The 57671-nt window shown below is 48.7% G+C and carries 51 protein-coding genes and 2 pseudogenes (1 of these 53 only partly in view); 38 read left to right on the top strand and 15 right to left on the bottom strand.

Annotation, left to right across the window (positions count from 1 at the left end; all coding sequences use genetic code 11):
* Both JT719_RS00475 and JT719_RS00470 read right to left on the bottom strand, forming a co-directional pair.
* On the bottom strand, positions 1–264 hold the 5' portion of the coding sequence (locus JT719_RS00475; protein ID WP_207430023.1) for an aldo/keto reductase. Its footprint begins 687 nt before the window's first position; 264 of the gene's 951 nt are visible here — the first part of the coding sequence; its start codon is at positions 262–264; the stop codon falls past the left edge of the window.
* A gap of 104 nt (positions 265–368) precedes the next feature.
* The gene (locus JT719_RS00470; RefSeq protein ID WP_207430021.1) at positions 369–1001 is read right to left on the bottom strand and encodes an NAD(P)H-dependent oxidoreductase; all 633 of its coding nucleotides are present in this window, start codon (positions 999–1001) and stop codon (positions 369–371) included.
* 117 nt (positions 1002–1118) lie between these two features.
* Here JT719_RS00470 and JT719_RS00465 point away from each other — a divergent pair, with 117 nt between their 5' ends.
* Positions 1119–1490 carry a winged helix-turn-helix transcriptional regulator gene (locus JT719_RS00465; protein WP_207430019.1) on the top strand — a complete coding sequence of 124 codons (372 nt, stop codon included), beginning with the start codon at positions 1119–1121 and terminating at the stop codon, positions 1488–1490.
* A gap of 45 nt (positions 1491–1535) precedes the next feature.
* On the opposite strand, the gene JT719_RS00460 is transcribed toward JT719_RS00465, so the two are convergent.
* A complete protein-coding gene (locus JT719_RS00460) occupies positions 1536–2822 on the bottom strand; it encodes a dicarboxylate/amino acid:cation symporter (protein ID WP_207430017.1) in 1287 nt (428 codons plus the stop codon).
* 321 nt (positions 2823–3143) lie between these two features.
* Between JT719_RS00460 and parS the strand changes: the two genes are divergently transcribed.
* From parS to JT719_RS00425, 7 genes are all read left to right on the top strand, one after another.
* Positions 3144–3569 (top strand): type II RES/Xre toxin-antitoxin system antitoxin, encoded by a 426-nt coding sequence (parS, locus tag JT719_RS00455; RefSeq protein ID WP_207430015.1) that lies wholly within the window; start codon positions 3144–3146, stop codon positions 3567–3569.
* Entirely contained in the window at positions 3566–4027 is a 462-nt protein-coding gene (locus tag JT719_RS00450) for an RES family NAD+ phosphorylase (RefSeq protein ID WP_207430013.1), read from the top strand. Before parS ends, JT719_RS00450 begins: the two co-directional genes overlap by 4 nt.
* 121 nt (positions 4028–4148) lie before the next feature.
* Positions 4149–4811, top strand: a complete 663-nt coding sequence (locus JT719_RS00445) for a YdcF family protein (protein ID WP_207430011.1) — start codon at positions 4149–4151, stop codon at positions 4809–4811.
* A gap of 50 nt (positions 4812–4861) precedes the next feature.
* Entirely contained in the window at positions 4862–5677 is an 816-nt protein-coding gene (locus tag JT719_RS00440) for a PhzF family phenazine biosynthesis protein (RefSeq protein WP_207430009.1), read from the top strand.
* A gap of 326 nt (positions 5678–6003) precedes the next feature.
* Positions 6004–6981, top strand: a complete 978-nt coding sequence (locus tag JT719_RS00435; RefSeq protein WP_207430007.1) for an isoaspartyl peptidase/L-asparaginase family protein — start codon at positions 6004–6006, stop codon at positions 6979–6981.
* A gap of 4 nt (positions 6982–6985) precedes the next feature.
* The gene (locus tag JT719_RS00430) at positions 6986–7756 is read left to right on the top strand and encodes a copper homeostasis protein CutC (RefSeq protein ID WP_207430005.1); all 771 of its coding nucleotides are present in this window, start codon (positions 6986–6988) and stop codon (positions 7754–7756) included.
* A 145-nt stretch (positions 7757–7901) separates the two neighbouring features.
* On the top strand, positions 7902–9056 hold the full coding sequence (locus tag JT719_RS00425; protein WP_207430003.1) for a sigma-54-dependent transcriptional regulator: 1155 nt from the start codon (positions 7902–7904) through the stop codon (positions 9054–9056).
* A 100-nt stretch (positions 9057–9156) separates the two neighbouring features.
* Here the strand turns inward: JT719_RS00425 and JT719_RS00420 are convergent, their stop codons facing one another.
* Positions 9157–10149 (bottom strand): acyl-CoA synthetase family protein, encoded by a 993-nt coding sequence (locus tag JT719_RS00420; RefSeq protein ID WP_207430001.1) that lies wholly within the window; start codon positions 10147–10149, stop codon positions 9157–9159.
* 78 nt (positions 10150–10227) lie between these two features.
* On the opposite strand from JT719_RS00420, the gene JT719_RS00415 reads away from it, so the two are divergent.
* A complete protein-coding gene (locus JT719_RS00415) occupies positions 10228–10788 on the top strand; it encodes a hypothetical protein (RefSeq protein ID WP_207429999.1) in 561 nt (186 codons plus the stop codon).
* Positions 10789–10865: 77 nt separating this feature from the next.
* Here the strand turns inward: JT719_RS00415 and JT719_RS00410 are convergent, their stop codons facing one another.
* The gene (locus JT719_RS00410; RefSeq protein WP_207429997.1) at positions 10866–13277 is read right to left on the bottom strand and encodes an alpha-ketoacid dehydrogenase subunit alpha/beta; all 2412 of its coding nucleotides are present in this window, start codon (positions 13275–13277) and stop codon (positions 10866–10868) included.
* Positions 13278–13462: 185 nt separating this feature from the next.
* On the opposite strand from JT719_RS00410, the gene JT719_RS00405 reads away from it, so the two are divergent.
* Together JT719_RS00405 and ald are read left to right on the top strand one after the other, a co-directional pair.
* Positions 13463–14254 carry a DUF1573 domain-containing protein gene (locus JT719_RS00405; RefSeq protein ID WP_207429995.1) on the top strand — a complete coding sequence of 264 codons (792 nt, stop codon included), beginning with the start codon at positions 13463–13465 and terminating at the stop codon, positions 14252–14254.
* A gap of 232 nt (positions 14255–14486) precedes the next feature.
* Positions 14487–15602 carry an alanine dehydrogenase gene (gene ald / locus JT719_RS00400; protein WP_207429993.1) on the top strand — a complete coding sequence of 372 codons (1116 nt, stop codon included), beginning with the start codon at positions 14487–14489 and terminating at the stop codon, positions 15600–15602.
* A 95-nt stretch (positions 15603–15697) separates the two neighbouring features.
* On the opposite strand, the gene JT719_RS00395 is transcribed toward ald, so the two are convergent.
* A complete protein-coding gene (locus tag JT719_RS00395) occupies positions 15698–16168 on the bottom strand; it encodes a type I restriction enzyme HsdR N-terminal domain-containing protein (protein WP_207429990.1) in 471 nt (156 codons plus the stop codon).
* 76 nt (positions 16169–16244) lie between these two features.
* On the opposite strand from JT719_RS00395, the gene JT719_RS00390 reads away from it, so the two are divergent.
* Together JT719_RS00390 and JT719_RS00385 are read left to right on the top strand one after the other, a co-directional pair.
* Positions 16245–17015 carry an AMP nucleosidase gene (locus JT719_RS00390; RefSeq protein WP_207429988.1) on the top strand — a complete coding sequence of 257 codons (771 nt, stop codon included), beginning with the start codon at positions 16245–16247 and terminating at the stop codon, positions 17013–17015.
* Positions 17008–18663 (top strand): amidohydrolase, encoded by a 1656-nt coding sequence (locus tag JT719_RS00385; RefSeq protein WP_207429986.1) that lies wholly within the window; start codon positions 17008–17010, stop codon positions 18661–18663. The genes JT719_RS00390 and JT719_RS00385 overlap by 8 nt, the downstream gene beginning before the upstream one ends.
* Before the next feature lie 96 nt (positions 18664–18759).
* Here the strand turns inward: JT719_RS00385 and JT719_RS00380 are convergent, their stop codons facing one another.
* On the bottom strand, positions 18760–20070 hold the full coding sequence (locus tag JT719_RS00380) for an MFS transporter (protein WP_242693026.1): 1311 nt from the start codon (positions 20068–20070) through the stop codon (positions 18760–18762).
* A 150-nt stretch (positions 20071–20220) separates the two neighbouring features.
* Here JT719_RS00380 and JT719_RS00375 point away from each other — a divergent pair, with 150 nt between their 5' ends.
* From JT719_RS00375 to JT719_RS00360, 5 genes and pseudogenes are all read left to right on the top strand, one after another.
* Complete coding sequence (locus tag JT719_RS00375) at positions 20221–20832, top strand: RNA polymerase sigma-70 factor (protein WP_207429984.1); 612 nt, start codon at positions 20221–20223, stop codon at positions 20830–20832.
* Positions 20833–20905: 73 nt separating this feature from the next.
* On the top strand, positions 20906–22006 hold the full coding sequence (locus JT719_RS00370) for a FecR family protein (RefSeq protein WP_207429983.1): 1101 nt from the start codon (positions 20906–20908) through the stop codon (positions 22004–22006).
* A 32-nt stretch (positions 22007–22038) separates the two neighbouring features.
* Positions 22039–22773 (top strand): head GIN domain-containing protein, encoded by a 735-nt coding sequence (locus JT719_RS00365; RefSeq protein WP_278251830.1) that lies wholly within the window; start codon positions 22039–22041, stop codon positions 22771–22773.
* 456 nt (positions 22774–23229) lie between these two features.
* Positions 23230–23442: pseudogene (locus JT719_RS25605) on the top strand (DUF4974 domain-containing protein); the annotation flags it as partial.
* Positions 23443–23466: 24 nt separating this feature from the next.
* Complete coding sequence (locus JT719_RS00360; RefSeq protein ID WP_207429979.1) at positions 23467–25815, top strand: carboxypeptidase regulatory-like domain-containing protein; 2349 nt, start codon at positions 23467–23469, stop codon at positions 25813–25815.
* A gap of 189 nt (positions 25816–26004) precedes the next feature.
* On the opposite strand, the gene JT719_RS00355 is transcribed toward JT719_RS00360, so the two are convergent.
* Positions 26005–27486, bottom strand: coding sequence for a hypothetical protein (locus JT719_RS00355; protein WP_207429977.1), 1482 nt, complete (start codon positions 27484–27486; stop codon positions 26005–26007).
* A 286-nt stretch (positions 27487–27772) separates the two neighbouring features.
* On the opposite strand from JT719_RS00355, the gene JT719_RS00350 reads away from it, so the two are divergent.
* From JT719_RS00350 to JT719_RS00330, 5 genes are all read left to right on the top strand, one after another.
* Entirely contained in the window at positions 27773–27973 is a 201-nt protein-coding gene (locus tag JT719_RS00350; protein WP_207429975.1) for a hypothetical protein, read from the top strand.
* Positions 27974–28105: 132 nt separating this feature from the next.
* Positions 28106–29827, top strand: coding sequence for an ABC transporter substrate-binding protein (locus tag JT719_RS00345; protein WP_207429974.1), 1722 nt, complete (start codon positions 28106–28108; stop codon positions 29825–29827).
* An 8-nt stretch (positions 29828–29835) separates the two neighbouring features.
* Positions 29836–31191, top strand: coding sequence for an ABC transporter permease (locus JT719_RS00340; RefSeq protein ID WP_207429972.1), 1356 nt, complete (start codon positions 29836–29838; stop codon positions 31189–31191).
* 5 nt (positions 31192–31196) lie between these two features.
* Positions 31197–32237, top strand: coding sequence for an ABC transporter permease subunit (locus tag JT719_RS25480; RefSeq protein WP_207429970.1), 1041 nt, complete (start codon positions 31197–31199; stop codon positions 32235–32237).
* 195 nt (positions 32238–32432) lie between these two features.
* Positions 32433–32699 carry a hypothetical protein gene (locus JT719_RS00330; RefSeq protein WP_207429968.1) on the top strand — a complete coding sequence of 89 codons (267 nt, stop codon included), beginning with the start codon at positions 32433–32435 and terminating at the stop codon, positions 32697–32699.
* Positions 32700–33305: 606 nt separating this feature from the next.
* Here JT719_RS00330 and JT719_RS00325 read toward each other — a convergent pair.
* Both JT719_RS00325 and JT719_RS00320 read right to left on the bottom strand, forming a co-directional pair.
* The gene (locus tag JT719_RS00325) at positions 33306–33995 is read right to left on the bottom strand and encodes a LytR/AlgR family response regulator transcription factor (RefSeq protein ID WP_207429966.1); all 690 of its coding nucleotides are present in this window, start codon (positions 33993–33995) and stop codon (positions 33306–33308) included.
* The gene (locus JT719_RS00320; protein ID WP_207429964.1) at positions 33967–35025 is read right to left on the bottom strand and encodes a sensor histidine kinase; all 1059 of its coding nucleotides are present in this window, start codon (positions 35023–35025) and stop codon (positions 33967–33969) included. Before JT719_RS00320 ends, JT719_RS00325 begins: the two co-directional genes overlap by 29 nt.
* A 243-nt stretch (positions 35026–35268) precedes the next feature.
* Here JT719_RS00320 and JT719_RS00315 point away from each other — a divergent pair, with 243 nt between their 5' ends.
* Complete coding sequence (locus JT719_RS00315; RefSeq protein ID WP_207429962.1) at positions 35269–36636, top strand: phosphatase PAP2 family protein; 1368 nt, start codon at positions 35269–35271, stop codon at positions 36634–36636.
* Positions 36637–37118: 482 nt separating this feature from the next.
* On the opposite strand, the gene JT719_RS00310 is transcribed toward JT719_RS00315, so the two are convergent.
* A complete protein-coding gene (locus tag JT719_RS00310) occupies positions 37119–37466 on the bottom strand; it encodes a hypothetical protein (protein ID WP_207429960.1) in 348 nt (115 codons plus the stop codon).
* 269 nt (positions 37467–37735) lie between these two features.
* Between JT719_RS00310 and JT719_RS00305 the strand changes: the two genes are divergently transcribed.
* Entirely contained in the window at positions 37736–39469 is a 1734-nt protein-coding gene (locus JT719_RS00305) for a metallophosphoesterase (RefSeq protein WP_207429958.1), read from the top strand.
* 147 nt (positions 39470–39616) lie between these two features.
* Here the strand turns inward: JT719_RS00305 and JT719_RS00300 are convergent, their stop codons facing one another.
* The gene (locus tag JT719_RS00300) at positions 39617–40930 is read right to left on the bottom strand and encodes a hemolysin family protein (protein ID WP_207429956.1); all 1314 of its coding nucleotides are present in this window, start codon (positions 40928–40930) and stop codon (positions 39617–39619) included.
* 361 nt (positions 40931–41291) lie between these two features.
* On the opposite strand from JT719_RS00300, the gene JT719_RS00295 reads away from it, so the two are divergent.
* The 3 genes from JT719_RS00295 to JT719_RS00285 all read left to right on the top strand — a co-directional run bounded on the left by JT719_RS00295 (position 41292) and on the right by JT719_RS00285 (position 44569).
* On the top strand, positions 41292–42449 hold the full coding sequence (locus JT719_RS00295; protein WP_207429954.1) for a zinc-dependent alcohol dehydrogenase: 1158 nt from the start codon (positions 41292–41294) through the stop codon (positions 42447–42449).
* Positions 42450–42695: 246 nt separating this feature from the next.
* Positions 42696–43565, top strand: a complete 870-nt coding sequence (locus JT719_RS00290) for an SDR family NAD(P)-dependent oxidoreductase (protein ID WP_207429952.1) — start codon at positions 42696–42698, stop codon at positions 43563–43565.
* Positions 43566–43567: 2 nt separating this feature from the next.
* On the top strand, positions 43568–44569 hold the full coding sequence (locus JT719_RS00285) for an SMP-30/gluconolactonase/LRE family protein (protein ID WP_207429950.1): 1002 nt from the start codon (positions 43568–43570) through the stop codon (positions 44567–44569).
* A gap of 237 nt (positions 44570–44806) precedes the next feature.
* Here the strand turns inward: JT719_RS00285 and JT719_RS00280 are convergent, their stop codons facing one another.
* The gene (locus JT719_RS00280) at positions 44807–45367 is read right to left on the bottom strand and encodes a sugar O-acetyltransferase (RefSeq protein WP_207429948.1); all 561 of its coding nucleotides are present in this window, start codon (positions 45365–45367) and stop codon (positions 44807–44809) included.
* Between the two features lie 351 nt (positions 45368–45718).
* The gene (locus tag JT719_RS00275; protein ID WP_207429946.1) at positions 45719–48145 is read right to left on the bottom strand and encodes an outer membrane beta-barrel family protein; all 2427 of its coding nucleotides are present in this window, start codon (positions 48143–48145) and stop codon (positions 45719–45721) included.
* A gap of 464 nt (positions 48146–48609) precedes the next feature.
* On the opposite strand from JT719_RS00275, the gene JT719_RS00270 reads away from it, so the two are divergent.
* The 3 genes from JT719_RS00270 to JT719_RS00260 all read left to right on the top strand — a co-directional run bounded on the left by JT719_RS00270 (position 48610) and on the right by JT719_RS00260 (position 51921).
* Positions 48610–49665, top strand: a complete 1056-nt coding sequence (locus tag JT719_RS00270) for a sensor histidine kinase (protein WP_207429944.1) — start codon at positions 48610–48612, stop codon at positions 49663–49665.
* Positions 49646–50404: a LytR/AlgR family response regulator transcription factor gene (locus JT719_RS00265; RefSeq protein ID WP_207429942.1), complete on the top strand. Its 759-nt coding sequence runs from the start codon at positions 49646–49648 to the stop codon at positions 50402–50404. The genes JT719_RS00270 and JT719_RS00265 overlap by 20 nt, the downstream gene beginning before the upstream one ends.
* Before the next feature lie 686 nt (positions 50405–51090).
* Positions 51091–51921 (top strand): MBL fold metallo-hydrolase, encoded by an 831-nt coding sequence (locus JT719_RS00260; RefSeq protein WP_242693024.1) that lies wholly within the window; start codon positions 51091–51093, stop codon positions 51919–51921.
* A gap of 549 nt (positions 51922–52470) precedes the next feature.
* Here the strand turns inward: JT719_RS00260 and JT719_RS00255 are convergent.
* Positions 52471–52899, bottom strand: a complete 429-nt coding sequence (locus tag JT719_RS00255) for a hypothetical protein (RefSeq protein ID WP_207429937.1) — start codon at positions 52897–52899, stop codon at positions 52471–52473.
* 33 nt (positions 52900–52932) lie between these two features.
* On the opposite strand from JT719_RS00255, the pseudogene JT719_RS25475 reads away from it, so the two are divergent.
* From JT719_RS25475 to JT719_RS00225, 7 genes and pseudogenes are all read left to right on the top strand, one after another.
* A pseudogene (locus JT719_RS25475) lies at positions 52933–53784 on the top strand (tyrosine-type recombinase/integrase); the annotation flags it as partial.
* A gap of 247 nt (positions 53785–54031) precedes the next feature.
* Entirely contained in the window at positions 54032–54427 is a 396-nt protein-coding gene (locus tag JT719_RS00250) for a tyrosine-type recombinase/integrase (RefSeq protein WP_341350722.1), read from the top strand.
* Between the two features lie 147 nt (positions 54428–54574).
* Positions 54575–55114 (top strand): hypothetical protein, encoded by a 540-nt coding sequence (locus JT719_RS00245; RefSeq protein ID WP_207429935.1) that lies wholly within the window; start codon positions 54575–54577, stop codon positions 55112–55114.
* Positions 55115–55216: 102 nt separating this feature from the next.
* A complete protein-coding gene (locus tag JT719_RS00240; protein WP_207429933.1) occupies positions 55217–55726 on the top strand; it encodes a hypothetical protein in 510 nt (169 codons plus the stop codon).
* Between the two features lie 109 nt (positions 55727–55835).
* On the top strand, positions 55836–56381 hold the full coding sequence (locus JT719_RS00235) for a hypothetical protein (RefSeq protein ID WP_207429931.1): 546 nt from the start codon (positions 55836–55838) through the stop codon (positions 56379–56381).
* A complete protein-coding gene (locus JT719_RS00230) occupies positions 56341–57072 on the top strand; it encodes a hypothetical protein (RefSeq protein ID WP_207429929.1) in 732 nt (243 codons plus the stop codon). The genes JT719_RS00235 and JT719_RS00230 overlap by 41 nt, the downstream gene beginning before the upstream one ends.
* A 101-nt stretch (positions 57073–57173) precedes the next feature.
* Positions 57174–57587, top strand: coding sequence for a hypothetical protein (locus JT719_RS00225; protein WP_207429927.1), 414 nt, complete (start codon positions 57174–57176; stop codon positions 57585–57587).
* The last annotated feature ends 84 nt before the right edge of the window (positions 57588–57671 follow it).

The raw sequence follows: 57671 nt of genomic DNA, 5'->3' as shown, positions 1-57671 counted from the left end.
TACTTTGGTGGCAATGACCACTTTGTCGCGGTTGCCGCGGGACTTGAGCCAGTTCCCGATGATGGTCTCGGACTCCCCGCCATTGTTGCCGGGCACCCAAACGGAGTAGCCATCGGCGGTATCAATCAGGTTGAAGCCGGATTCTGTGAAAGCATCCAGCAGTTGAAAGGAGGTTTTCTCGTCAATGGTCCAGCCGAAGACGTTTCCGCCAAAGGCAAGGGGGGCTACTTCCAGCCCAGATCTTCCAAGCGTGCGCTTTTTCATAGTATCAGTATTTGGATATGTGCTAATCAGGGAAAACCCGCTGAGCCAACTATGGGGCAACTCAGCGGGTTTCTATAGGTTTATTCTCTTTCCAGAGAGATTGGTTACGCTATAGTCACGAAAAATTCATCAGCGGGGCGGCGCACCTTTTTTGCCGAAGCCAGGAAGTCTTTCTCAGCATCACGGTAGCCAAGGGCCAACAACGCTACGCTACGCAGGCCTTTCTCGCGTAAGCCCAGCAATTCGTCCAGGGCAGCCGGGTTGAAGCCTTCCATAGGGGTAGAATCTACTTTCTCGGCAGAGGCAGCCACCAAGCCGGTTCCTAAAGCAATGTATGCTTGTTTGGCCGCCCACTGGAAGTTCTCCTCGGCGGTTCTGCTGTTGATGGTATTAGTTAAGCTTTGGGCAAATCCTTCCAGAGTCTCAATGCCTACGCCTCTTTCATCAGCGATTCTTTGCATGTACTCGGTCACTTGTGCTTCAGTGAGCGTGTCCCAGGCGGCAAAAATGAGCAGGTGCGAAGCTTCTACAATCTGCGGTTGGTTATAGGCCACTGCCTGAATTTGCTTGCGCACTTCCGGATCTTCTACCACCAGCACGTTGTAAGGCTGAAATCCCATAGAAGAGGCAGAAAGGCGGATGGCCTCTAAAATTGTATCCAGTTTCTCCTGCGGAATCTTCTCGCCGGTCATGCGCTTGGTGGCATAGCGCCAGTTCAAATCTTGAAGTAAATTCATCTGTTTAGAAAATATATGTTGCTACGATTGTTGTATAAACAAATTTACGTACCTTTGGTTTCAAATTGATACTGGTTTACAATTCTATACTAGTATCCCTTATGAAATCAATTTGATATGGAAGCAGTTATCAGAACCGAACGCAATCTGTGCATCACCCACATCCTGCCCATCCGGGATGCGCTGGACATTCTTAGTGGTAAATGGAAGATTCCGATTATTGTGGCCCTTTGTGTGCACAAGCGCCGCTTTAAAGAACTGCACCGCGATGTGCAGGGCATTACCGCCAAAATGCTCTCCAAAGAATTGAAAGAGCTGGAAATGAACAAACTGGTGAAACGCACGGTACATGACACCTCGCCGGTGACCGTGGAGTACTCCATCACCGAGTACGGCCACAGCCTTACCCCTGTTATCAACGAACTACGTGACTGGGGCATGAAGCACCGCGACAAGATCATCTACCACCCAGAGCCAGAAGAGGTATAAAACGTTTCGGGGCTGTTTTCTGCAAAACAGCCCCGAAACCTACCTTTACCCTAACACTTCTTTGGCCCTCTCCAGGTCAATCTCTTTTTCCCACTTAGACACGAAGACGGTGGCTACCGCATTGCCAATAAGGTTAGTGAGCGCCCGCGCCTCACTCATAAACCGGTCTATGCCCAAAATTAAGGCCAGTCCCGCTACCGGAATGTTCCCTACAGCCGGTAAAGTGGCCGCCAGGGTAATGAACCCACTCCCGGTCACCCCGGCCGCTCCCTTAGAGGTTAGCAACAACACCAATAATAAGGTAAGCTGGTGCCCAAAGTCCAAAGGTGTATCAGTCGCTTGGGCCACGAAAACTGCCGCCATGGTCAGGTAAATAGACGTGCCGTCCAGGTTAAAGGAATATCCGGTAGGCACTACCAAGCCCACTACCGGTTTGGCACAGCCAACCTTCTCCAGCTTCTCAATTAAACTAGGCAGTGCAGCCTCAGAAGAAGAGGTGCCTAATACAATAAAGAGTTCCTCCCTGATGTAGCGCAGCAGTTTGAAAATACTGAATCCCATCACTTTCATTACGGTTCCCAGCACCACCACAATAAAGAGCACGCAGGTAAGGTAGAAAGATCCCATCAACTGACCCAGCGCTCCTAAAGAAGCCAAGCCGTACTTCCCGATGGTGTAGGCCATGGCTCCCAACGCTCCCAGCGGCGCCACTTTCATGATGATGTGGATGACAGCAAACAGCGCAGTGGAGATAGACTGAATGGCCACATATACCGGTCTGCCTTTCTCGCTTACTTTTGACAAACCAAAGCCAAACAGCACCGAGAAGAACAGAATCTGCAGCAGGTCGCCTTTGGCCAGTGCATCAATGATGTTGTTGGGGATGAGGTGCATGAAGAAACCCAAGGCACCGGAGTGCTCCGCTTTCTCGCCGGCGCTGGTCATGGCCGAGAGGGCATCGGTATCTAAGGTGGCGGCGTTCACGTGCATGCCTACCCCGGGTTTAAGGATGTTGACTACCACTAACCCCAAGATCAGGGCCAGGGTGGTGAGCACCTCAAAGTACAAAAGTGCCTTCACCCCTACCCGGCCCACCTGCTTCATGTCCTGCATGCCGGCTATGCCCGTGACAATGGTACAGAACACCACAGGCCCAATCATCATCTTCACCAGTTTGATGAAGGCATCACCAAGGGGTTTGAGTTGCACCGCCAGATCTGGCATGAAATGGCCTAACAGAATACCTATCAAAATGGCGCTGATTACCTGAAAATAGAGGCTTTTATAGATGGGTTTTCTTTTGGCCGTAGGGGCTTGTATGTTCTGAGACATGTAAATTCTGCGGTTATTAATCTTTAAGAATAACCACTATTAACGAAAGGCGCAAACGAATGACCTTCAGAATACCAATCTTATTTTCTCAGAAATCAACCCATTTAATTTTTGAATCTTTTTCAGAAAAACAACTGAAAAATAGTATCGGTATTTCAGAGTAAAAACGTACACAAATAAAATAGACCTGCTAATTCTTTAGCATCGTGTCAATTTTGTACTTGGACTCAACAAAGAGATTTTCATTCTGGCTTAACTTACTTCTGACACTTGTCGTAATTTCCAAGACAATTGTTATCTTTGCCTTTAAATCAGTAGTTTATGGCGGCACTCAACTTTGACACAGACCTTTTTAACACTTCAGTAGACGACCGGGACATCTTGTTGTTGGTCGAAACAGTCCGCCAAGGAATCAAATTTCCGCTCTTCATGAAGATCGCCAACCAAAGCCCTTTTGATTTAAGTGAGTGGTCTGTGTTCCTGAATTTATCTGAGCGCACCATTCAGCGCTACAAAAAGGAAAAGAAAACGTTTGACCCTATCCATTCAGAAAAGATTTTGGAAGTCACCCTCTTATACAAACGCGGCACCGAGGTATTCGGCAACGCCGAAGGTTTCAATGCCTGGCTGGAAGCCAAGAACGTAGCCTTGGGCGGCATCACGCCCAAAAGCCTGCTGGACACTACCTTCGGGATTGGCCTGGTGAAAGACGAACTAACCCGCATTGAACACGGCGTGCTGGCATGAGAGTGTACCGGCTCAGCAAGGGCCAATACAAACATGATCTTTCCGGACGCGGCGCTGAGCTGGCCGGCGGACGCTGGAACAGCAAAGGCACCGCCATGCTGTATACCTGCGAGTCAAGGGCACTGTGCACCACCGAGATTGCGGTGCACACCCCCCTGGGCATCGTACCCTTTGACTACTGGCTCATCACCCTGGAAGTACCAGATGATCTGCCCATCAAAGAACTGCCCCTGGACGAACTTCCCGAGGACTGGAAATCTTTCCCCCACCCCAACGACACCCAACTCATTGGCGATGCGTTTGTGCGCGAAGGAAAATACGTGGGCATGAAAGTCCCCTCGGCCGTAGTGCAGGGCGACTACAATTACCTGTTCAATCCCCGTCATCCGCAGTTTACCCAAATCGGGTTAGACAGCACAGAGCCTTTTCCTTTTGATGAGCGGCTGTTTGTGAAGTAAGCTCATTTTTTTGAATTCATTTCACTTCTGAGAAAAGAGGCAAAAAACCGGCGCCGGGGTATGATCTTTCTGGCAAATCCAGGATATTGTCCTTTCAGACGTTGCTCCCTTATCCATCCGTATGCTGTTAGATGCTGAAACAATTTCGCTAAGCAAACTCATCTGGGATTACCACCAACTACACCACCGCCTAAAACCTGCCGATGTCATTCTGGTGCTGGGCAGCCATGACCCACGGGTAGCCGAACGCGGGGCCGAACTGTTCCTCCAGGGGTACGCACCCTGGCTGCTTTTCTCCGGCGGATTCGGCAGACTCACCGAGGGCACCTGGACCGAAACCGAAGCCGAAAAGTTTGCCCGCATAGCCGAAGAGATGGGTGTACCCGCAACCCAGATCCTGATTGAAAATCAATCTACCAACACCGGCGAGAACATTGCCTTTTCTTACCAGTTGCTGAAAGAAAAGCAAATTCCCTTACAGCGGCTGATTCTGGTGCAGAAGCCTTATATGGAGCGCCGCACCTACGCCACTTTTCTCAAACAATGGCCCGGCCCGGAAGTGGAGATCATGGTCACCTCGCCCCAACTCAGCTTTGAGGAGTACGCGCCTGACGAAGTGTATCGTGAGCTGGTCATCCACGTCATGCTGGGCGATCTGCAACGCATCAAGGTGTATCCGGAGAAAGGTTACCAAGCCCATCAGGAGATTCCGGCTGAAGTATGGGACGCATTTGAGCAGTTGAAACAGAAAGGCTTCACCAGCCATCTGCTGTCTACTACTTAATCAGGTGCTGGAAATATCTACAACTAAACCACTTACTAACAACTACTTACATGCAAATAAAAACCTATATCATAGACGCGTTCACGGAGGTTGCTTTCAAGGGAAACCCTGCCGGAGTATGCCTGCTGGAGGAGCCTTTGTCTATTGAACAGATGCAGTCCATTGCCGCAGAACTGAACCTCTCTGAAACAGCTTTTCTGGTTCCCTCCACCCAAGCCGAAGCTGATTTTACTATCCGCTATTTTACCCCCACCGTGGAAATTGCTTTCTGCGGACATGCCACTCTTGCCTCCGCTAAACTGATGCTGGAAAAAACGAGGATGGACAAAGTAACCTTTGTGACCCACCACAACCTGGTACTGGCGGCGGTCAAAGAGCCCAATGCCATTCTCATGCAGTTTCCTCTTTACGGCTACAAACCGCAACTCACCCTACCTGCCCTGTTTGAGGCCTTAGGTCTGCCTGAAAGAGATAACCTTTACTACTCAGAAGCCCTTCAACTATTGGTGCTGGAAGTCCCCGATAAAGAAACGCTTCTCCAGCTCAAACCAGATTTCGCTCAGCTGCTGCGCTCTACAGACATAGCAAAGGGTTTAGCCGTCACTACCAGGTCCACTGATCCAGAGGCTGATTTTTACTCCCGCTGCTTCTGGCCTTGGGTAGGCATTAACGAAGACCCGGTTACGGGTTCAGCCCACAGCGTCCTGGCCACCTACTGGTCTGACAGACTAAACAAAACAGAATTAAAGGCCTTCCAACTCTCCTCCCGTGGAGGCTATCTTCACCTCACCATCAAAGATGAGAAAACACTGGAAGTGCGCAGCCAAGCGCAAATAGTACTAGAAGGATTGCTGCAGATTAATTGACCGATTTTTAGCATTTATAATTATATCATATTTCAGTACAGCAACTTAAAACCAACATCATCAACTTCAACTTAAAAGAGTATAGAGTTCCCCTCGCTCGCCTCTGGCGAGTGTGAGAAAACGGGCAGCCTCTGGCTGCTTTGCGAATAATCGGATCTAAAACCCGGTTAAGACACCAAATTACAGCCAAAGGCAGGCGAGGAAAATAATAAACCCTCAATTCAATACTTTCCATTCTCACCTTGTTTCCAAAAAACCAAGCTGAAAATAATCCATAATCTACCCTATCTTCACCCAACCTTAACCTTCCACTGAACTAACAACCAATGAAAAGCAGACGTCACTTTCTCCGGCTATCGGCGCTGGGGACCGCCTTTGTCAGCGGCCTCTACCCTATCCACCGGGCGTTTTCCGGCAGTTTACCAAAAGGCAAGCCAAATAAGCCACTGGTCATCTCCACCTGGGACCACGGCATGCCCGCCAACGAAGCCGCCTGGAAAATTCTTTCGCAGAATGGCCATGCGCTGGATGCCGTGGAAGCCGGGGTGCGCGTGCCCGAAGCCGATCCCAACGTGCGCACCGTGGGCTACGGCGGCTTTCCGGACCGCGAGGGCAATGTGACGCTGGATGCTTGCATCATGGACAAAGACAGCAACTGCGGCTCGGTGGCGTATTTGCAGCACATCAAGCATCCCATCTCGGTGGCCCGCAAGGTGATGGAAGACACGCCGCACGTGATGCTGGTAGGCGACGGTGCCCTGCAGTTTGCCTTATCCAAAGGCTTCAAAAAAGAGAACCTGCTTACCCCAGAATCTGAGCGCGACTGGAAAAACTGGCTCAAGGAGTCTAAGTACAAGCCGGTCATCAACATAGAGAACCATGATACCATTGGCTTGCTGGCGCTGGATGCCCACGGGAACCTGGCCGGAGCCTGTACCACCAGCGGCGCGGCTTACAAGATGAAAGGCCGCGTGGGCGATTCACCTATCATTGGCGCCGGGTTGTTTGTAGACAACGAGGTAGGCGCCGCCACGGCCACCGGCCTGGGCGAAGCGGTCATCCGGATGGTGGGCAGCCATTTGGTAGTAGAGCTGATGCGCCAGGGAAACTCGCCCGAGAAAGCCTGTCAATTAGCCGTGGAGCGCATCATCCATAAACAGAGAAACGTGAAAGACCTGCAGGTGGGCTTCATTGCCATCAACAAACAGGGCGAATACGGCGGCTACTGCATCCAGCGCGGGTTCAACTACGCCGTGCGCGATGCCCAGACAAACACGATGTTTGACGCCAAATTCAAGCTGTAGTACTATGGGGAAATCAGTTCTGTTGGAAATCTGCGCAGACTCGGTACATTCTGCGATTACGGCGCAGGAGGCGGGTGCCCAGCGGATGGAGCTTTGCGATAATCTGGTGGAGGGTGGTACCACGCCCAGCGCTGGTATGATCAAGTTGTCCCGACAGCACCTGAGTATTGGCCTGCACGTGCTCATCCGTCCGCGCCGCGGCGATTTCCTGTACTCAGACCTGGAGTTCGAAGTCATGAAGCAGGACATTGCCGTAGCCAAACAATTGGGCGCCGATGGCGTGGTGCTGGGCGTTCTGCTACCCGACGGTAACATTGATGTGCCGCGCACCCGGGAACTCATAGCGTTAGCCCGACCATTGAGCGTCACCTTCCACCGTGCCTTTGATCTTACCCCAGACCCGTTCCGGGCGTTGGATGATCTACTCAACTTAGGAGTAGACCGGTTGCTTACCTCAGGCCAGAAACCCTCCGCGCCAGAAGGAGCAGAACTGATAGCCGCTTTGCGGGAAAAAGCCGGTACTAACTTAGTGATTTTACCTGGCGGCGGCATCAACGAGCAAAACATCTCCTCCTTGCTGGAAAAAACCGGTGTAACGGAAATACATGCCTCTGCCCGGGAGTTAAAAGCCAGTCCGATGCAGTTCCGGCGTGAGGACGTGCCCATGGGCGGATCGGCCCTACCTACTGAATACGCTATCATGGAAGCATCAAAATCACGCATTACAGCTCTGAAGGCTGCTACTCAAAACGTAGGGAAGGCAATTTCAACTTAGAACACCCATTTAGAGAATCAGTCAATAGTTGTTTTAAAGCCTATTTCGGGAAAACAGACCAAAAATATCCCGGAGGGCTTTTCCCACGTATCCCACGGAAATAAATTGCGATCTTTTACCGTTCGCACAGAAAAGAAGAAGATAAATGCCCAAGATCCTGATCATTGATGATGAACGTAGCATCCGCTACACCCTCAAGGAGATTTTAGAATACGAGAACTATACCGTAGACGAAGCCGAGGACGGCGAGCGCGGCCTGGAACTCCTGCAGAAAAGCAAGTACGATGTGGTGCTCTGCGACATCAAAATGCCTAAAATGGACGGCATGGAAGTGCTGGAGCGCGCGACTATCCTGGTGCCCGACACCCCTTTTATCATGATCTCGGCGCACGGCACCATTGACACCGCCGTAGAAGCCACCAAAAAAGGCGCTTATGACTTTCTGGTGAAACCACCGGATTTGAACCGTCTGCTGGTCTCCGTAAGGAACGCGCTGGACAAAGCCTCCCTGGTAACCGAGACCAAGACATTAAAGAAGAAAATATCCAAAACCTATGAAATGGTGGGCTCCTCGCCTGCTTTGTCTAAGGTGAAAGCGGCGGTGGCCAAAGTAGCCCCCACCGATGCCCGCGTGCTCATCACCGGGCCCAACGGCGCCGGGAAAGAACTGGTGGCCCGCTCCCTGCACGAGCAAAGCAACCGAGCCTCGGGTCCGTTGGTGGAGGTGAACTGCGCCGCCATTCCCAGTGAACTGATTGAAAGCGAGTTGTTCGGGCACGAGAAAGGCTCGTTTACCTCGGCGGTGAAGCAACGGATCGGAAAGTTTGAGCAGGCCAACGGCGGCACCCTGTTCCTGGACGAAATCGGGGATATGAGCCTTTCGGCGCAAGCCAAGGTGTTGCGCGCGCTGCAGGAACACAAGATTACCCGCGTGGGCGGCGACAAAGACATTACGGTGGATGTACGCGTGGTGGCTGCCACCAACAAGAACCTGCTGGAGGAAATTGAAGCCAAGAACTTCAGAGAGGACTTGTACCACCGCCTGAGCGTGATCCTCATCCACGTGCCACCTCTGAACGAGCGCCGCGAGGACATTCCGGATCTGGTAAACAAGTTCCTGCAAGACGTAGCCCGCGATTACGGAAACAAACCCAAGAGAATTACCCCGGAGGCCCTTACCTACCTGCAAGGCCTGGATTGGCGCGGCAACGTGCGCGAATTGAGAAACGTGGTAGAGCGCCTGGTCATCATGAGCGAAGACACCATCACCGAAGAAGACGCCCGTTTATACGCCAAATAGTCAGAATTCTGCCTAAAACAGCGCCGCCGCTCTGGTTCATTCCGGAGCGGCGGCGCTGTTTTAGGGCTATTTTCCTGAAAAAGGAGGTAAATTGTTATCGTTAGCCAACCATCAGGTTACAGCCCCGGATATCAGAATTATCGAACCGGCCGAGGATCTCAAAGGAACCATTAGAGTAGAGTTTGCCAAGGTCTTTGGTTTCAATGAAGGCACAGGAATCCACGTTGGCCAGGTCAATGACATTCACCCCACCGGAACCAGCCTCTTCTGTAATGGCAAATGGGTCATTCACATCCCGCACCAGCACCCGCAGCGTACGGGTAGGATGAAAAACGCCTTGTCCTTTGGAATAGGCCTGGGAAAGCAATTCGGTCATGCCGTATTCAGAATGGATGGCTTCAACGCCAAAGGCCTGGGTGAGAATAGAATGTAGTTCTTCGCGCACCATTTCGCGGCGGCGTCCCTTCATGCCTCCGGTTTCAAAAATAGTGACGCCGCAAAACTCGGGTGATTCCAGTTCCTCGGCTAAATCTAAAAGCGCGTAGGTCACGCCAAACAGGTAGACGTTCTTCTTCGCCGCCTTGGCGTTTCTTACTGCTTCAATCAATACTGCGTGGTTCCGGAGGTAAAAGCCTGGTTCGGTCTGGCCGGTGGCTTTGATGAAGTGGTCTACCATCATGACCAGGGAAGAATCGCCTTGTTCCAGGTAAGAGGGCAACAACGCCAGCACCACGCTTCCTGCTAAGGGACCGTACACTTCCTCAAACAACTGCTGGGAATGGCGCTTGTAAAACTCCGTTTCGGCTACTAGGTGCTGACTTCTCTGCTGCAAGGTGGTGCCGCTGCTCTTGAAGATAGCTTCGGGGGTAAACAGATGCGATTGTACGGTATGCGTTTTAAAGAACTCAATGGGCAGGAATGGAATCTGGCTAAGTTGTTTCACCTGGTTTACCTGTACCTTCAAGTGATTCAGATATTCTCTGTAAACGGGGTTGTGCTGGGCCTGATATTGAAAAAGAGAAAGGGCCGCCGCCAGAAAATCCTGCGGTCCTTTCCGGATGATGTTTTTTTTGTATTCTTCGGGAAAACCCATGGGTAGTGCTACTAAATAATACAACAAAGTAAGCAAGTGCGCGTTAGGATTTGTACCTTAGGTGCATATAAATCTGCTATGAAAAGACATAGACTCTTACTTGGTTTAGCCTTTGTACTTGGTTCTCTGGGGTTAACCTCTTGTTACGATGAGCCAGATTTCCCCCTTACGCCTAACCTCACCTTCAGGGGCATTGAACAACGCACCCTCCGTAACCCTCAAAATATCAGATACGATTCTCTTATTCTGGTAGTACGTTTTCAGGACGGAGACGGGAATTTAGGCTTGTCAGAAACGCTGTTCCCCGAGGACAAGGAACCACCTTTTAACTCTGGTGGCGAATTCTTTCACAATATCCTGGTCAACGTTTATAAGAAAGTAAACGGACAGTACCTGAAGGTGCAGCTTTTTGGCAATGATTTGACTTACAATGGTCGTTTCCCCAGAGTATCCACTGATGCCAGGGTGGAACCATTAGAAGGAGATATTAGATACAGCATCAATATCTTTGAAAACCGCAGTACTGATAATCCGTTGCAAGCGGGAGATACCATTCGGTTTGATGCCCAGATATTAGACCGCGATAGAAACAAAAGTCCGGTTGTCACCTCAGATGATGTCATCTTGTTTTCGAAGTAAAAACCGTAAAATAGCCTTAAAACAAGAATGGCCTGCTTCTGGGAAGCAGGCCATTCTTGTTTTAAGGCTATTCGCTTTTAGTATAACGAAGGGAAACTCTGCGGATCTGTTTCGTGCAAGATCGCGTAAGCGGCTTCAAACACGTCATCGGCGCTTGGTTTGGAAAAGTAGTCGCCGTCTGTAGAGTAAGATGGGCGGTGATCCTGCGCAGACAAAGTAGCCGGCTTGGAATCTAACCAGCGCCATGCCTCCTGCTCTTCCACAACGCGTTGCATCATAAAGGCAGTGCCCCCCCCGGAAACGTCCTCATCCGTAAACAGGACCCGGTTGGTCTTCCGGATAGAATCGGCGATTACATGCTCCAGGTCAAACGGTAGCAGGGTCTGCACGTCAATCACTTCAGCAGAAATTCCGGCAATTTGCAGTTGCTCGGCGGCTTCCATCACTACGCGGCACATAGAGCCATAAGTCACAATGGTGATATCGGTTCCGGGCCGAAGCACCTCAGGCATTCCTAAAGGAACTGTGAACTCACCGATGTTGGCCGGAACGCGCTCTTTCAGGCGGTAGCCGTTGAGGCACTCCACTACCAGGGCTGGCTCATCTGATTTCAACAACAGATTATAGAAACCGGCTGCCTGAGTCATGTTCCGAGGCACCAATACGTGCATGCCGCGTAAGCTGTGCAGGATCATCCCCATAGGTGACCCAGAATGCCAAACCCCTTCCAGGCGGTGTCCGCGGGTACGCACAATTACCGGGGCTTTTTGGCCGCCTTTAGTACGGTACTGCAAACTAGCCAGGTCATCGCTCAGGATCTGCAGGGCATATAACAGGTAATCCAGGTACTGAATCTCGGCAATAGGCCTCAGGCCTCTTAAAGCAGCTCCTATCCCCTGACCCACAATGGTACACTCCCGTATGCCAGCATCAGTTACGCGCAACTCACCGTATTTCTCCTGCAGACCGGCAAAGGCCTGGTTTACGTCGCCAATTTTACCTACGTCTTCTCCTAACGCAAACAGGCGGGGTTCGCGGGCTAAAGCGGCATCAAAACAGGCTTGCAGCACTTCGCGTCCGTCCACCATGGGACTATCCTCCCGGTACTCGGCAGGCACTTCATCTACCAGCAGCGCAGACTCATCTGACTGGCTATAGAGGTAAGAGTTATAACGCTCGGCATTTTCGCCCTGCACGGTTTCCAGCCATTTCACCAGTTCCCTTTTCGCGGCGCTTTTTTCAAAACGGCTCAAACGAAGGGCTTTACGAGCGGCTTTCAGTACATCGGCCCGCAAAGGATTAATGGTTTTACTTAGCTCCTCTCTGATATCTGCAATCTGAGAGGCTCCTTCCTGCATAGTGGCAGAAAGCTGCTCCAAAAGACGCAAACACTCATTGAAGTCTTCCTGAATACCGGCATTGAAAGAATTCCAGGCATTGGCCCGGGCCTGACGTACGGCTTCTTTCGCCTCGGCTTCAATCTGGTTCAGCTCGGCATGGTCTGCGTAGCCGTTGGAGATAAGCCAGTTCCGCATCTGTTTGATGCAGTCATACTCTTCTTCCCAGGCCAGACGCTCCTTTGATTTATAGCGCTCATGTGAGCCAGAGGTAGAGTGGCCCTGCGGCTGCGTCATTTCCTCTACGTGGATGAGCACCGGTACGTGCTGCTCACGGCACACCTGGGTGGCCTGCTGGTATACTTCGCACAAGCCGGCATAGTCCCAGCCTTTCACTTTGAAGATTTCGTAGCCTTGCTCACCGGGCGCTTCGCGCTGGAAACCGGCCAGAATCTCTGAAATGCTGCTTTTGGTGGTCTGGTACTTGGCCGGCACCGAGATGCCGTAACCGTCATCCCAAACAGAAACCAGCATGGGCACCTGCAACACGCCCCCGGCGTTGATGGCTTCAAAGAACACTCCCTCAGAGGTGGAGGCGTTCCCTATGGTCCCGAACGCGATTTCGTTGCCATTGATGGAGAAATCAGTGAATTGGTGCAGTTCCGGGTTTTCGCGGTATAATTTGGAAGCGTAGGCTAAACCAAGCAAACGCGGCATCTGGGCTCCGGTGGGGGAAATATCGGCAGATGAGTTCTTAGCGGTGGTCTGGGGCTTCCATTTGCCTTCTTCGTCTAGTAAGCGGGTTCCGAAGTGACCGGTCATGCTGCGGCCGGCAGTGGAGGGCTCCTGCTCTACATCGGTGTGGGCGTATAATTGGGCAAAAAACTGCTGTACGGTAAGCTCGCCAATGGCGAACATGAAAGTCTGGTCGCGGTAGTAGCCTGAACGGAAATCGCCGGGGCGGAAGAACTTTGCCATGGCCAGTTGCGCCACTTCTTTTCCGTCACCGAAAATGCCGAACTTAGCTTTACCCATGAACACTTCCTTCCTGCCAGTCAGACTGGCTTGCCGACTCTCGCAGGCGATGCGGTAGTCTTGCAACATCTCTTCTCTGGTAAGGGAAAGCTGATTGATCCGTTCAACGGTTTGCATGCGGTATGTTATAAGGTCCGAAAAGGATTTTTAAAGCCAAAACTAATCAAGTTTTACCCTATATTCAAATAGCTAATACGTACGTTAAGTCTTTAGCGACTTAATTAGTGGCGTACCGAACTTATTTTTCTTATTTTTGTTTTGCCACTAGCTGGGCTTAAACAAGAAGCTAACCCTTAAAAATTATGAAAAAAATCTATCTTTTCCTTACGCTGGCACTTGCGGTGCTTACCCAAGGTATGGTTTTCGCACAAGGTGTGCTGACCTTTGAGAAAGACACCCATGATTTCGGCAACGTGACCGAAGGCGTGCAAGCCATCTACGAGTTCAAATTCAAAAACACAGGAAATCAGCCGGTAGTGATTTCGCACGTGCAGGCATCCTGCGGATGTACCACGCCTGAATGGCCAAAAGAAGCGATTCTGCCTGGCAAAACCGGGGTGGTGAAAGCTGGTTACAACAGCGCGGGCCGTCCGGGTGCGTTCAGCAAGACATTAACGGTTACTTCTAACGGTAATCCAGACCAGATTTCCTTATTTATTAAAGGTACGGTGGTACCGAAGGATGCTGCCCCAGCCAAGCCGGCTCACACAGCTGAAGAAGTTGCCCAATCTCCTAAAATCAACCTGACCAGCACTACCTTTGACTTTGGCAAAGTAGAAAAAGGTCAAAAAGCTACTGCCAAATTCGCTTTGAAGAATACCGGCAAATCAGACCTGAACGTCACCGGCATCCAGACTGCCTGCAACTGTGTGGCTTATAAAATGAGTCCTTCTGTAGTAAAAGCAGGACAAACTGCGAAATTGGAACTTATCTATAACCCGCAGGTGTTACAAGACAGAATAGAGACAGTAACATTGGTATCCAATGACATCACTGGCTCCGCTACCACGCTTACCCTGAAAGCAAAAGTGGTAGAAAGTTTAGCAAAACAAAGTTCGGTGAAGGTTAATAAGGCATCAGTGCCTTTCAAATAGTTTTTTCATAGTTTTATTTTGTACTAATGGCAGTGACCCAGTCGCTGCCTTTTTTTATTTATAGCCATTCCGGTTCCCCTTTCATCGGTTTTCAGGCTCTTTTAACAATAACAATCCAAAAACGGGGGAATAGCGAACAAACGTTAATTTAATTCGGCCTTGGGGTTGCAAAATTGATAGTGGGTTGGTGTATATTTGCGCACTTTTTCACCACCACATAAAAAATCATAAAATGATTATTGGTCTTCCCAAGGAGATAAAAAACAACGAAAACCGCGTAGCCCTCACCCCAGGTGGCGTGGCTGAGTTTGTAAAAAACGGTCATACCGTGTATGTACAGGCTACTGCCGGGGTGGGCAGTGGTTTCTCAGATGAGGAATATGCCACGGCGGGAGCTACCATTCTTCCTACCATTGAGGAAGTGTACAGCATCGCTGAAATGATTGTAAAAGTGAAAGAGCCTATTGAGCAGGAATATAACCTTATCAAGGAAGGCCAACTGTTATTCACTTACTTCCACTTCGCTTCTTACGAGCCCCTTACCCGCGCCATGATTGAGCGCAAAGCTACCTGTCTGGCCTATGAGACAGTTGAATTGAAAGACCGTTCTTTGCCTTTGCTTATTCCTATGAGCGAGGTAGCCGGCCGGATGGCTCCGCAGGAAGGTGCCAAATACCTGGAAAAACCATTGAAAGGCCGTGGTATCCTGTTGGGCGGCGTACCCGGCGTGAAACCAGCCAACGTGTTGATCTTAGGGGGTGGTATCGTGGGAACCCAGGCTGCTAAGATTGCCGCTGGTTTTGGGGCCAACGTAACCATCATGGACATCAGCCTGAAGCGTCTGCGTGAATTGGACGATATCATGCCAGCCAACGTGACCACCATGATGTCTAACCACTACAACATCAAAGAAGCCATCAAAACTTCTGACCTGATCATTGGCGCGGTATTGATCCCAGGCGCGAAAGCTCCTCACCTGATCACCCGTGACATGCTGAAAGACATGCGTCCGGGTACCGTATTGGTAGACGTAGCCGTTGACCAGGGCGGATGTATTGAAACCTGTAAGCCAACTACCCACGAGAACCCAACTTTCATCATTGACGACGTAGTACACTACTGCGTAGCCAACATGCCAGGTGCGGTTCCTTACACTTCTACCCTGGCGCTTACCAACGCTACCCTGCCATACGCGCTGTTACTGGCCAACAAAGGCTGGAAACAAGCTTGCCTGGAGCGTGATGAGCTGAAACTGGGCTTGAACGTAGTAGACGGTAAAGTGGTGTACCCAGGTGTGGCCCAAGCCTTCAACCTTGAACTGACCGATGTAGCCGAGGTTTTGGCCTAATCTTTTTATAGTTCTAAAAAGAAAAGAGCCTCTCATGTTAAATGAGAGGCTCTTTTCTTTTTAGAAGCTTTTCAAGGCTATTATATGCCTTCAATCTATAACTGCTCTGTTTTCTGGCCTATTTCTTTAAAAGAAGGCAAAATGGCTATTGGCGTCATTTTGTTTGTTCCGGGTTGTACTTGCCAGCAATAATGCTCACGGCCATTGCTCACCATTAAATAAGAGGCGCAGATTGTCTGGTTGTAAACTACCACCTGCCGAACCGTTGCCTCTGTAATGGGCACGTGCGGGGCTTTGCACTCCACCAATAGCAGCGGAGCGCCCTGGCTGGAATAAACTCTTAGATCAGTTCTTTTCTGCAGCGTATTGTATTTAGTGCCTCGTTCCACACTCATCAGCGCCAAGGGATAGTGCAGGTGTGCGTGAAGCAAATGGATGATGTGCTGCCGAACCCACTCTTCTGGGGTTAAAACCACATATTTACGCCTGACCTGGTCCAGGATAAAGGTTTTCCCCTCAGAATCCTTAAGTTTGTAGGAATATGCAGGCAGAGAAAGCTGTTCCATGTCTCAAAAATAACAACTAAGTAGCAGAGCAGCCGTTTTTAAGCTTTTTTTCTGAATACAGAGCTAAAACAGAACTATGAAAACGAAACAGGAGATTGTAGAGAACTGGCTTCCCCGCTATACCGGGCGCCCGCTGAATGAATTCGGGGAATACATCCTGCTTACTAACTTCATCAATTACGTGGAGATGTTTGCCGAGCAGTTTGGGGTCGAAATCATGGGCCTGAACAAACCCATGCAAACCGCCACCGCCGAGAATATTACCATCATTAACTTCGGGATGGGGAGCGCTATGGCGGCCACCGTCATGGATTTGCTCTCGGCCATAAAACCTAAAGCGGCCCTATTCCTGGGCAAGTGCGGCGGCTTGAAAAAAGCGAAATTGGGCGACTTGATCCTTCCTATTGCGGCCATCCGCGGCGAAGGTACCTCAGACGACTATCTGCCACCAGAAATCCCGGCGTTGCCATCTTTCCGTCTGCAACGTGCGGTGTCGTCCATGATCAAGAAGCACGAAATGGACTACTGGACCGGCACCGTGTATACCACTAACCGCCGCGTGTGGGAGCATGACGAAGATTTCAAAGAGTACCTGCGGTCTATCCGCGCCCTGGGCATTGACATGGAAACGGCCACCATCTTTGTGGTAGGCTTCATGAACGACATTCCGCACGGTGCGCTGCTGTTGGTTTCTGATAACCCCATGACCCCAGATGGCGTGAAAACCGCCGAAAGTGACCTGCGCATCACCGCTGATTTCGTGACCAAACACCTTCAAATTGGAATTGACTCCCTGCTGGAGCTGCGCGACTCCGGCGAATCTGTGAAACACCTGAGATATGAATAAAAAATGGAGTTACCTGGGGTTGTCCGCTTTCCTGGGGCTATCCCTTCTCTCCTCCTGCTCTAAAAGCAGCAACGCTGACCTTTTAGTGTACAATGCCAATGTGTACACGGTCAATGCCAGCTTTGACAAGGCCCAGGCCCTTGCCGTTAAGGACGGCAAGGTTCTGGAAGTTGGCACTACAGAAGAATTACGCAAGAAGTACAAAGCCACCGAAGAAGTAGACGCCCAAGGCAAACCGGTTTACCCCGGCCTCATTGACGCACACGCCCACTTCTACCGCTATGCCCTCAACCAGCGCGAGACCGATCTGGTAGGCACCACCTCTTTTGCGGAAGTAGTGCAGCGCCTCCAGAATCACCGCAAGGAACACCCCGAAGCGGCCTGGCTTACCGGCCGCGGTTGGGACCAGAACGACTGGAAAGTAAAGCAATTCCCCACCAAAGACACCCTGGACCAGCTCTTTCCTGATGTGCCGGTGCTCATTCAGCGGGTAGACGGCCACGCCTTCCTGGCGAACCAAAAAGCCCTGGATCTGGCTGGCATTACCGCACAGACAAAGGTGACAGGCGGGTTGGTGGAAGTGAAAAACGGAATGCCCACGGGCATTCTGGTAGATAACGCGGGTGATCTGGCTGCTGAGAAGATTCCGTCTCCTTCGGCTAAGGAAATTGCCGAAGTTTTGAAGCAAGCCGAAAACAACCTCTTCTCCGTGGGAATCACCTCAGTGGTAGATGCCGGCCTTGACAAAGGGGCGGTAGACATGCTGGATTCTTTGCAGAAAAAAGAGGAACTGCGCGTCCGCATCTACGCCATGCTCAGTCCCACCCCAGAAAACAAGAGCCATTACTTCAAGAATGGTCCGTATACCACAGAACGGTTGAATGTGCGTTCTTTCAAAGTGTACGGCGATGGGGCGCTGGGCTCCAGAGGCGCTTGCCTGCTCCACCCCTACTCAGACCGGCCCAATGAGACTGGTTTCCTGTTGCAGACGGTGCAGGAATACAAAGATTTGGCTGCTGAGTTGTATAAGCACAATTTTCAGATGAACACCCACGCCATCGGGGACTCAGCTAACCGGGTGATTCTGCAGATCTACGGCAATTTGCTTAAAGGCAAAAACGACCGCCGCTGGCGTATAGAGCACGCCCAGGTAGTGAACCCGGCAGATGTTCCGCTATTTGGCCAGTACAGCATTCTGCCCTCGGTACAGCCCACGCACGCCACTTCAGACATGTACTGGGCCAGCGAACGGCTGGGTTTGGACAGGGTGAAACACGCCTATGCGTTTAAGGCCTTGTTGCAGCAAAACAACATGATTCCGTTGGGTTCAGATTTCCCGGTGGAGCACATCAATCCACTGTTCGGTTTTCATTCGGCCATTGCCAGACAAGATGCTGAAAATTACCCTGCTAAGGGCTTCCAAATAGAGAATGCCCTGAGCCGTGAAGAAGCCCTGAAAGGAACTACCATCTGGGCTGCTTTCGCCAATTTTGAGGAGAAACAGAAAGGCAGCCTGGAACCGGGCAAAGTAGCCGATTTTGTGATTCTGGACAAAGACATCATGACCATTAAACCCGAGGAAATCAGAGGCGTGAAAGTCATCAGCACGTACCTGAACGGAGAAAAGGTGTACAGCCAGCAAAAGTAAACGCTTCATTTTAAGCTTCTTTTCCTGAAAACACCTTAAAAACAAGAAGGGCTTCCAATTGCTTGGAAGCCCTTCTTGTTTTTAGAGGATTCTAGCTTAGGCAGCTACTTCCGCTGGTTTCAATTTATGGGTTCTCAACGAGAGCAAGGCAAATAAGCCTATCACAAAGAACACCAGCAAGGTTAGAATACTGTTGCGCATGGAGCCAAAGATCTGCTCAGTAACCCCGAAGGAAAGCGTTCCCAGGGCCAAACCTACTTTGTCACAGATATCATAGAAACTGAAAAAAGAAGCATGGTCTTTGGTCTGGGGCAGCAATTTACTGTATGTAGAACGGGAAAGCGACTGCACCCCTCCCATAACGGCGCCCACCACAAAGGCCAGCACATAATACTGGTTACCGGTGGTCACAAAATAAGCGCCAATGGTAATGCCTACCCAAACAAGAACAGCCCACACCAGGGCCATGGCATTCCCTACTTTTCCAGACAACCACGCAAAGAAGAAAGCCCCCCCAATGGCTACAGCCTGAATGATCAATAAAACAGTAATCAAGGATTCATCCGGCAGGTTCAACTCCTTGGAGCCAAAGAGGGAAGCCACGTACATGACCGTTTGCACGCCCATGTTGTAGAAAAAGAAAGCCAATAAGAAGCGTTTAAGAAGCGGCAACTCCTTCAGCATCTGGAAAACCTTGCCTAATTCTTTGAATCCGTTCAGCAGGTAATTTCCCTTGGTTTTGTTTGTCCCCGGATTATTAGGCAGGTAGGCAAAGGAATACTGAGAAAACCCGAACCACCAGAGACCGGTCATGAGAAAGGAGATCCTGGCCGGCAAACCAGAGTCTTCTATGCCCACTACTTCCGGAAACAATACCAAAGCCAGGGAGAGAATCAGCAGGATCATACTCCCAATGTAGCCCAAAGAAAATCCACGGGCGCTTAGCTTATCAAACTGGTCCTCGGTGGCAATCTCGGGTAGGTAGGCGTTGTAAAAGACAATACTGCCGCTAAAGCCAATGGCCGCAATCATGAAAAGCAGCACAGAAACGGAAAAAGTCTGCTCGGTGAAAAAGAAAAGTCCCATGCAGGCCAGTGATCCCATGTAACAGAAGAACCGCATAAAGGATTTTTTATTTCCCCCGTAATCGGCGATAGCCGTGAGAATAGGACTTAAAAAAGCGATGGTCAGGAAAGCACCGGTGAGAGCATAGCTATACAGCACCGAGGCCGGGATCTCGAAACCAAAGAAATCAACTATCCCTCCGTTGGTATTCTTAGTGATAGCCACATAGTAAATAGGGAAAATAGCCGTGGTAATCACCAGGGAATAGACAGAATTGGCCCAGTCATAAAAGCACCAGGCCCTCATTACTTTAGGATCGTTTTTGGCAGCGGTTTGCATCATTGTTACATCACTGCCCTTTATTCAAGGCAGTTTTGGGTTCTAGTTAAGCAAAATATCTAAAATTCATGGTATGCGCCTTTGATTTTAAGCGGAAAATATAGGATGCCATTTAGGTTCTTATATCTTTGCGGTACACTTAACCAGAAGCCCATGGGTGCATCCATCCCTATCTCAGACCAGGAATTGCATGCCTTGCTGAAGACCAACGAGGCGCTTTTCATGGAAACGCTGTTCAAGCAATACTACACCATGTTGTGTCGTACGGCGGTGCGTTTCACCAAGGACACCGAATCTGCTGAAGATCTGGTACAGGAAGTGTTCTGCAAAATATGGCAGAACCGTGAAGTACTGGAAATCAGTACATCGTACAAGGCCTACCTTGTGCGGTCCGTCACAAACCAGGCCCTCAACTACATTGAGAAACAAAAGCGTTTGGTGCTTTCTGAAGACACGTCTCCTTATGAATCAACCGTTTCGGCTAACACTACGCTGGAGTTGCTGGAAGGTTCAGAGATGGAAGGACGGGTACAACAAGCCCTGGCCGCGCTTCCGCCCCAATGCCGTCTCATTTTTGAGATGAGCCGGTTTGAGGAGCTTACCTATAAGGAAATTGCAGACACCCTGCAGCTTTCTCCTAAAACCGTTGAAAACCAGATGGGTAAGGCTCTTAGAATCTTGCGGGAGCATCTTTTATTACTGTTTTTAACTTCCTCTCTCCTTATCAATTTATCTGAGGCAAGTAAAACTTTAACATTACTTTAACGAATTCTTGCGGTAGACATAGGGGTTTTTAGGGCCTTGCTTGTCTTACAGATACCACGACACTAACAAACCAATGACACAAACAAAACTTGATACCCGTGAAAACCCGGAATGGGTTTTAATGGCTAAAGCGCTGCGTGGAGAGTTATCTGAACAAGAACAACTGGAGTTTTCTGCCTGGTTGAACGAAGACGATGCTCACATGCAACAATGGGCCGATGCTCTGGAAGTTTGGGATGAGGTGGGCACCGAGCAAAACGTGACCTTCCAACCAAACGCAGAATTGGCCTGGGAAAAACTCTGCTCTAAAATTGAACTGCCAACTGAAACTAAAGTCATTCAGCTGGTACCAGAAGAGCCCACCTTGAAAATTGAACGATCAGAGGATGGATCAGAAAACGAAAGGTCTGAGCCGGTAGTTAGACAACTCAACCCCTGGAATACCCTATACAAGTATGCAGCAGCGTTTGTTTTGGCCGCTGGTTTAGCTTGGCTAGGGTATTTGCAATTTAATACCTCTTCTGACGCCTGGACCCAGATTGCCACTACCGCTGGTCAGCGCCAACTGATCTACCTGCCAGACAGCAGCCAGGTTTTCCTGAATGAAAATTCCAGATTACGTTACCAGACGGCATTCAACGGGTCTGAGCGCAAAGTGGAACTGGTAGGCGAAGGCTTCTTTGAAGTACGGAAAAATCCGGAGCAGCCTTTTGTGATCCAAAGCGGCAATGCCCAGACCAAGGTGTTAGGTACTTCTTTCAATGTACGGGCGGTAAAAGGTGAATCTGACGTAACGGTGGCCGTTAAAACCGGTAAAGTTGCCTTCTCTTCCCTGAAAGACAAAAAACAAGTTCTGCTCACCCCTGGCTTTACGGGTGTGCTTTCTGCTAACGGAAGTCTGGTAAAGAAAGAAACTGTGAAAGAGACCGGCCTGGCCTGGCAGTCTCTGGAGTTTGAGAATACCTCTATCAAAGAAGTGGCTGATCAGTTAGAAAAGTATTTCAAGGTTTCCATTGAAGTTCCAAACCAGAATCTACAGCAATGCACTTTCACCGGAACCTTTGAGAACCCAGAGTTGAAAGAGATTTTATCTGTTCTGGTTGCGTCCTCAGATGTGAAGATTAACCGGTCTCAGGCAGGAGTTTATACCATTGAAGGTGCTGGATGCCAATAGTACCTTTGGCCTGCAATGGCCTGCTGTGAACCATGTATTTCAGAACATTTTCTAAACTGATTGTCTCTTTCTGTTCATTCGCTTTTCTGACGTCTTGTGACATCTTAGGGACAGGACCCTGCATTGAAGGCAGTGGAACTGTAAAAACAGAAACAAGAGATTTACCTGCATTCAGAGGTGTAGACATGCGCATTGCTGGCAATGTCTACATCACTGGAGGGTCTACGAACGAGGTAAGAATAGAAAGTTTCTCTAATCTGCTGCCTCAAATCACCACCGAAGTTATTGGCAATACCCTGGTCATAAGATCAGAATCTTGCCTGGAGTATGATAATGACGAAGCAAGTGTATACATTACCTTGCCTTCTATTGAGAATGTAGAGCTGAAGAGTTCTGGTATGATAAGGGTACAGACGGTACCCTCTGCCCAGAAGCTGAATGTAAACTTATCGGGTTCAGGAACCATACGGTACCTGGGAAGCATCCCTAAGATGAACCTCTTGCTTTCTGGTTCAGGAGATATCATCCTGGAGGGTTTTGTAAACCACCTTGAAACTAACTCCAGCGGATCGGGAAGAATACAGGGATATTTTCTTCATACCGATACGGCTTTTGTCAGGTCAACCGGGTCAGGGCACCAGCAAATCTGGGTAGACAAGTACCTGGATGCTACGCTTTCAGGCAGCGGGAATATCTACTATAGAGGCTACCCTAACCTGATCTCTACCCTCACCTCAGGATCTGGCAAAGTCATCAACGACAACTAGAGCCTACATAGAAAAACAAAAGAAAAAGCCCCAGAGGAAAGCAGTTTTCTCTGGGGCTTTTTCTTTTGGTATATACTAGCAAAAGGCAGCAGCTATTCAAGAGCTAAGCTTCTGCTTCATGATAACACCTTGTCACTTCACGTCTGAGAGCTAAACTAAAGCACTATTCATTTTCAAGCTGTTTTTACAGAATTAGCTAAGAAACAGAGCTAGTAGAGGTACAGTGGATATCCCTTCCAAAGGGAAGAAAATCGCTGAATAATGGTTTAAAGTTTACTATATTTTAATAATACTACTTTGTAAATATTCCTGAAATTTTGATCTTAGCAAGTTCAAATTCCCCTACGGTTGGCATTAGAAACTTTCAATCTACAGGCGTTGCTAAGACATGCTTTCATATTCCTATGTGCGGTATTCCTGATCCTCACCTCACAGAGATCAGTGGCACAGGAATCTATGACCGAAGTGCCTATATCCTTTCAATACCAGGGAAGATCGTTAGAACAGGTACTGCAAGATTTAGAGAAAAGATATGGCCTCAACTTTTCCTACAGCAACAGCCAGCTTCCGCTCTCCTCTACTGTAAACTGTAATGCCACTTCTCTGCCTTTAAGAAGGGCTCTTCAAGTGCTTTGTAACTGCGCAGGCCTTTCCTACCAGATCATTGGAGAACAAATCGTACTTAAGCCCAGAGTGGAGCAAACTGCCCAGGCCTCTCTTAAAAGCTATACCCAAACCCTTAGAGGAACAGTGATTGACGCTGGGCTAAGAACCCCTCTTATAGGCGCCACCGTAGTCCTGGTTTCTGTTGATCCTATAAGAGCAGTTAGTACTGGTATTGACGGTTCTTTTTCTTTTGATAAGTTACCTATTGGCAGACATAGCCTGAAAGTAACCTACCTGGGATATAAGGAAGGGGAAGTGTCCAATATCATGGTTGTCTCCGGAAAGGAAACGGTAGTACCGGTGCAACTCGAAGAAAGCTTTGTTCAGGAATCGGAGGTATTGGTAGTGGCAGAAAGGGATAAGTCCCTCCCGCAGAACCTGCTCATTTCTTCCAGTGTGCATACCTTAAGGCCAGATGAAATCAACCGGTTTGCCGGCTCAAGGCAAGACCCCAGCCGAATGGCAGCGAACTATGCGGGAGTATCCAGCGCGTCAGACCAACGGAACGACTTGATTGTACGAGGCAACTCTCCTTTAGGGGTTTTGTGGCGCCTGGAGGGAGTTGAAATCCCTAATCCCAATCACTTCACCTTCACTCCTAACACGGGCGGTGCCTTCAGCCTCTTGAACAATAACCTTTTGGCGAACTCAGACTTCCTGACCGGAGCTTTCCCTGCTGAGTATGGCAACCGAATTGGAGCGGTGATGGATGTGCGGCTTCGGGAAGGGAATAACAAAAAAGTGGAGAATACCCTTCAGCTTGGCCTGAACGGCATGGAGGTGGTAACAGAAGGCCCTTTGGTGAAGAAATGGGGCGGATCATTCCTGGGTAGCATGCGCCTCTTCACCTTCCGTCCGCTGGAGAAACTTGGCGTGGATATTGGCTATGACGGCTTGCCAAGGTACCAGGATGGCTCGTTTAAAATCGTGCTCCCCACTCCCAAGATGGGCAAATTCTCTGCCTGGGGCATTGCCGGGAGCAGCAATGTTACCATCTATGACATTGACGAAGACACCACCACGTGGGGCAAAGTTCGCTACCGGTTAGAGCCAACCCTAAACAACCAGATGTATGCCTTTGGGGTACACCATACCTTCTCCAGAGTACCCAAAACCGTAACCGAATTGATCGTTTCTACCTCAGGGAGCCAGGTGGAGGCCACCAGTATTGCCACGTACAGGAACCTAACCAGTAAGTTGTTCTACTACCTTAGAAACTATGAAAGGCAGCTGATCACCAGGTTCAATGTCACGCACAAACCTACAAACCGTATCTTGATCAAAAGCGGGTTTACCTGGCAAAAGATGTACTACAACAACAAGGAAATCATGTACCAGGACCCCAGAGACGTCTATGAATTCCCCTTAGATGCCCAGGGCTCTGCCTCCCTTGTGCAGGCATATCTGCTTTCTAAATATTCCCTTACTCCCAGACTGGATGTGCAGGCCGGGTTGTATACCCAAAGGTTTTCAATTGCAAACAGATCTGCCTATGAGCCCCGGGTCTCCTTAGATTATTACCTGACTGATGCCCAAAGAATCTATCTGTCAGCGGGCCTACACAGCCAGACCCAACCCTTGGTTTATTATGAATACAGGTTCTTTTCCCAGGAAAGGCCCGAATACAATCAACCGTACAACAAGCTTGATTTCACCCGTAGCCGCCAGGTGGTGTTAGGATATAATCTGAATGTGAATGCTTCCTGGAGGTTAAAAGCGGAGGCTTATTTCCAGTACCACTACAAGGTACCGGTGAGTAAGAGAGCGGGAGAAGAGGCTTTCTCCATGTTAAACTTAGGAACCGATTATAGTTTTGTCACCGTAGATAGTGTTGTAAGCAAAGGCACGGGCAGAAACTACGGATTAGAAATTACCGCTGAAAGGTTCCTCAAGAACGGGTTCTATGCCCTGGGCAACCTTTCTTTACTAAGGTCAAGATACACCGGTGGTGATGGCAAAGAAAGATCTACCACCTTTGATATTGGGTATATCTCAAACTTCCTGGTAGGTAAAGAAATCAACCTGGATGCTGAAAAGCGGCACCACCTTTCGGTTGACCTTAGAGTTAACTTTTCGGGGGGAAGAAGGTACGTACCCATAGATTCCTCCAAAACAAGCCAGGAGCCAACCAATAAAATTTACTATGATGTGGCAAATGCCTATAAGCCACAATTGAAAGATTATTTCAGGACAGATGTTAGGGTTTCCTACCAACTAAATACAAAGAAAACTACCCACTGGATATTTGCTGCAGCAGACAACTTTTTAAACAACCAAAATGAGTTGTATTACGGTTGGGATTTGGAAGAGAATACAGAAAAAGTGTATTACCAATTAGGCATTTATCCGTACTTAGGTTACCGTATTCAATTCTAAGCTACATCTTATTAGTTTTTGGACTTAATTCCTAGAATACGCCTAAAATCCATTCCTGCTTAGAAATCTCTTTACTTACAAAGATTATCTATTAGCATCTAACTTTTTTAATTAGTAGATAAAATTCGGTAATAAAAATCTATAATTAATCCTGAATAAACACTAAATTACATTTAGCTATCTTTTATTTCAATATACAGCAGTACTCTTAATTTTCTCCAGAATCAATTCCCAGAGATGTTCGTAAGGAACTATTTCAATTTCAGCGTAAGCATCACCAGGCGGAATAGTTTTTTGTAGTTTATTGTACAGATAATTTCCCTTCTTTTGCGTTTCAGCAGGATCAAAATTAGCTCTTACCAAAATAGTTAATAATTTAAAAAAGATTCTGCTTCGCTCACTGAAACTGTCTTTAAAGTGATGTTGTGCATATTTCTTCAGAGACTCCACCCTATATTCTAGAGCCTCAAAATCTACGATTTCCAGAAAGTACATTACCTGAAGGATTAGAATTGCCACATTAAATCCTTCTTTGTCTTTGCTGTAGATAGGAGCATTATGAACCAAGTTCTGCCATTTGAGAGGCTGGTCTGTTTGGGGAGCCACCAAATGCAAATAGGCTTCAAATAAGGCCCATCTCTCCTGAGCAAGTTTATTAATCTTCTTTATAAATGGGTTCGTCTGCACTTGATGCAGCAAGAGATGTGCAGCTGCATATTTTTTGGCGTGAATGGCTAACAGGGTATAGTTCTCCATAAAGGCGAACCAGTTATTACTTGCCGGGTTAAAAGAAGTGATATAATTACTTGCTAATTCAAGTCCCTCTTCCAGCCTTTTAGATCTCAAATGAGCATAAACCTGAATAAATTGATTATACCTATGATCAAACCTTTTGGCTACATTCTGGTGTTCTTTTAATATCTGCTCAGACAACTTAGTTAAAGTCACTATTTCATCAAAATTTCCAGTAAGTTCATGCAACCACATAGATAATTTATAATAGTGGTTGAAGGTTTCATAGGTTTTGGCTTTAACCCAAATAGAATTCATTTTGGTTAGCACATGATCAATATTTTTCAAGTATGCTTTTCTTGCTGCTATGGAATGGCTTAGCTCAATATTAGCTTCAAAAAAGAGCATTTCTGATTCTTGATCAGCAGCCAGTTTCTTTGTGAGCGTTTCTAATTGGCTGGTAGTTTTATAAAATAAATTCCTTTCTTTCAGGTTCACATAAGAATGCACCATCAATCTCAAACATAAGGTAGAGGTGAAGTTGAAGTCATATTCAAGCGTTTTAGCCAATGCTTGTTTAAGGAGAGGGAGGGCCAGCTCGTAAGCCCCTGAATCTATCAGAATTCTGGCCTGGTAGAACTTAGCCAGGCAATTTTGTTCTATGGCATGCGGAGTCTGCAAGCCATCTTTCTTATCATCAATGAAGAAGAGGTGGTTCATCAACTTCTTTCTAAGCCGTGACTTCACCATCTTCAACCCACCTTTTTCCACTCCTTTGGATTGAGCATAAAGGATTGCTTCTGCAGACTTATCATCTGTTACCCTCCCTGAAACAATCTCCTGGTAAAGCTTTTTTTCTTTGGAATTATTTGAAAATGACTGACTTGGCACACCAACTCTTTTTTCAATAATTTGTATAAGCTTTTTTAATTCTTCCATAATCCGGGAACAGATTCTATCCTTTTGGGTCTACCCTGATGCGTAATCAGGCATCTAAAATATAAAAACCTTTACTTTTTTATCGATAAAAATTCAAAACACTAAAGCTTGTTTTTACCTAATTTTTTAACTAAATCATACATTTAAAAAAAGGCAACTTTCCTATAAATTGTTTATTTTATATTTATTCTTATTTGATTCATAGTTATTCTTAGTACAGTTATTTCCTTTATTCAGGGAGTGCAATTGGTCACCTTTGTCTTAAACTTAAAAATTAAACAAAGCCATGGTAGAATTACTTCTCGCTCTGCTCCTTCAACTTACAGTAGTTACTGGAAATACTACTAATACTAAAGAAAAAGATAAATCTTCTTCAACAGCCAGCACCTTATCTACAACCTCATCCACAACTACCACCACCAGCACTCAACCTACTTCTGGCGAAGTTGGTTATGGCGGAACTGGTACTTGGGACACAAGAGACTAAGCTTTCTCTTTAGTATTGCAGTAAAGAAGTCTTTCAAGCATATTGAATATTATATACTAAAATCGGCTAAGGCTTATTGGGACAAGTTTTGTAATATTGAGCAGGGTGGAAAACCTTTTTTTAACGCTTAATATGACAAGAACCTGCGCCAAAAGCCTTAGCTTACTTTTTATATGGCTTCTGTCCTGCTCCTCACCTTCCCCGGATTCGGCGGTAAGAGTACGGCTAGCGCAAGACCCAGAATCTTTGCATCCGCTGAGCTATGGCAATGCCAACGCGCTGCAAATATTTAATTTAGTTTACCAAAGTCTCTTAACCGTTGACCTGAAAGACAACTCCGTTCAGCCTCTTCTGGCCGCGGGCTTGCCCCAGGTACGCAGAGATGATTCCCTGGCCTACTTTACTTATACTATAAGACCAGAGGCCCGGTGGGACAACGGTTCCCCCATTACGGCGGCCGATGTGGCATTTTCCCTGAAGCTGCTGCATAGCCCTCTATTAGATAATGAGCGTTGGCGCGCCCAGTATCATTTCATCAAAGACATTCAGGTAAACAAAGAGAACCCCACTTCGTTCACCATTGTCTGCTCTGGGTACACCCCGGAAATGAAACTGATGAGCGGCGATTTTTTTGTTTTTCCCGCGTACCAGTTTGATCCTAAAGGTACGCTCGCTGCCGTTTCATATAGCCTGATCCGGCAGAAGTTTGATTCGCTATCGCAGACTTCCACGTTCAAAGAGTTCGCCGCTTTCCTGAACAATCCTTCTATAGCTACTGATACCGCTACTATCAAAGGCAGTGGTCCCTACCAGTTCATTTCCTGGAACGCAGGGCAAGCGGTCATGCTGGATAGAAAAAAGACCTGGTGGGCAGACAAAGTTGCCACAAACAAAAAGACACTGATTGCCAATCCTTCCCGCATTGTTTTTCAGATCATCCCGGATAACGCCGCCGCAGTGCTGGCTTTGAAGGCCAGGCAAGTGGACCTGATGGACAATTTGCCCTTGGTCACTTTCCAGGAAATGAAGAAAGACCCGGCGTACACTCAGCACTTCAACTTCTATTCTCCCCTTTCCTATGACTTAGTGTATATGGGAATGAACGGGACCAATCCGTTGCTGAAGGATAAAGTCACTCGGCAGGCTCTGGCGCATCTGGTGAATGTTCCGCAGGTAATCAAAACCATCCAGGGGGGGCTGGCAACTCCTACAGTGGGATTGATTCATCCGAAGGAAAAAGAGTTCTACCATGGTTCATTGCCTCCTTTCGGTTTTGATCCCGAAAAAGCAAAAACACTCCTGAAACAGGCGGGCTGGCAGGAATCATCTTCTGGGTGGGAAAGAAACGCTAACGGAAGAACTCAGCGGTTAGAACTGGAACTGCTGCACCGGGCGGGTAATTCTGAATTCGAGAGCTTTGCGCTTTTGTTCCAGCAAAACGCGAAGGCCATCAAAATTCCGGTTACGCTGCGGGCTCTGGAGAGCAGCCAGATCAGTGAACGCCTGAAGGCCAGAAACTATGACCTTTTCCTTAGAACGTTGGTAAGCACTCCCCTTTCCTATAACCTGGTGCCCATTCTTCATACTTCCAATGCCGCCGAGGGAGGCTCCAATATCACCGGGTTTGGTACCCCAAACACAGACCAATTGCTGGAGAAGATTGCCCAGGAAGAAAGAACCCAGGAAAAAGCGGCCTTACTGAAGCAGCTCCAGGAAAAGATGCAGGAAGAAAGCAATTTTGTGTTTCTGTACTTCATGCAAAACAAATTAGCGATCTCAAAGCAGATCGACTCGGTGGTGGTTTCCAGCCTGAAGCCGGGCTATGATTTGCTCCGATTCACGAAAAGAAAGTAAAAAACGGAATGACCTTGCCACAAGTAAGCCTGCGGGTATTGAAATTCTTTTTCACCCTTTGGTTTACTGTTTCCTGTGTGTTTCTGGTGAGCAGGTTACTTCCTTCGGTCAACAATCCCAGGGGGCTTGCCGATGCTGATTCAACCGTTTACGGCACCTCTAACCAAAACACGCTGCAAAAGATCACGTCAGATTACTTAACCCGCACCGGTTACAACCGTCCGCTGTTTTACTTTAGTTTTCAGTTAAAGGGGCTGGAAACAGCAGAAAACATCAAGCCTATGGCTGAAGCTACTCGGTGGCTCTCTGCGGCGGTGCTTCGGCATGGGGTAGTTCCTTCCCAAGCTTTTTACAAGGAATGGCAAAACTGGAAAAAGACGGCGCCTCCCGAAAAAGTTAACCAACTGCAGGAGCATCTCCAGCGCTGGGCAGGAGCCGAATTAAATGAAGAAATTTCTTCTCTGAAAAAAATGATTTCCCGGTTTCTACAAACCACTTCATCGGATGAAAACAGCCTCTCCAAGACCTGGGGCAAATTGATCAGCCAGAACGCGCCTCTCTCTTATCATTTACCGTTGCTCAGGTGGCACGGGAAAGACAACGTCTATCATGCCTGGCTATCTGGTCTTTTACAAGGTGACTTAGGTACTTCCACAGTAGACTATAAACCGGTTTATCAGAAAATAGGAAGTGCCCTTCATGTGTCGGTTGGGTTAGGATTGTTGGGGTTGCTCCCGGCCCTACTCGCTTCTTATCTATTGGGGTTCGCTTTTACCTTACACCCCACCAGCGTTTACACCTCCGTTCTCCGGCATTTTCTGTACTTCCTGGATAGTGTCCCCGGGTTTATGATTACGCTGGTGGTGTTCGGGATTTACTTTCTGGCGGGTGGCTCCCTGCTCGTTCCTTTCAGTTCTGGGGAACCTGACTTGCTTCAAACCATGGGCACTCCTCCCGTTCTACTGGGCGGATTGTGCATTGCGTTCTTTATCATTCCGCATTTGACGTTGCAGTTCTATCATTCCCTTCAAACGCAAAGCCGAAGTTTGTATACCCGTACCGCTATGGCCAAAGGCTTGTCTTACCGCAGGTCTTTACGGGTACACGCCTTGCCTAATGCCTTGGTACCTATCCTCACCCTGCTGAGCGAAGTAGTGATAGGGTTGGTTTCCGGAGTGCTGATTGTGGAGATCACTTTCTCCCTGCAAGGCATTGGGTCCCTGCTGGTGAAATCCATCTTATCAAATGATTATCCGGTGGTGGTGGGCATCACACTTTTTCTGCTGGTTTTTAGGTTGGCGGTGACCACCTTCACCGATTTTCTTTACCTGGTACTTGACCCCAGAAACCAGAGCAACACCTGACGCACGTGGAGAAACCCAAGACACCTTCCCCTTTGGCCTGGAAAGAGAAACTCGCTTTTCTCTGGCTGGTCCTTTTCACCTGTGCCGCCGGGCTCTCCCAGGTTTGGATCAGCTTGGGATACGATGTGCAGGCGGTGCCTGAAGAAGCGTACCGGCCACCTTTCCGGTTAATGCAACACCTGCTGGGTACCGACCAACTGGGCCGGGATGTGTTGTTGTACCTGATCCATGGTTGCCGCACCAGCTGGCTTCTGGCGTTCCCGCCCATGGCCCTGGCAACATTGGTGGGAATCCTATCCGGAACAATAGCCGCTACTTTGGGAAATAATGGCCTGAAAATCTCTTTAGGCAAACTGTTCCTGAGCGGTCTGTTGCTTCTGGCTCTATTCTACTTTTACCCACTATTTCAATGGAGTACCCGGCAATGGTCAGGTGCTTTTCAGTTCGCGGTGTACATTGGTTGCGCACTTATGATTTCGTACCCTCTGGTTAAGGTAAGCCAAAAAAGCTTTTTCAAATGGGGCAACAAGAAAGTGACTATCCCGGTAGACGAGGGGCTTCAGAAAATAATAGGTATTTGGGCTACTTTTCCCAAACTCCTGCTTTTGTTGATCCTGACGCTGTTTACCCCTTTCTCCATCCTCACGCTCATGTTCTGGATTTGTGCCACCTACTGGGTACTGCCTGCTCGGGTTTCCAGGGGAATGGTGCTACAACTGCAAAAGGAAAGCTACTATGAAACGGCGCAAGCTTTGGGGATTCCTTTCAAACGGGTCTTCACGCACTTCATGTGGCCACAACTGAAAGGACCTCTGCTTACCAATTTTTGCTTTGCAGCCTCGGGCCTGCTGGGTATTGGGTCTACCCTGGCCTACCTAGGAATTGGCCTCCCCGCTGATGTTCCTTCCTGGGGAAAAATGCTTGCCAACGCCCGGTTTTCGTTGGAAGCTTGGTGGCTGATTGCCTTTCCCTCGGTGGTTTTGCTAGCCAGCATCTTTAGTTTGCAAGTCATAGGCCACAAATTCTCTTCACAAGCTAAGGCCTAAACGTTACCAAAACACTCTTTTACTTCTAATTTTTAAATCTCCTTTTGAGTTTATTGGTCTGTTTAAAGAATATTTATATAAATAATCCAAATCAACTCAGAGGTACACTTCATTAAATCCTAGTTAATTACACCTGTATCCTTTCCTGTTTCCTGATCATCCTTCCCGCTAATATTGTATCATAATAAAGAGCAAATGGAGATGAATATTACAGGGTTAGGTTTTACAGCTGCTTCTCAAAAGCAATTCAAGCAGAATGCAAGCTTTAACAGCCCTTTGAAATCTGGAGGACAAACCACTAAAAGAATTGTCAACCAATTAGAAAGCTTCTCCTCTGCTTCTGTTAGCAACATAGTAGAATTTAAAACCGGCCAGTTATCAGATGGCTTTGTATTGGATGGCTACTTCTTAGGGACTTTTGAATTTGACTCCTTAACTGGTCACCCAGGAATTAGATATTAAGATATATATTTTTCTTCCGTAGCCCCCCATACGGAAGTAAGTTCTTGTTTCAGTTTTTTTGTTGTTTGTCTGTTTGCCTGCCGACTTGTCACCGGCAGGCATTTTTTTGCCTATCCATTTTGGAGCTTCAGTCTTCCTCAGAAAACTCAAAAACTGATTTATCTAGGTTATGCTTTGGCTCAGCAACTTACCTGGATTGATTATGAGAAAATTTCTAAATAAAATTTTACCAAGAGTATAACCCTACCAGAAAATTGCCCGTAAAAACCGGTACCATCATATCTAAACAGGCTTAAAAGTAGTTGCTCACTATCCGCTTGCGCTCTGGCGACGAACTACTTTTAAGCTTATTTTTTTGCCTCTTTTTCTGAAAACAAGCAAAAACCAATCACCGCTTATCTCCTACCAACCCTACATTCTATTTAATAGCCTTTAACTCTTAGATACAGCATTTTGCCTTGGAACCTGACTCCAAGGTTTCTTTACATCAGATTTTCTTACTTGGAAAAATTATTTTCAAACTGTCCTTCCAAGCTCAGAAATACACCCTAGCTAGATTTGGCTTCTCCATCAGTTAACCAATAGGCGCAGTTTTGGTGCGAAAGCCTACAGGCTCTCCACAACCGCTCTGTACCCTCGGCCAATCGGGATGGAAATTCCGTTTACCTCAACCATTTCATGAGTGTATGATTCGATTTTATTGAGAGAGACAATGAAAGACCTGTGAATCCTTTTGAACAGATGCGCAGGCAACAGGGCTTCTATCTCATGCGTGCTCATCTTGGAAAGGTAAGCTTCTTTGGTAGTCACCACTTTTATGTATTCCCGCTGGCTTTCTATGTACACAATCTCAGAGAACAGGATTTTGACCTTCTTTTTCTGAAAATTCAGGAAAACATAATCTTTCTCCTGAGGCTCACTTAGCGGTAGTTTTTCCTTCTGGTGAGATTTCACTTTGGTCACCGCCACCAAGAACCGTTCAAATTCAATGGGTTTTAACAGGTAGTCGGTGACGTTCAGGTTAAAGCCCTCTACTGCGTATTGGTGGTAGGCAGTGGTAATGATCACGGCGGGCGGATGCACCAATGTCTTCAGGAAGGCCATTCCCTTGAGCTTGGGTAAGTGGATATCCAGAAAAATAAGATCTATGGCATGGTCGCGCAGGTAGTCGGTTGCAAGCAGAGCATCTTTGAAAACGTGCTTCAGCTCCAGAAACGGTACCTGCGCAATGTAGTCTGACAGGATTTTTACGGCCAGAGGCTCGTCTTCAATGATGATGCAGGTGATGTGGGACATGGCTGGCCAGGTTTATTTTCAGAGTGGCGGTAAACTCGCAATTCCCTTGTTGCACAGAGAGGCTGTAGTCTCTGTAGAGCAGTTCCAATTGGCGCCTCAGGTTAGAGAGCCCTATGTGTTCTTTGATGGGGGCTTCTTCGGGCAAAACTTCGGTAGAATTCTTTACAACAAACACTAGCTGCCGCTGATTGACCGAGAGGTGGATGTCTACAAAGGGCCTTTGCCTGGTTTCTGATACCCCGTGTTTGAAGGCATTTTCTACTAAGGGAATCAGCAACAGCGGGGGCAAAGACTGTTTCATATCTTCCACGTCATAGTTGAAGTTTAGCTGCAAGGAGGCATCGTAGCGCAATTGCTCCAAGGCAAGATAATCGCTTATCAATTTCAGTTCCTGTTCCAAAGCTATATACGTTCCACCAGCCTCATACAGCATATAGCGCAGGATTTTTGACAACCGCAAAATTGACTCGGGAGCCAAGTCAGACTTGTCTCTTGCCAGCGCATAGATGTTGTTCAAGGTATTGAACAGAAAATGCGGATTGGTCTGGGATTTCAGATAGTTCAGCTCGGCTTCCTGTTTTTCAATTCGTAACAACTGGGCCGCCTCTTTCAACTTCCTATATTGGTAAATGTGCCTGATTACCCCAAAAAAGACCACCGAAAAAATACTTGCCCCAAACTGATCTCCCAGCCCGTGCGAAAAGGTAGAATAAGTAATAAAAGAAGTATGGATACCTGCCTGAATCCCTAAGGCTCTCCAGGCATATAACCCAAAGGAAAACAGAAAGAATTGGCCTAGCAGCAACGCAAGGGACTTTAGTTTCTTTCTGCGCGAAATCCTGGGAAGAGTGAATTCAAAGAAGATAATATTCGCTGCCGCAATGTAAACCGCCCGCCAGATTTCATTTACTGCCCATAGCGGGAACTGGGCAGTATGCGTCACCAGATCCACAAACAGCCATAGCCCCAGGTAAGCTGCTCCCACCCATAGGTAAAACCTCAATTGTTTTTTATCTATCGCTAAGTTCATCTGGCCATTAGGGGTAAGTTCTCTTGTATGCTACCGGTAAAGGAGAAAGCAGTTCTTTAGGACTACCTGTTCCAGTAAAGTTTTCTCTTCCAGTAGCCTCTCTTCTAAAAATACAGCAAAAAGGCCCTATTACCGTTGGCTTACATCTGCAGTTTGTATACCCTAACCTGCTGTCTGTTGACACTTGCCTCCAGATTACAGCTATAGGAGCTATCTTATATCCAACATAAAGGTACTAAGAACATGAAAAAGAGCTTACCCATTCTGATTGCCGGCCTTTTGATGGCGACCCACCTGCTGGCCCAGGTGGAACCCGCTGCCGGCACCTGGAGAACCTGGTTCATTCCATCAGGCAAGGCCTACCGGTTGGCTCCCCCACCCTCTTACAAGGAGGAAATTGCGCAGGTACTTACCCTTCAACAAAACCTGGATTCTGCCCAAAAACAGCAGATCATTTACTGGAATGCGGGCTCGCCCAGTTACAGGTGGTATGAGATGATCTCGAAATTATGGGTGATCGACACCACCTACAATGGGGCGCTGGCGAACATGCTCCTGAACGTCTCCGTGTACGATGCCACCATTGCCGCCTGGGATACCAAATACGCCTATAACCGTCCGCGTCCGTATGCCGCCAACAGCCGCATCGAGGTGTACGCCCCTAAACCAGAGAGCCCAACTTACCCCTGCGAGCATTCTGTGGCAGCAGGCGCGGCGGCCACTATCATCGCTCATTTTTACCCTGCTTTGGCAGATTCGGTGCAAAAAATGGCGCAGCGGGTAATGGCTTCCAGAGTTGCGGCCGGCGTGGCTTTCCCCAGCGACACGAAAGCGGGCTATGAACTTGGCAAGCGGATTGCCTTACATGAAATAGAACTCACCAGGGATTATACCCCTAAAACTGCCTGGGATGGGAAAATACCGAAGGGCACAAAGCTATGGAACGGAAAAAAACCGATGTTTCCTTTGGCAGGCCGAAACAAAACCGTGGTGTTAGACAGCAGCAGCCAGTTCAGGCCAGGTCCTCCGCCCGATTTTGACAAGGAAATGGCTGAACTCAAAGCCTACAAACCAACCTTCCGGGCAAAAGCCAACGCTTTCCATTACGCCAGCCAAAGCGGCGAAGACGTACTGCACAGAAAGATATTTGAGTATAACTTGCACCTCAACCCTCCCCGTGCTGCCCGCATTTATGCTTCCACCGCCGTTGCTTCCTATGATGCCTTCGCCGCCTGCTGGGACGCAAAATACGCCTACTGGGGAATTCGCCCAAACCAGTATGACACCACCTATCAGTCTCTGCTGCCCACTCCGCCCTTCCCCGGTTACCCCTCGGGACACGCTATGATAGGGGGCGTAAAAGCCGAGCTGTTCTCCTACTTCTTTCCCGCAGACCGGGCGTTTTTTGAGAAGATTGCGAAAGATGGGGCAGAATCTAGGTTCCAGGGCGGCATCCATTTCCGTTCTGATAATGAGGTTGGGCTTGCCTTAGGCAGAAAAGTTGCGGCCGCCGTCATCCAGAAACTTAAAACCGATGGTGCCGACCAGCAACAGACCCTGGCCAAACGAAAACAGCCCTCCTCCAAATCAATGACCAAGAAATCGCCTTGAGGGCAAAGGAGGTTCCAAGGCAAAACTGTTTATGCCCTGTTATCTTTAAAACAGGCCATAAACAGTTTCGCCAAACTCCATCCAATTTAGCCCATTCTGGTGGGAAACCTGATAGAAAAGGTATAGCCTTCATGGCTTGTGTAGATTGTCTCGCAGGAATAAGGAATATGCAGGCTCCCTATAAACAAAACTCTGTACTTTGTCACAAGGCTTCGGTCAGCGTAGTGGATGGCACTTTTGTCGGTAGTCAGGCAAATCTTGTAGAAATTCTTGCGGCTGTAGATGCGGGTGGAAGGCTATTGTTTTCAATCTGGAAGAAGTTAAATCACTCAAACTTCACTACTTGGTTGAATACCTATATCGAACGCACAGTTAGGTATTCCTTGGAACAAAGTTTAGATTTCCCATCCTACTTAATAGTTAAAAGCAATTAAACCTGCTGCTTTGGAGTTTTAACAATCTACACTATATTTGTATATTAATTATATAAAATTATATTTATTATATTTTAATTTAATAACTTCATAATCTACACCCTCTGAAAGAATCCGTTTTCTGCTTTTTAGGGGAAAATGGTTTAAAAACAGGCTCCATTCCAAGACAGCATTACCCAGATTAGATGAGCTTTTGCGGTCATCTGACTTTATCTTATTGGTCCACCCCAAGCTTCGGCTTGTTCGTTCTCCTGCTCTACGTGTCATTGTAAACTTCCCGTTTTTCTCACCAGAGGCAATTTCAGTAATAAAAAAGCCTCCCATTGTTGAGAAATGTTCACTTGCCGCAGTGGGGCCAGAAAGCCCTTCATCGTTTGGTACAAACTCTTTTTCCAATGGTTACCACCACTACACTTTACAGCTTGTTGTTATTTAGTTTAAAGGGTATGGCCCTCCTGGGCTTTGAGCCTCTGGACACAAATTCAAAACACCGTAAAATCAATGCAGTTGAAAGCACTCACAGGGGTGCTATTTTTTTTGTCCATAAAGACCTTGAAACAGGTTTTGACCAATTGGGGTATGGCTTTACAGAAGCGGCCCCACTCCTTACCCCCACAACCACCCACCCGCAAGAGGTGCTAGCAAGCTCATTACCCGCCCGGGTAATGTTAGGTCCTTATTTACAGATGGGCAACAAAACGGCGGTAACCCTGCGCTGGAGAACAAATATCCCCACAGATTCCAGGGTGAGGGTAGGCACTTCTTATGGCGCCTATACCCGTTCTGCCACTGACCCTGTCCTTACCACCAGGCATGAGGTCAGGATTACTGGTTTGACCCCAAATTCAAAATACTTCTACCAAGTAGGAAGTTCTACGCAGTTCTTCCAGACCGACAGAAGTAATTTCTTCAGGACAGCCCCACCAGACCATGTTGTAAAAAAAATCAGGATTGCGGTGTTAGGAGATTGCGGGGAAGATGAAAACGGGAACCGATCCGGCACTTTAAACTCTTACCTGCGTTATGCGGCCAGAAACCCGGCGGAGCTGTTGCTGATACTGGGAGACAACGCTTATCCCAACGGCAGCGACGGCGATTACAGAAGAGAGTTTTTCGCCCCATTTGGCGGAAATATCCTTAAAAACCACATCTTATTCCCAGCCCCTGGCAACCATGACTATGAGTCCATCTCCCCGTTAACCGCCCGGGATAGAGGCGGATATTACACCAACTTCTCGGTTCCAACCGCCGGAGAGTGCGGCGGGGTTGCCTCCGGGACAAAGGCCTTTTATTCTTTTGATTGGGGTAACGCGCATTTCATCAGTCTGGATTCTTACGGCGTAGAAGCGGCCGACCGGACCAAACTCTATGACACAGCGGGTGTTCAGGTAACATGGTTGAAAAAAGACCTGCAAGCCAACCGCAAGAAGTGGGTGATCGTGTACTGGCACCATCCTCCTTTCACAAAAGGCAGCCATAACTCTGATGTGGAAGATGAACTGAAGAAATTACGGGTGAACTTCATCCGAATTCTGGAGCGCTACGGGGTGGATCTTGTGCTCACCGGCCACAGCCACAATTACGAGCGGTCTTATCTATTGAACAATTATTATGGCCCCGAGACCAGTTTTGACCTGACTTCCCACGCCAAAAGCAGTTCAACCGCCCGGTATGACGGCAGTCGCAACTCTTGCCCTTATATCACCCCATCAAACCGAAAAAACCGAGGAACGGTGTATGCCGTGGTTGGGTCTTCCGGCGCCTCGGGCAGGGTACAGAGTGGTTACCCGCATAATGCCTTGCCATTTGCAGTGAATGACGGCGGAATGCTCTACCTGGAGATAGAAGCCAATAGATTGGACGCCAAAATGCTGCGCAAAGATGGCACTGTATTCGACCGGTTCACTATCATGCATGACGTGAACAAGACCATCACCAAAAACACCTCTCCCGGAGCAACCACGCAACTCACCGCCTCCTGGATTGGCACCTACCGGTGGTCAACCGGCGCCACTACCCGCAGCATTACCGTAAACCCCCAAACAAACACCACCTACAAGGTAAGCGACCAAAAGAGATGCCTAACAGATGTGTTCCATGTAAAAACGGGATTGATTGCACCAATAGCCGGTATCTCAGAAAATGCGGAGGGTATTCAAAGCCCCATGCTGGAAATATACCCCAACCCCGCCCGGCGAGGTTCTGTCATCACCCTTAAATCCAATAGCTCTGAACCTACGGAGGCTTCTATTTCAAATACCAGCGGACACATCCTGTACAATTTACAGTTTACGGGTACAAGGGAAATAGACACCAAAAACCTGCCAACCGGGGTCTATATCATTTCCTTAACGGAAGAAGGGCAACTCAAGAAATACAAATTTGTAGTGATTGATTGAAGCCTGTATCATCTAAGCTAAAGCCTACCTTGGGAATTTAGGATCAGTCAAGGCATCAACCAGAATCCTAGAAATGAATGGCAATCCGTGTCCCGCTAATCAAGGTTAGGCTAACACCTTCATCGTAGCTTTTAAGTAAGTCCGCTTTCACGCACCTTCCTCTGGCGACGCCTCTTCCGCCGGAGGGAGGCGCTTGAGCAGGACCTTGTCGATTCTCACCCCATCCATGTCCACAATCTCAAACTCGTGACCGGCGTGCGTGAACACCTCCCCCGTTTCAGGAAACCTGCCCAAAAGAAAAGAAATAAAGCCCGCCAGAGTAGAGTAATTCTCCTCGTCCTTGGGTACCACTTTCTGCTTAAGGGCCCTGTTCAGTTCCGCTACCCCAATGGAGCCGCTAACCAGCAGAGACCCGTCCTGCCTTCTCACTACATCGGGCTCGTTTGCTTCGTAGGCATCGGGTATATCTCCTACAATGGCCTCCAGAATATCATGGAGCGTGAGAATTCCCTCCACCGTGCCGTATTCATCAATGACGATGCCCAGGTACTGCTTGCGGCGCTTGAACAGGTTAAGGGCCGTATTGGCCGGCATAGACTCCGGGATATAAATCGGTTTCTGGATTACTTCCCTTAAGTTTCCGCTTTTGCCCCTGGCCAGGAACTCATAAAAATCCTTAGCCGTGAGCACGCCCACCACCTCATCCAGGCCGCCTTCGGTAACAGGGAACTTGGAGTGGGCACTGGCCTTAATGGCCTCCCTGATGCTGTCCAAGGGCTGGCTGATGTCAATGTATTCTACTTCGCGCCGGTGGGTGCGCAGATTCTTGGCTTTCAGGTTAGCGAAGGAAAAGATATTCTGGTGAAGCCGGGTCTCTTCCCGGGCCAGTACTCCCTGCCTGCCCGCTGTTCTGATAATCTGGCGAAGCTCCTCGCCTGAGAGTCGCTCCTCTCCTGGTTCTTTGATCCCGAGCGCCTTGGTGGCCAAACTGGTGGAACCTGAGAGCAGCTTTACAAGCGGCATTGTTAAGGCGGTAAATCCTTTGATAATGGGCGCTACTGCCAGCGCGATGGTGTCTGCGTTGCCCAGCGCAATGGACTTTGGAATCAGCTCCCCTATCACAATGGAAAAGTAAGTGATCAGGCCGATGACCAGGACCACCGAGAGCGTATGGGCATAAGGTGCCAGAAAGCTGATGCCAGAGAGCCACTCCCGCATGTCATCTGAAAGTGCTGCCCCCCCGTAAGCCCCCGACACGATCCCGATCAGGGTGATGCCTACCTGAATGGCAGAGAGAAAGTCCTCCGGCGCGTCCAGCAGCGCCATGACGGCCTTGGCGCGCCCGCTGCCTTCCTTCGCCTTCTGCGCCATGCGGGTTTTTCCTGCAGAGATGATAGACAGCTCTGAAAGGGCGAAAAAGCCATTGAGCAAGGTCAGGAGCAAAATAATAAGGATTTCCATTGGTTCGGTTACGTGAGGCGAAACCACTAAGTTAATTTAAAACCAGTTACCACAACCAGAAAGGGTACTCCGGAAGAATGCCAAAGGGCCCAGCTTACTACAGCTTCCCAGGTTGGCAAGAGCCTTCCTCCCCCCTTTTGCTACATAAAAGAGCATCAGATAAGCCCCGGTAGTAGCTCATTTCAGGACTGCAGACATAGGTAATCATCCGCTTTTCTTACGCCTTTTTTGGATTTCACCTCTGATCTACCCCATAGCAAAGCAGCCTTTCTCAGTTCGGGAATACAACCAAAGCGACTTACTTCCTGTAAAAGTGTAAATACTATCCAAAAAAGTATAAACCACATTATACCCCCTACCTATGAAAGCACTCGTGTTCCACAAAATCGGGGACGTCAGCGTTGACACCGTTCCCGACCCGATCATCGAAGAACCCCGCGATGCCATCATCCGGGTCACCTCCACGGCCATCTGCGGCTCAGACCTGCACATCTATGACGGTTTCGTGCCCCAGATGAAGGACATGGTCCTGGGCCACGAGTTCATGGGGATTGTGGAGGAGGTTGGCCCCGGGGTCACCAACCTGAAGAAAGGAGACCGGGTGGTGGTGCCGTTCCCCATCGCCTGCGGGCACTGCTTCTTCTGCAACAACAGCTGGCCCACCCAATGCGAGAACTCCAACCCCAAGTACGGCCCCGACGGCGGCTTCTCAGACCAGAAAGGGGCCGCCCTGTTCGGGTACACAGACCTGTACGGGGGCATCAACGGGGGCCAGGCCGAGTACGTGCGCGTACCCTACTCAGACTTCGGACCGCGGAAGGTGCCCGAGGGCCTCACCGACGAGCAGGTGCTGTTCCTCACCGATATCTTCCCCACCGGCTGGGCCGCAGCAGACTGGGGCCGTATCAGGGGCGGCGAGACGGTAGCCATCTTCGGGGCCGGGCCGGTGGGCATCATGGCCGCCAAGTCGGCGTGGCTCATGGGCGCCGGCCGGGTCATCAACATAGACATCCAGCCCTACCGCCTGGAGATGGCCCGCCAATCGGCCAACTCCGAGACCCTGCTGTGGGAGAGCGAGGACCAGGTGGTAGACTACATCCGCAGCATCACCGAGGGCCGCGGGGCCGATGTCTGCATTGACGCCGTGGGCATGGAGGCCGACCGTAACTTCCTGGAGAAAGCCAAGGCCGTCATCAACCTGGAGAAAGGCACGCCCAAGGTGTTGGAGACCTGCCTAAGGGCCGTCAGGAGAGCCGGCGTGGTGAGCGTGGTGGGCGTGTACGGCTCCCCGTTCGACAACTTCCCCGTTTACCGCTGGTTTGACAAGGGCGTCACCCTCATGGGCACCCAGGCCCCGGTGCAGTACTACATAGACCACCTCATGCAGCTGGTGGTAGACGGCAAGGTGCGCCTGGACGACATCATCACGCACACCTTGCCCCTGGCCGATGCCGCGCACGGCTATGACATCTTTAAGAATAAGGAAGACAACTGCGTGAAGGTAGTCCTGAAACCATAAACCCCTGCTTTTCAAAGTTTACTATTATAAAAAAATAAAATCACTTTAAGGAAAATCAGCCCTGAAACGGAATAACGGCTTGGGCCTGGTTTTCTCCGGTGCCCCGGAACCAACCCCGTTTCGGGGCTTTTTCCCGGAAAACAGGCCCAAAACACAATTACGCCTAAACAGCGTAGAAACCAAGCGAAGAAGGAACGAGGGGGAATAAGGAGTAAATCAAAAAAGTAAACCCAAAACGTAAATAGAATGGGAAACAGACTAGAAGGCAAAGTAGCCATCGTGACCGGCGGCGGAGCGGGGATCGGCGAGGCCATCTGCAAGAAATTTGCCCGGGAGGGCGCCAGCGTAGTGGTGGCCGGCCTGCCGGAGGACCCGGTGGAGCAGGTTGCCAAAGAAATCATGCAGGAAGGCGGCACAGCCATCCACTTCACCGGCGACCTCTCCCTGTGGCCCGTGGCCCAGAGCTGCGTGGACCTGGCGGTGAAGCAGTACGGCAAGCTGGACATTCTCATCAACAACGCCGGCGTGTTCGTGGAGACCAACTTCCTGACCGACTACACTGAGGAGGCTTTCGACTACATGATGAGGCACAACGTGAAGACCACCTTCCTGATGTCCAAGGCGGCCCTGCCCCAGCTGCAGAAAACCAAGGGCAACATCGTGTCAGCGGGCTCCGAGGCCGGGGTGCTGGGCATCCCGCAGAACGCGCCCTACGGGGGCACCAAGGGTTTCGTGATCGCCTTCACCAAGGGCCTGGCCGCCGAGCAGGCCGCCTACGGGGTACGCTGCAACGTGGTGGGACCCGGCCCCATAGACACCGCTTGGACCCACAAGGAGCTGGGACCTATGGACGCCAAGATGGAGAAGCTCAACAAGCAGGCCAACCTGACCGGCCGCCGCGGCACCCCCGAGGAGGTGGCCAACGTGTACCTGTTCCTGGCCTCGGACGAGGCCTCGTTTGTGACCGGGGCCCTTTACATGGTGGACGGCGGCATCACCATCGCCAAAGGCCCGGCCGGCGAGGAAGCAGATTCTTCCTTCAAACAGGAACCTGCCGGCGACCTGAACCTGCAGCACTCCATGGACGGACACACCTCCATCAGAAATGAATCATGACCATGGCTACTGCAAACCTCACCAACGTAGCTACCTTCAAAGGTACCCAGATCACGGGCGTTACCATAAGCCAGAGCGGCCGGCTGTTCGCCAACTTTCCCCGGTGGCACAAGGACCTGCCATATTCCGTGGTGGAAGTACTGGCCAACGGGCAATACCGGCCTTACCCAGACGAGGCCTGGAATGCCTGGCACGGGCAGCCCGAGCCCAACACCTTCACCTGCGTGCAGTCGGTGGTGGCGCACGGGGATTCCCTCTTCGTGCTGGACCCGGCCAGTCCCATGATGAAAGGGGTGGTAGGCAACGCCATGCTCTACGAGTTTGATCTGGAGTCTAACACGCTCAAGAACAGCTGGATTTTTGACCGGACCATCGCCCCTGAGAAGTCTTACCTAAACGACCTGCGCATTGACCGAAAGGCGGGCAAGATCTACATCACTGAGTCTGGGGTGGGCGCAATTATTGTGCTTGACCTGAAGACCGGGGCACCCCGCCGCCTGCTGGACGACCACCCCTCCACCAAATCAGAGGACGTGTGGCTGACGGTGGAAGGCGAGCGTTGGGTGAAGGACGGCGAGAAACCCCAGATGCACGCAGACGGCATCGCGCTCTCCAACGACGGGCAGTACCTCTACTACCACGCCCTCACCGGCTATACGCTGTACCGCATCCCCACCAGGGCACTGAACGACGAGTCGCTGGATGCCGCCGCCCTGAACTCTCAGGTGGAGAACCTGGGCAAAACCCCGGCCCCGGACGGGATGATCTTTGATAAGAACAGCAACCTCTACCTGGGCGACCTTGAGAGGAACGCCATCATGTGCCGCACCCCGGACGGTGAACTGAAAACCCTTGTGGAAGGGAAAGACCTGAAATGGCCTGATACCTTCACCATAGACCAGCACGATAATTTCTACTTCACCACCTCGCGCATCCATGAGGCAGTGGGCGACATCTCGGGGCTGGACTTTCATATCTTCAGGGTACCCTTGTCCGAAAGTTAGAAGCAGTTTGTGCGTTCACCATCTGAAGGAAAGAAAGCCGATTTAACGCTGTTTTCCTTAAAACAGACGCAAAACAGAACCTTTGCCGCAGGTAAGATACCCACCGTTAGGTTGAACCTTGCTCTTCAAGATTAGCATTCAAAAGAAAGCCGCCTGCCGGGGATGTTCACACCCGAAGACAGGCGGCTTTCTTTTACCTAGATTATCATTTTGCCTCAGGCAATGCTCCTGTAGAACTCACACCAGGCTCCTGATCACCCGGCAGGGGTTGCCAGCGGCGAACACATCGGCCGGAATGTCCTTTGTCACCACGCTTCCTGCCCCTATGGTGGTGTTGCTCCCGATGGTGACACCAGGGCAGATGATGGCCCCGCCCCCAATCCAGACGTTATCCCCGATAGTGATGGGGGAAGCCAGCTCCGGCCCCTTGATCCTTTCCGAGGCAATTACAGGGTGATAGGCGGTGTAGATCTGCACATAAGGCCCGCACATCACATTGTCCCCAATGGTAACCTTGGCGCAGTCCAGGATCACGCAGTTGAAGTTCATGAAGAAGTTTTCTCCCACGGAGATGTGCGCCCCGTAATCGCAGAAGAACGGGGGCTGGATGTCAATGGTGGAGCAGCCGCCCAGCAAATCTTTAAGCACGCTGTTCCTCTCTTCCAGAGGGGCACCCATCAGGGCGTTGTACCTTGAGAGAAGCAGCCTGGCCTTATCCCGCATCTGCACCAGTACCTGGTCCCAGACCTGGTACAACTCCCCGTCCAGCATCTTCTGCAATTCGCTTTTATCTTCCATATTCTTATTTTTGATTTAGATGATCTCCAAGCCCTTACTCTGGTGTGGCTTAAGCCAGTGGATCATGGCTAACAATGTCAGAATTAACTTTAATTAAAAGACGAGAAAGGATCAGTCCTGCATTAGGTTAGAAAGAGCAAGAGGCGCCAATCTCTCACTGATTCATCGGCAGATAGCTTACCTTTTCATCAAGTATTCGTCACCAGATAACCTTTTTCCTTTGAGTTGTTGGAAAATGATTTATTCTTTAGGCCTGCATCTTAATACAAAATTTAAAGGAAATGTGCTCTTTTCAACATAGAAAGCATTTCTTATCATTAGTACAATGGTTCTCCTAAAGGCTACAAGCCCTTAATTACCCCCTGCCCTGTTCACTTCTTCCAAGTCTATCTGGCGCTTCTTCGCATCAAACTTCTCGCCTTTGTTGAAACGGTAGCGTATGTTCACTCTGAAGCTCTGGGTTCCGTTATATTGCTGTGAGTTGATTGAATTTCCGTTGATAGTGGTTTCACCAGCTATTCTTTTGGTCCTGAATATATCTGTCACGCTCAGGCTCAGATCCAGTTTTTCATTTATAAAAGATCTCTTCAAGCCAGCATCCACCCACCAGTTAGCCTCCAATTGGTAGAGACCATAGGCAATCGGGCCCTGATAACCTGCCTTTACCTCCATGCGAACACCTGCGGGCAATAGTAGGTTATGGTTGGTTTGTGCCAGAAAAGTCACCTGCTTGTTCCGCAGGACCTGATCATTTCTGTTTTGGGCAAAGCTTTGATAGAGCAGGGTGGCATTATTACTCATTTCCCACTTCGCTGATACCCGCACCGGGGCAACCAAGGTGGCGCTCATGCTTCTCATATCATCTATGTTCTGCTGCTGCAATACGGTGACTTGATCAGACGAAATCTGGGCCGGAACCTCAGCTATGAAATCTTTTGTAAGGGAGTAGTCCAACACCAGATTATAACGCTGCCTGAAAGTTTGGGCAAGGGAGAAAGAGTGCGTGTACTGCGGCTTCAGGTAAGGGTTACCCTGTACCAGCGAATAGGGGTCCAGATAGAACATAAACGGATTAAGCAATTCATAACGCGGCCTGTTTATTCTTCGGTTGTAACTGTAGCTGATCTGATAATCATCATGCACGTTCTGCTGTAAAAACAAGCTAGGAAACAGGTCCAGGTATCTCCGGTCGGTGCTTTGGTTGAGGGTCACAGAACGGCCCTTTGTTACGGTCTGCTCTGCCCGTAATCCTCCCTGCAAGTTCCACTTCTTACCAAGTTGAGCAGCGTAGTTAGCATAGGCAGCAACAATGTTTTCTTCATAAATAAAGTGGTTACTTCTGCTCTCGTCCAGTCTCTTTCCATCGCCAACTGCTGTATAAAAGCGGAGCTCATTGTCTGATAGGACAAGGCTTGCCTTAGCTCCCAGTTCCAGTTTACCCGCCTTTCCAAGCGGTTTTGTAAAATCAGTTCTGGCTGAGTAAATATCATAACTGGCGGGGTTTTCAGAAAGCAACAGATCTGTTCTGACCGGCGATTCATTGCCCAGGCTGTCATACTTGTTCAGAAATGTGCCTTTGTCATTACTCATCAACCGCACATAGTCTACATCAGCCGAAAGTGTGGTGCCCAGTGTATCTAGTTTGCCCAGATAGTGCATGTTTAAGGTACTGTTGCTGTACCTTGTTTTTGATACGTTTTTGGCATTTACATACAAATCCTCTAAGGGGTTAGCATGGCGCAAATATGCGTTTGCCTGCACCTGATCTTCGGTCTTGTAACGGGAAATGCTCCCTAGCATTCCAATACTAAGTTGGTCATTGAGGGAATACTCCGTTCCCATGCGTAAAGCAGGCACAAAACGGGATCCCTCTTCTTCCAGCTGTTGATTTAGGCTCAGGTCTTTGTTTTGAGAAGAGGTACGCTGCATGTGGTTGTCGCGGAAGCTTGTGCGCTCCGCCATATCCAAGGTGGCAAAGGAGTTCCACCTACCTTGCTTATAGTTCAGGTCGGCGCCGCCGGTATAGCCGTGCAACTCGGCATACTGGTACCCGGTATACACGCTGCCACTCATCCCGGCCAGGGTATTCTTTTTGAGGTTAATGTTAATGATGCCAGAAGCACCCTCTGCGTCATATTTGGCCGAAGGATTGGTGATGATCTCCAACTCCTTTATGTTCTCAGCCGACATGCTCTGCAGCAGGTTCTGCAGCTCTTTACCACTCAGGTAAGACGCCCTGCCATCAATCATCACCTGCACACCCGCCTTACCATTCAGCTTTACATTACCTTCCTGGTCTACCCCTACACCCGGAGATTTTGTAAGCACTTCATAGGCAGTGGCACCTCCTGCCATGGCAGTGCCTTCCACCGTCACTACCATCTTATCAGCCTGGGTTATCACGGTAGGGCGCATGGCTTGCACCACCACCTCTTGCAACGTCTCCGTATCTTCCTGTAAAGTAAGGGTGCCGAAGTCTTTGTGCATGCCAGGCCCGGTCACCTCAAACAAGGCGGTTTCCAGAGGCTTGTAGCCTATAAAGGTGAGCCGGAGTTTATACTTTCCAGCACCGGGTGCCACAACCTGGAAATTGCCTTCGGCACTGGCTGTTGTTCCGGTCACCACGGCTCCGTCGGCCTCCTTCAGCACGGCCACATTGACAAAGCCCAGTGGCTGCCCGCCTGCATCACGAACAGAGCCGGAGAGCACTCCTTGGGCCAGTAAGCTCTGGCTTAAACATATTGACAGGAGCAGAAAAAGAAATGTAGAGAGTTTCATAGTCTTGTTCAATTGTAGTTTTCTTCTTTCATCATCAGCTTTGCGCTGTTGATAGATCAAAGATTTACAGACAAGGCAGGCTATGAAACCTCATTCCATTGAATCGGGCCCTAAGGGGAATGAATCGGGAGAGAACCTCAATGAAAAAGAAAGGCTACGGGATGGAACACCTAACTGGTGGATCAAAAATTATCGTTTAGCATTTTCTATCTGGAAGGAAGATCTGAAGCATCTGCTGCTCGCATAGCTGATTAAGGGCTATTTCTGTGAAAACAGCCTCGAAACAGGAATCTATTCCATCATAAAGACCTAGGTGGACGCTTGCGCAAGAAATGAAAAGAAAGCTCTAAACTGCTTCCCGTTGAAGACTGTAAAGTCAGTCTCCTGTGCTTGCAAAATAGCAGGAACTTGCAGTAATTGGCTTTTCTCCGCAACACCTATTTACCCAACCTCCTGCCCCGCAGATGCGCTTTCCTCGTAACCTTTTACTGACAAGAGTTGGTACAGCAGCCTTCACATCAGTATTCTTCTACTACACGTTTGTCTTTATCAACCTGGGTACCATATTCTGGTATGAGGCTAGTGCCCTACGGGAATTGCTGCTCGTGTTCCTGTTCCTGCTCTCCACGTTCTGGGTACACGGTAAAATTGCAACCCTTTTCAATGCTCCCCCCTTTACCCACCTGCCTGGATATATCAAGGTCTTTATAGAGGCCGCTTCTGTTATTGTAGTCAGCCTCTTTTTGTGTCTTCTTTTTGTCTACTTACCAACCTTTATTCTACTGCCCGACACTGAGGTGCTGCCCATACGGGTAAGGTTAGGCTTTGTGGTAGGAGCCATTATCTCTCTTTTCTTCTATTATTTTGTAGAGCGCGAACGGAAAATAAAGCAACTGCAGGCAGAGCATTTACGGGCAGAGCAACTGCAAAAAGAGAGTTATCAGGCCCAGTTGGAGGCACTAAAAAACCAGGTAAACCCGCACTTCCTGTTCAACAGCCTGAACGTGCTTAATTCACTCATCTATGTTGATCAGGACAAGGCTACCCAGTTCCTGAGCCAGCTTTCAGAAGTTTACCGTTTCCTGCTTGACAGTAGCGGCAAACAGCTGGTGCCTTTGAAAAAGGAGCTTGAACTGGTCCATGCCTACATCTACCTGTTGAAGACACGGTTTGGTGATAATGTGCAGTTTACGGTAAAGGTGCCTGATGCATACCAGCAACTGGAACTCCCATCTACTGCGGTGCAAATGCTGCTTGAGAACGCAATCAAACACAATGGTTCCACTCCCCAAAAGCCGCTTCTGATCTCTATTTTTGTGGCAGACGGTAAGCTGGCGGTTAAGAACAACCTGCAGCCTCGGCTAGATGAAGTGAATTCAAACAAAATAGGCTTAAAGAACATTGGCACCAGGTACAGCTACCTCACCACGCAAAAAGTGGAAATAGAGCAAACGGAGGAGGCATTTACAGTGCGTCTGCCGTTACTAAAAGTAGAGCAACATGAAAACTCTGATTATTGAAGATGAGCAACTGGCAGCCGATGCCCTTGCTGCCATCATCATTCGGCTTAGGCCCGAAGCAGCCATTGTAGCCTCTATTGGCTCTGTAGAGGAGGCGGTAGAATGGCTAACATTGCACCAGAGCCCGGATCTGATCTTTTGCGACATTCACTTGTCAGACGGCAGCAGTTTTGAGATTTTCAAACTGGTAGAGGTAAAATGTCCGGTTATCTTCACTACGGCCTACAACCAATATGCCATAGAGGCCTTCCAGGTGAACAGCGTTGATTACCTGCTCAAGCCAATAAACCCCATGGAGGTAGCAAGGGCTATAAAGAAGCACGAAGATCTGAAACAGCACCATGTCTCCCAGGAACTAAGCAACCTTCGCCAATTGGTGCAGTCGTCACAGCCACAGGCCGCCCGTTCACGGTTTCTTGTAAAAAATGGGCAATCTATCAAAGCTATACCTGTTGAGGAGGTATCTTATTTCTGGGCCGAAGATGGCGTGGTATTTCTGGTAACGCAACCAGGTAAACGATACATCATCAACTACACCCTTGACCAGTTGGAAGAACAACTGGATAAAACCGCTTTTTTCCGTGCCAACCGGCAGCTCATTGTTCATATACACGCGGTGCGGGAAATAAGGCCTTATTTCAAAGGTCGTTTGCACCTATTACTTCAACCCGCACCAGAAACTGACATCATCGTGAGCAATAGCAAAGCGAATGCGTTTAAAGATTGGCTGGACCAGTAATAGCGTCTGTAGGGCATCAATAGGCTTACCAACTTTCTACATTGCTCATCCAAGGTTTTTTTAACGCTGTCTAGTGCTCTACTACTATCTCCAAGAGTGATGTAATGAGCTGCTTTAAGATAAACCTGGTGTTAATGTATTGAAGAAGAGCTATAAAAACTTGGAGGTACTTTCCCCTAACTACGTGCAACGCCGATCACTTTCAAGTAAGCGAATTTATGCATTGAAGACCCTCTATAAGTCTGCAGTTAATGGTTGTAATGCGGTTGGAAAATAGTGTGGTATGGCTGAAAAACCATATGAATCTTTAAGTTTACAACCTCATTGCAATGCCACCATCCAGAAAGCCGTTCCTACCTTTTGGGAGACTCTTCTTCCATTAGCACAGACAGCATAAGAACCTCTTAATGAAAAGAAAATACATTTTAAGTTTTTTAGCCATAGCACTGTTCCTTGCATTAAGCGTAACCGGTTGCTATGTCAATAACCAGCTTGGTAAAGTAGACTCCCAGGATGAGCGCAAAAGTGCATATTCCAAAATCCCCTACTATTCACCTGGGAAAGATGAATTCGTTAGCCCCAAAGAGATAGTCTATTACGCTGAAAAGGTAACCGGGGGAAACTCTGGTTTTGCGAGATTTTTCAAAACCTCTCCTAATGCCCCAAAGTCTGAGTTACCCAGACGTATGCTTACGAAAAAGGATTTCCCGGAAGTGCCTTCTTCTTATGCTGCCTATTGGTTAGGGCATTCCACAGCTATCATTGAGCTAGACGGCCACCGTGTTCTGATTGATCCGGTGTTTGGGAACGCGGGCCCCTTACCAATGATTGCCAAAAGGATGAGTGTGTCTCCCTTGCGGAGGGAAGAACTCCCGGACATTGATGTCGTCATCATCACCCATGACCACTATGATCACCTGGAAGCGGAAACCATTAAGTTTTTGGCCGATAAGGACATACAGTTCATCGCACCGCTAGCCGTGGGAACCAGGTTACAGGGCTGGGGAGTCCCGAAGAACAAAATCACCGAACTCGGTTGGTACCAGTCTGTGACCCACGGATCACTGAGTATAACCGCCTGCCCTACCGTGCATTACTCCGGGAGAAGTTACAATGACCGAAACAAGACCCTTTGGGCTTCTTATGTGATCAAGGGGAAAGAGAAGAACCTTTACTGGAGCGGCGATACGGGTTATGGAGAGCATTTCAAGGAGATTGGCAGGAAGTACGGTCCCTTTGACCTGGCCTTTATGGAGATTGATGCGTGGAACAATGGATGGCCCAACACCCACCTTTTCCCGGAGCAGGTTATCAAAGCTAGCCAGGATGTAAATGCCAAAATCCTGTTCCCGATCCATTTCTCCACCTTTGATCTGGCGCTACACCCTTGGGATGAATCTATCAATATGGTGGCTGATTTGGCCGCACAGAACAACATAGAACTAATAACACCGGTGATGGGTCAGAAAGTGATACCGGGAGAAACTAAGACAACAGCATGGTGGATGCTGAAATAGATGTGTTAAATATGGGAGGTTGCCTAAGGTTTCCAGGTTCCAGAGATCAGGATAAGGGCGCTTGCAAACTTCTGCGCATGCATTTTTCTTCAAAATAATCCCAGCTTCAAACATTTAGTTTGCGGCTTTTCTGCCTAGGTTCTGTTGCTTACTTTCGCTTCAGTTCTAGCAAATGCCAGGATTGAAGCACTTCATGAAAGTGCCACCAATTGCATTAAATGAGATAGTAGACCTGAACCTAATCAAAGAGGGTAGCTGCTGACGATTTCCCGGGAATGAACCTGTAAACAAAATTTTGCGGAGTTGAACTTCCTGCATTTTTTGCGCCAGCAGGACTTTGCCAAAAGAAGAAATATAGAAGCCCGACCCACCCGGTTCGGCCCAAAGCGTTCCTATCGGCAGCCCCTACCCCTTCGGTATAAGGCACAGGTGCGTGCATACGTTTCCCTTAGGGATTACGGGCCCAGCTGGGCCTCCCGGGGAAAGCCCCTGACGCGTTGCGCCTTCAACCTGTCCATGGCCATTCCCCAACCAGAGGTCAGGTAGCCCCTACCTATCCATATAGGCTTGGTGGCTCACGATGAGCACCTTCTCCTCGGGCAGGAGCAGGTATCCGTAATCGTAGCAGAAGTGGTACGTGTTGCCCTTCTGGGTGCGGTAGAGGTGGGTGAGGTAGCGGAAGTCGAAGCCCGCCAGCGACAGCGCCTCGCGCCGGAGGGTGGTCTTGCCCTCGGGGCTGAAGCGCTGCAGGATCTGGCGGTTCCGCCGCAGGACCAGGTTGATGTCCCGCATGGCTTTCTCGCCCCGGTCCTGCAGCTTCCGCTGGTTGCCGGACCTTGCCCGGCACTGGTCGGAGCAGAATTTCTTGTCGGCCCGGCCTGCGAGGGGCTCCCCGCAGTGGCCGCAAAGCTTCCCTTTAGTCTCCATATCAGAGTTTATCCGAATACATCCGTTTATATCCGTATCATCCGGATACATACGGACCTATACGGGTAGTTTACGGTTAGGTAAATGCTCGGCGCTATATTGGAGACGAAAACCCAAAGAACTATGTACCAGTATCCTACACCTGCTGCAACCCTCTACCTCAATCCCCTGGAGCATGGGGGAAAGCAGTTTATCCGAATCTGGCACAGACCGGACCGGCGCATCTCAAGGAGGCTGAGGGAGAGCGGCGCGGCCAAATACAGCAAGACCTATAAATGCTACGTGACGCACCGGACCCCGCAGGCCATCGAGCGGCTGCACCAGGCCTTCCAAGGGGTAGCGTTGGTGGACACCCGCTACCTGAACCGGCCCAGGCGGCTCCGCCCTGACCTTGGCGCAACGGTGAAGGGGGAAAGCAGGCAGGCGGAGCCGCTTGGGAAGCTGCCAGACCTGCCGGTGGTGCGCCTCCAGCCGCTGCTGCACGGAGGGAAGGAAGTGCTGCAGGTAAGCTTCGCCTTCGATAGGGAGATCTATCCCAGGCTGAAGGATTGCGGTGCCTGCGCCTGGCTACCGGAGGAGAGGTGCTTCGCCCTGGGGACCGGCTCCGGGGATCTGCACCGGCTCCTGGACTGCCTGGAGGGGGCGGCGAACGTGTGGCTGGCCGGTACGGTGAAAGTGAGGGACATGGCCGTGATGCGCCGGCTCTGGGAGCAGACCTACTCCAAGGACATCGGTTACCTCACCTGCCCCCTGGATTACCTGGAGAAACTGCAGCTGCTCAACTACTCTATGTCTACCATCCGCACCTACCACTCCCTCTTGGTGCGCTTCCTGAACGCCCACCGGGAACAGGGGCTGGAGGCAGTCAAGGCTTTTGCATCGGAGGAGATAAACCGCTACCATCGTGCCATGGTGCAGAGCCAGGCGTACTCCTTTTCCCTTGTGAACCAGAGCATCAACGCGGTGAAGTTCTACTACCAGCGGGTACTGGGCCGCCATGGGCTGGACCTCACGCAGGTGGAGCGCCCGGAGAAGGCCGAGCGGCTTCCAACCGTGCTGAGCAAGCAGGAGGTGACCTGTATCCTCTCTGCTACGGGGAACCTGAAGCACCGCTGCCTGTTGCAGCTGCTCTACGCCGGGGGGCTGCGTATCGGCGAGGTCATCAACCTAGAAGATAACGGACGTGCAGTCCGAGCGGAACCTGCTGCTGATAAGAGGCGGCAAGGGCAAGAAAGACCGCACCACGCTGCTTTCCAAAAGGCTGCTGGAGAGCCTGAGGGCCTATTACCGGGAGTACCGGCCGAAGGTGTGGCTCTTCGAGGGGCCCCAGGGCGGGCAGTACACCGCCGACAGCATCCGCCACGTGTTCAACGCCTGCCTGGCCAAATCGGGGGTGACCAGGAAGGTGACGCCCCACTCGCTGCGGCACTCCTTCGCCACCCACCTGCTGGAGCAGGGAACGAACCTGCGCTACATCCAGACGCTGCTGGGCCACAAGTCCAGCAAGACTACCGAGATCTACACCCACATCACTAGCCATGGGCTGGAGGGTATCGTAAGCCCGCTTGACAATCTTTGAATAACAGCTATATTAGGGATATGGAACCAAGGAAGGGAAAAGGCAGGTATCTGGTGCAAGATGGCTTGGAAAACAGTTATCTGGTCTCCATCCAAAGTGCCAATAACCGGAACAGCTCCATATACACAATAGTTGGCAATAATAAGAATGATAAAATTAATTAAGTTATTCTGGGTTCTTGCATTAATTTCTAGTTGTAAATCAGAAATTGCCAAGCCTGTTTACGACTCAATTGAACTGTCATTCAGCAGTGGCTGGCCTTATGCGTTCAGCCTAAAAATTGATTCAGCTAATGTTGTTAGTAAGTGTGACTATAAAATCATCAGCAAAATTGAATCAGTGAAATGCTTTTGCGATACACTAAGTCAAAGCTCGGTCGACTCCTTAAATTACTTCGTGTCAGAACTTAAGAATAGAAAACCAGATTCAGTGTACGCAGAGAATTGCCAAGATTGCTCATGGTACACGATTCGAATAAATGAAACTGAAGGAAGGATAGAATCTGAAATAACTGGAGATAGGCATAAAAATCTTATAGACAGTTTAGCGGATTTTATACTGCGGCACTCTTATGGAATGAAAAACAGGGTTGATACGGTATACTCCTTTCCTTTAACGGAGAGGCTTGTTCCAACTCCTCCGCCAATGCAGGTAGAAACAAAGTTTACGCCACTTAGAAAAATATAAAATTACTATTGCCAACAACACCTAAACGGCAGCCTCGGCCAATGGCCTCGCCCGTCGTTTAGCAAAGACGTTGGCAGTAAGAAAAAATAATAAAATAAGATTATGGAAACTATTAACAGATTGACACATGATTTTGTGTATGCTACTTTCAAAAATGGAAAAACAATTTCTTATCCTGACTTTCAAAAGGCTATAATTGTAGAATCAGCCGACTATTTCATTAAAAGAAAGTTGAATAAGCATGAAAAACTGCCAAAGTTTGGTAATGAATACTTTAATTATGATTATGAACTAGTAGACCATCAAGAGAACCCAATATTCCCAAAAATTGGGACATATAAATTATTAAACATATCATCATTTTATAATACTGCAAGTTATCCAATGAACCGCTCTTGGATTTTATATAAATTAATAAGTAATGAAGGAAGTCTAATAGAATTTAAAGTACTAGGTAATTCCATGATAACTACATTAGAATTACTGTACTCTACGATGGATTTAATATTACATAGTGGAGGTTGGGAAGCTTATAAAATTATCAATGACGATAAGTATATTTTAATTAAAGATGATAAGCTTATATATGATAGGAACTCTACTTTCTCATAACTAAAGCTTGTTACTTACTTAAAATTCCTACTGCCAACATTGTGTAAACAGCAGCCGGCCGACGGCCTCGCCCGCCGCTTACACGAGACCGTTGTACAAAATATTAAATATGAAGCAGCTTCTTCTAATAGCATTTATGTTGCTCGCTTGGCAGTATGGCTTTGGGCAGAGGCTAAGTCAAGAAGAATTAGTGAACTTTTATGAATCAGCAATCAGCGACTATTACTCAGATAATATATTCAACCAAGAAGAAAAGGAGCATCTTATTTTAAGCGACAGCCTACCGAATGGGATTAGATTAACCTACCCTAGGTTCACCCTTAAACCTGTGACCGAAGACGCTGCCGTACAAATCATCGAGGGAAGAAAAGGGAAAAGTGGCAGGCTTGACAAAATCTTCTTTAAAGAAATCAGCCCAGATACGGTGGATATAAACATTGGCGGATGGAGCGTCACGGTAAAGCGCGTATTCAGAATCTATAAAGGCAGGCTGATAACAAAAGACATAAACTTTGCCGTTGGCTGTGGCGGCACAATGGGATATATTCCCAACGCAAGACTGGTTTACAACAGAGAAAGCAGAAAATGGGATTACTATTCCTACGCTACGTTGCTTGAAAAGAGAAAAGCAGAATTGGAGACCAGAAGAAAGTAAAAATTACTTTGTACAACACTGTATAAACAGCAAGCTACGTCCGACGGCCTTGCTCGTTGTTTATACTAGTCCGTTAGCAATAATAGAAATGAAAATTTTAATTACCATTTTATTGATACTTTTCACTTTAGCAGGACTTAAACCCGCCTTAGGGGAAAGTTGTAAATCTGTAAGCAATAATACTTTTACATATTTAGAAAGTGACACGACACTAAATAACCTCCGACTAAAAAATTACCTAAGAACGAGAAACTTTGAGCTGGTCAAGCAACAGTATCCCGCTCGAATAAAAGATGCATCTTTAAAGTGGGACATGTTTACGTCCATCGACACCTGCACCATGCTTTTCGATGCGACAAAATTTAGCACTCCTTACGACAGCATCGCCTTGATTCGGCTTTATCTGATTGCGCAGACACTAATAGAAGAAAAATCACCTGTAATACTTACAACTGGCTCAAACGGGAACGGTGGACGTGGACTTGCTAATCTAGACTTAATAACTCGCAAGTATGGATTCATCTACCTAACTGTTGGTAGCCTGTCCTGTTCACCTTCTAGGATTAATGTTGCATTGGAGCGGTTCAACGAAGTGACAATGGCTTATCTCAACAAGGTAAATCCTCAGGGTTGGGCAAATGATATGGAAAAAGAAATAAAAGCGCATCAGCAAATAAGTAGGAGAAAATAAAAAACTACTATTGCTAACATTGTATAAAAATCATGCTTCGGCCGACGGCCTAGCACGTTTTTTATACTAACCGTTGGGTAAAAGAATAAATATGAAAAGAAATGGACAAGAACGTTCAAGGAGATATTCAAAAGTTGATTGACTATTCTGTAGGCTTTGCAGAATCACTTCTGACTGACTCTGGAGAATTTTTCCCATTTGGAGCTAAAATCTACTTATCAGGAGAGCTAAAACCAGTTGGCTACTATGAGGAGGATGAATTCCCCGAAAGCCAGAAAGTAATAGATGTACTTTCTACTGTTTTTGAAAAAGAATTGAATGGAAAGGTAATAAGGAGCTACTGTATCGCTTATGACGTCAGGGTTACAAATGAAGATTTCCCTACCCCGACAGATGCGATTGTGATACTATTCAAGCACATGGACTTGAATTGTGAATTGAACTACTACTACCCTTATAAGTTGAAAGAAAACTCTGGGATAGAATTCCTGGAGCCTTGGGCAGAGCAAAAGTAAAAATTCCTTTACCCAACAAGGTATAAACGTCACCTCGGCCGACGGCCTTCGGCGTCGTTTATACAAGTACGTTAGTGGTAAGCT

The sequence above is a fragment of the Sabulibacter ruber genome, from assembly GCF_017355955.1.
Classification (GTDB): Bacteria; Bacteroidota; Bacteroidia; order Cytophagales; family Hymenobacteraceae; genus Nibribacter; species Nibribacter ruber_A.
The sequence above is the reverse complement of the archived record's forward strand: the minus strand, read 5'-3'. Positions and strand labels throughout refer to the sequence as shown.

Coding starts and splice junctions, on each gene's coding strand:
- parS (WP_207430015.1), top strand. CDS start 3,144: ATGGCGGCACTCAACTTTGACACAGACCTTTTTAACACTTCAGTAGAC.
- JT719_RS00285 (WP_207429950.1), top strand. CDS start 43,568: ATGGCTACTGCAAACCTCACCAACGTAGCTACCTTCAAAGGTACCCAG.
- JT719_RS00300 (WP_207429956.1), bottom strand. CDS start 40,930: ATGGAAATCCTTATTATTTTGCTCCTGACCTTGCTCAATGGCTTTTTC.
- JT719_RS00380 (WP_242693026.1), bottom strand. CDS start 20,070: ATGATGCAAACCGCTGCCAAAAACGATCCTAAAGTAATGAGGGCCTGG.
- JT719_RS00345 (WP_207429974.1), top strand. CDS start 28,106: ATGACAAGAACCTGCGCCAAAAGCCTTAGCTTACTTTTTATATGGCTT.
- JT719_RS00375 (WP_207429984.1), top strand. CDS start 20,221: ATGGGTGCATCCATCCCTATCTCAGACCAGGAATTGCATGCCTTGCTG.
- JT719_RS00430 (WP_207430005.1), top strand. CDS start 6,986: ATGGGGAAATCAGTTCTGTTGGAAATCTGCGCAGACTCGGTACATTCT.
- JT719_RS00240 (WP_207429933.1), top strand. CDS start 55,217: ATGGAAACTATTAACAGATTGACACATGATTTTGTGTATGCTACTTTC.
- JT719_RS00395 (WP_207429990.1), bottom strand. CDS start 16,168: ATGGAACAGCTTTCTCTGCCTGCATATTCCTACAAACTTAAGGATTCT.
- JT719_RS00435 (WP_207430007.1), top strand. CDS start 6,004: ATGAAAAGCAGACGTCACTTTCTCCGGCTATCGGCGCTGGGGACCGCC.
- JT719_RS00470 (WP_207430021.1), bottom strand. CDS start 1,001: ATGAATTTACTTCAAGATTTGAACTGGCGCTATGCCACCAAGCGCATG.
- JT719_RS00260 (WP_242693024.1), top strand. CDS start 51,091: ATGCTTACGAAAAAGGATTTCCCGGAAGTGCCTTCTTCTTATGCTGCC.
- JT719_RS00305 (WP_207429958.1), top strand. CDS start 37,736: ATGTTAGGTCCTTATTTACAGATGGGCAACAAAACGGCGGTAACCCTG.
- JT719_RS00350 (WP_207429975.1), top strand. CDS start 27,773: ATGGTAGAATTACTTCTCGCTCTGCTCCTTCAACTTACAGTAGTTACT.
- JT719_RS00245 (WP_207429935.1), top strand. CDS start 54,575: ATGATAAAATTAATTAAGTTATTCTGGGTTCTTGCATTAATTTCTAGT.
- JT719_RS00385 (WP_207429986.1), top strand. CDS start 17,008: ATGAATAAAAAATGGAGTTACCTGGGGTTGTCCGCTTTCCTGGGGCTA.
- JT719_RS00410 (WP_207429997.1), bottom strand. CDS start 13,277: ATGCAAACCGTTGAACGGATCAATCAGCTTTCCCTTACCAGAGAAGAG.
- JT719_RS00280 (WP_207429948.1), bottom strand. CDS start 45,367: ATGGAAGATAAAAGCGAATTGCAGAAGATGCTGGACGGGGAGTTGTAC.
- ald (WP_207429993.1), top strand. CDS start 14,487: ATGATTATTGGTCTTCCCAAGGAGATAAAAAACAACGAAAACCGCGTA.
- JT719_RS00255 (WP_207429937.1), bottom strand. CDS start 52,899: ATGTATCCGGATGATACGGATATAAACGGATGTATTCGGATAAACTCT.
- JT719_RS00325 (WP_207429966.1), bottom strand. CDS start 33,995: ATGTCCCACATCACCTGCATCATCATTGAAGACGAGCCTCTGGCCGTA.
- JT719_RS00440 (WP_207430009.1), top strand. CDS start 4,862: ATGCAAATAAAAACCTATATCATAGACGCGTTCACGGAGGTTGCTTTC.
- JT719_RS00330 (WP_207429968.1), top strand. CDS start 32,433: ATGGAGATGAATATTACAGGGTTAGGTTTTACAGCTGCTTCTCAAAAG.
- JT719_RS00355 (WP_207429977.1), bottom strand. CDS start 27,486: ATGGAAGAATTAAAAAAGCTTATACAAATTATTGAAAAAAGAGTTGGT.
- JT719_RS00265 (WP_207429942.1), top strand. CDS start 49,646: ATGAAAACTCTGATTATTGAAGATGAGCAACTGGCAGCCGATGCCCTT.
- JT719_RS00425 (WP_207430003.1), top strand. CDS start 7,902: ATGCCCAAGATCCTGATCATTGATGATGAACGTAGCATCCGCTACACC.
- JT719_RS00315 (WP_207429962.1), top strand. CDS start 35,269: ATGAAAAAGAGCTTACCCATTCTGATTGCCGGCCTTTTGATGGCGACC.
- JT719_RS00290 (WP_207429952.1), top strand. CDS start 42,696: ATGGGAAACAGACTAGAAGGCAAAGTAGCCATCGTGACCGGCGGCGGA.
- JT719_RS00390 (WP_207429988.1), top strand. CDS start 16,245: ATGAAAACGAAACAGGAGATTGTAGAGAACTGGCTTCCCCGCTATACC.
- JT719_RS00405 (WP_207429995.1), top strand. CDS start 13,463: ATGAAAAAAATCTATCTTTTCCTTACGCTGGCACTTGCGGTGCTTACC.
- JT719_RS00445 (WP_207430011.1), top strand. CDS start 4,149: ATGCTGTTAGATGCTGAAACAATTTCGCTAAGCAAACTCATCTGGGAT.
- JT719_RS00370 (WP_207429983.1), top strand. CDS start 20,906: ATGACACAAACAAAACTTGATACCCGTGAAAACCCGGAATGGGTTTTA.
- JT719_RS00365 (WP_278251830.1), top strand. CDS start 22,039: ATGTATTTCAGAACATTTTCTAAACTGATTGTCTCTTTCTGTTCATTC.
- JT719_RS00415 (WP_207429999.1), top strand. CDS start 10,228: ATGAAAAGACATAGACTCTTACTTGGTTTAGCCTTTGTACTTGGTTCT.
- JT719_RS00320 (WP_207429964.1), bottom strand. CDS start 35,025: ATGAACTTAGCGATAGATAAAAAACAATTGAGGTTTTACCTATGGGTG.
- JT719_RS00225 (WP_207429927.1), top strand. CDS start 57,174: ATGGACAAGAACGTTCAAGGAGATATTCAAAAGTTGATTGACTATTCT.
- JT719_RS00270 (WP_207429944.1), top strand. CDS start 48,610: ATGCGCTTTCCTCGTAACCTTTTACTGACAAGAGTTGGTACAGCAGCC.
- JT719_RS00295 (WP_207429954.1), top strand. CDS start 41,292: ATGAAAGCACTCGTGTTCCACAAAATCGGGGACGTCAGCGTTGACACC.
- JT719_RS00340 (WP_207429972.1), top strand. CDS start 29,836: ATGACCTTGCCACAAGTAAGCCTGCGGGTATTGAAATTCTTTTTCACC.
- JT719_RS00460 (WP_207430017.1), bottom strand. CDS start 2,822: ATGTCTCAGAACATACAAGCCCCTACGGCCAAAAGAAAACCCATCTAT.
- JT719_RS00235 (WP_207429931.1), top strand. CDS start 55,836: ATGAAGCAGCTTCTTCTAATAGCATTTATGTTGCTCGCTTGGCAGTAT.
- JT719_RS00450 (WP_207430013.1), top strand. CDS start 3,566: ATGAGAGTGTACCGGCTCAGCAAGGGCCAATACAAACATGATCTTTCC.
- JT719_RS00420 (WP_207430001.1), bottom strand. CDS start 10,149: ATGGGTTTTCCCGAAGAATACAAAAAAAACATCATCCGGAAAGGACCG.
- JT719_RS00275 (WP_207429946.1), bottom strand. CDS start 48,145: ATGAAACTCTCTACATTTCTTTTTCTGCTCCTGTCAATATGTTTAAGC.
- JT719_RS00465 (WP_207430019.1), top strand. CDS start 1,119: ATGGAAGCAGTTATCAGAACCGAACGCAATCTGTGCATCACCCACATC.